This is a genomic window from Streptomyces sp. NPDC091279, assembly GCF_044757465.1.
GTDB lineage: Bacteria > Actinomycetota > Actinomycetes > Streptomycetales > Streptomycetaceae > Streptomyces.
This window is the reverse complement of record NZ_JBIVVA010000002.1, coordinates 589,063-645,150: the sequence shown is the minus strand read 5'-3', so window position 1 is coordinate 645,150 and position 56,088 is coordinate 589,063. Positions and strand designations below refer to the sequence as shown.

General features: G+C 71.9%; 48 protein-coding genes and 7 pseudogenes (2 of these 55 cut by a window edge). 19 read left to right on the top strand and 36 right to left on the bottom strand.

Annotated elements, in window-relative coordinates; genetic code table 11:
- The 7 genes from ACIQOU_RS06405 to ACIQOU_RS06375 form a co-directional block, all read right to left on the bottom strand.
- Positions 1-1,013, bottom strand: partial view of an SNF2-related protein gene (locus ACIQOU_RS06405; protein ID WP_401534368.1) — the start only. Its footprint begins 1,801 nt before the window's first position; only the first 1,013 of its 2,814 coding nucleotides appear in the window; the start codon lies at positions 1,011-1,013; its stop codon lies beyond the left edge, outside the window.
- A 100-nt stretch (positions 1,014-1,113) separates the two neighbouring features.
- Positions 1,114-1,707, bottom strand: a complete 594-nt coding sequence (locus ACIQOU_RS06400) for a sugar kinase (protein WP_401534367.1) — start codon at positions 1,705-1,707, stop codon at positions 1,114-1,116.
- The gene (locus ACIQOU_RS06395; protein ID WP_401534366.1) at positions 1,704-2,852 is read right to left on the bottom strand and encodes an ROK family glucokinase; all 1,149 of its coding nucleotides are present in this window, start codon (positions 2,850-2,852) and stop codon (positions 1,704-1,706) included. Before ACIQOU_RS06395 ends, ACIQOU_RS06400 begins: the two co-directional genes overlap by 4 nt.
- Before the next feature lie 509 nt (positions 2,853-3,361).
- Positions 3,362-4,153 (bottom strand): ATP-binding cassette domain-containing protein, encoded by a 792-nt coding sequence (locus ACIQOU_RS06390; RefSeq protein ID WP_401534364.1) that lies wholly within the window; start codon positions 4,151-4,153, stop codon positions 3,362-3,364.
- Positions 4,150-5,220: an ABC transporter permease gene (locus tag ACIQOU_RS06385; protein WP_401534363.1), complete on the bottom strand. Its 1,071-nt coding sequence runs from the start codon at positions 5,218-5,220 to the stop codon at positions 4,150-4,152. Before ACIQOU_RS06385 ends, ACIQOU_RS06390 begins: the two co-directional genes overlap by 4 nt.
- Positions 5,221-5,318: 98 nt before the next feature.
- Positions 5,319-6,323: a sugar ABC transporter substrate-binding protein gene (locus tag ACIQOU_RS06380; protein WP_401534362.1), complete on the bottom strand. Its 1,005-nt coding sequence runs from the start codon at positions 6,321-6,323 to the stop codon at positions 5,319-5,321.
- A gap of 238 nt (positions 6,324-6,561) precedes the next feature.
- The gene (locus ACIQOU_RS06375) at positions 6,562-7,299 is read right to left on the bottom strand and encodes a GntR family transcriptional regulator (protein WP_401534685.1); all 738 of its coding nucleotides are present in this window, start codon (positions 7,297-7,299) and stop codon (positions 6,562-6,564) included.
- 129 nt (positions 7,300-7,428) lie between these two features.
- Between ACIQOU_RS06375 and ACIQOU_RS06370 the strand changes: the two genes are divergently transcribed.
- Positions 7,429-8,451 (top strand): Gfo/Idh/MocA family oxidoreductase, encoded by a 1,023-nt coding sequence (locus ACIQOU_RS06370; protein WP_401534361.1) that lies wholly within the window; start codon positions 7,429-7,431, stop codon positions 8,449-8,451.
- A 181-nt stretch (positions 8,452-8,632) separates the two neighbouring features.
- Here the strand turns inward: ACIQOU_RS06370 and ACIQOU_RS06365 are convergent, their stop codons facing one another.
- The 3 genes from ACIQOU_RS06365 to ACIQOU_RS06355 form a co-directional block, all read right to left on the bottom strand.
- Positions 8,633-9,814, bottom strand: a complete 1,182-nt coding sequence (locus ACIQOU_RS06365; protein ID WP_401534359.1) for a cytochrome P450 — start codon at positions 9,812-9,814, stop codon at positions 8,633-8,635.
- A 96-nt stretch (positions 9,815-9,910) separates the two neighbouring features.
- Positions 9,911-10,591 (bottom strand): response regulator, encoded by a 681-nt coding sequence (locus ACIQOU_RS06360; protein ID WP_401534358.1) that lies wholly within the window; start codon positions 10,589-10,591, stop codon positions 9,911-9,913.
- 327 nt (positions 10,592-10,918) lie between these two features.
- Positions 10,919-12,169 (bottom strand): sensor histidine kinase, encoded by a 1,251-nt coding sequence (locus ACIQOU_RS06355; protein WP_401534356.1) that lies wholly within the window; start codon positions 12,167-12,169, stop codon positions 10,919-10,921.
- Between the two features lie 178 nt (positions 12,170-12,347).
- On the opposite strand from ACIQOU_RS06355, the gene ACIQOU_RS06350 reads away from it, so the two are divergent.
- The gene (locus tag ACIQOU_RS06350) at positions 12,348-12,548 is read left to right on the top strand and encodes a hypothetical protein (protein WP_401534355.1); all 201 of its coding nucleotides are present in this window, start codon (positions 12,348-12,350) and stop codon (positions 12,546-12,548) included.
- A gap of 22 nt (positions 12,549-12,570) precedes the next feature.
- On the opposite strand, the gene ACIQOU_RS06345 is transcribed toward ACIQOU_RS06350, so the two are convergent.
- The 6 genes from ACIQOU_RS06345 to allB all read right to left on the bottom strand — a co-directional run bounded on the left by ACIQOU_RS06345 (position 12,571) and on the right by allB (position 17,310).
- The gene (locus ACIQOU_RS06345; RefSeq protein WP_401534354.1) at positions 12,571-12,891 is read right to left on the bottom strand and encodes a hypothetical protein; all 321 of its coding nucleotides are present in this window, start codon (positions 12,889-12,891) and stop codon (positions 12,571-12,573) included.
- The gene (locus ACIQOU_RS06340; protein WP_401534352.1) at positions 12,888-13,025 is read right to left on the bottom strand and encodes a hypothetical protein; all 138 of its coding nucleotides are present in this window, start codon (positions 13,023-13,025) and stop codon (positions 12,888-12,890) included. The genes ACIQOU_RS06345 and ACIQOU_RS06340 overlap by 4 nt, the downstream gene beginning before the upstream one ends.
- Positions 13,026-13,466: 441 nt before the next feature.
- Positions 13,467-13,862 carry a ribonuclease domain-containing protein gene (locus ACIQOU_RS06335; protein ID WP_401534350.1) on the bottom strand — a complete coding sequence of 132 codons (396 nt, stop codon included), beginning with the start codon at positions 13,860-13,862 and terminating at the stop codon, positions 13,467-13,469.
- A 117-nt stretch (positions 13,863-13,979) separates the two neighbouring features.
- Positions 13,980-14,591 (bottom strand): dihydrofolate reductase family protein, encoded by a 612-nt coding sequence (locus tag ACIQOU_RS06330; protein WP_401534348.1) that lies wholly within the window; start codon positions 14,589-14,591, stop codon positions 13,980-13,982.
- A 202-nt stretch (positions 14,592-14,793) separates the two neighbouring features.
- Entirely contained in the window at positions 14,794-15,909 is a 1,116-nt protein-coding gene (gene alc, locus ACIQOU_RS06325; RefSeq protein WP_401534346.1) for an allantoicase, read from the bottom strand.
- Positions 15,910-15,972: 63 nt separating this feature from the next.
- Entirely contained in the window at positions 15,973-17,310 is a 1,338-nt protein-coding gene (gene allB / locus ACIQOU_RS06320; protein ID WP_401534343.1) for an allantoinase AllB, read from the bottom strand.
- A 272-nt stretch (positions 17,311-17,582) separates the two neighbouring features.
- Between allB and ACIQOU_RS06315 the strand changes: the two genes are divergently transcribed.
- Positions 17,583-18,377 carry an IclR family transcriptional regulator gene (locus ACIQOU_RS06315; protein WP_401534342.1) on the top strand — a complete coding sequence of 265 codons (795 nt, stop codon included), beginning with the start codon at positions 17,583-17,585 and terminating at the stop codon, positions 18,375-18,377.
- A gap of 110 nt (positions 18,378-18,487) precedes the next feature.
- Here ACIQOU_RS06315 and ACIQOU_RS06310 read toward each other — a convergent pair whose 3' ends face one another.
- On the bottom strand, positions 18,488-18,772 hold the full coding sequence (locus tag ACIQOU_RS06310; protein WP_401534341.1) for a DUF5955 family protein: 285 nt from the start codon (positions 18,770-18,772) through the stop codon (positions 18,488-18,490).
- Positions 18,773-18,972: 200 nt separating this feature from the next.
- Between ACIQOU_RS06310 and ACIQOU_RS06305 the strand changes: the two genes are divergently transcribed.
- Positions 18,973-19,572, top strand: a complete 600-nt coding sequence (locus tag ACIQOU_RS06305; RefSeq protein WP_401534339.1) for an NTP transferase domain-containing protein — start codon at positions 18,973-18,975, stop codon at positions 19,570-19,572.
- Between the two features lie 199 nt (positions 19,573-19,771).
- Positions 19,772-21,394 (top strand): malate synthase A, encoded by a 1,623-nt coding sequence (aceB, locus tag ACIQOU_RS06300; protein ID WP_401534338.1) that lies wholly within the window; start codon positions 19,772-19,774, stop codon positions 21,392-21,394.
- A 7-nt stretch (positions 21,395-21,401) separates the two neighbouring features.
- Here the strand turns inward: aceB and ACIQOU_RS06295 are convergent, their stop codons facing one another.
- Entirely contained in the window at positions 21,402-21,701 is a 300-nt protein-coding gene (locus tag ACIQOU_RS06295) for a SelT/SelW/SelH family protein (protein ID WP_401534337.1), read from the bottom strand.
- Positions 21,698-22,606 carry a HipA family kinase gene (locus ACIQOU_RS06290; RefSeq protein WP_401534336.1) on the bottom strand — a complete coding sequence of 303 codons (909 nt, stop codon included), beginning with the start codon at positions 22,604-22,606 and terminating at the stop codon, positions 21,698-21,700. Before ACIQOU_RS06290 ends, ACIQOU_RS06295 begins: the two co-directional genes overlap by 4 nt.
- Positions 22,607-22,798: 192 nt before the next feature.
- On the opposite strand from ACIQOU_RS06290, the gene ACIQOU_RS06285 reads away from it, so the two are divergent.
- A complete protein-coding gene (locus ACIQOU_RS06285) occupies positions 22,799-24,880 on the top strand; it encodes a SpoIIE family protein phosphatase (protein ID WP_401534335.1) in 2,082 nt (693 codons plus the stop codon).
- Here ACIQOU_RS06285 and ACIQOU_RS06280 read toward each other — a convergent pair.
- The 4 genes from ACIQOU_RS06280 to ACIQOU_RS06265 form a co-directional block, all read right to left on the bottom strand.
- Positions 24,877-25,224 (bottom strand): STAS domain-containing protein, encoded by a 348-nt coding sequence (locus tag ACIQOU_RS06280; RefSeq protein WP_401534333.1) that lies wholly within the window; start codon positions 25,222-25,224, stop codon positions 24,877-24,879. The two genes, ACIQOU_RS06285 and ACIQOU_RS06280, sit on opposite strands and share 4 nt — an antisense overlap.
- Complete coding sequence (locus ACIQOU_RS06275; RefSeq protein WP_401534332.1) at positions 25,221-26,465, bottom strand: PP2C family protein-serine/threonine phosphatase; 1,245 nt, start codon at positions 26,463-26,465, stop codon at positions 25,221-25,223. Before ACIQOU_RS06275 ends, ACIQOU_RS06280 begins: the two co-directional genes overlap by 4 nt.
- Positions 26,462-27,271 (bottom strand): alpha/beta fold hydrolase, encoded by an 810-nt coding sequence (locus tag ACIQOU_RS06270; RefSeq protein WP_401534330.1) that lies wholly within the window; start codon positions 27,269-27,271, stop codon positions 26,462-26,464. The genes ACIQOU_RS06275 and ACIQOU_RS06270 overlap by 4 nt, the downstream gene beginning before the upstream one ends.
- An 80-nt stretch (positions 27,272-27,351) precedes the next feature.
- Complete coding sequence (locus tag ACIQOU_RS06265) at positions 27,352-28,206, bottom strand: RNA polymerase sigma factor SigF (protein ID WP_401534328.1); 855 nt, start codon at positions 28,204-28,206, stop codon at positions 27,352-27,354.
- A 250-nt stretch (positions 28,207-28,456) separates the two neighbouring features.
- On the opposite strand from ACIQOU_RS06265, the gene ACIQOU_RS06260 reads away from it, so the two are divergent.
- On the top strand, positions 28,457-29,512 hold the full coding sequence (locus ACIQOU_RS06260; protein WP_401534326.1) for an alpha/beta hydrolase: 1,056 nt from the start codon (positions 28,457-28,459) through the stop codon (positions 29,510-29,512).
- A gap of 16 nt (positions 29,513-29,528) precedes the next feature.
- On the opposite strand, the gene ACIQOU_RS06255 is transcribed toward ACIQOU_RS06260, so the two are convergent.
- On the bottom strand, positions 29,529-31,118 hold the full coding sequence (locus ACIQOU_RS06255) for an IucA/IucC family protein (RefSeq protein WP_401534324.1): 1,590 nt from the start codon (positions 31,116-31,118) through the stop codon (positions 29,529-29,531).
- A gap of 130 nt (positions 31,119-31,248) precedes the next feature.
- On the opposite strand from ACIQOU_RS06255, the gene ACIQOU_RS06250 reads away from it, so the two are divergent.
- From ACIQOU_RS06250 to ACIQOU_RS06240, 3 genes are all read left to right on the top strand, one after another.
- Positions 31,249-32,748, top strand: coding sequence for an IucA/IucC family protein (locus tag ACIQOU_RS06250; RefSeq protein WP_401534323.1), 1,500 nt, complete (start codon positions 31,249-31,251; stop codon positions 32,746-32,748).
- Between the two features lie 93 nt (positions 32,749-32,841).
- The gene (locus ACIQOU_RS06245) at positions 32,842-34,107 is read left to right on the top strand and encodes a VWA domain-containing protein (RefSeq protein ID WP_401534321.1); all 1,266 of its coding nucleotides are present in this window, start codon (positions 32,842-32,844) and stop codon (positions 34,105-34,107) included.
- A complete protein-coding gene (locus tag ACIQOU_RS06240; RefSeq protein WP_401534320.1) occupies positions 34,107-34,913 on the top strand; it encodes a hypothetical protein in 807 nt (268 codons plus the stop codon). Before ACIQOU_RS06245 ends, ACIQOU_RS06240 begins: the two co-directional genes overlap by 1 nt.
- A gap of 106 nt (positions 34,914-35,019) precedes the next feature.
- Here ACIQOU_RS06240 and ACIQOU_RS06235 read toward each other — a convergent pair whose 3' ends face one another.
- Positions 35,020-35,646: a winged helix-turn-helix transcriptional regulator gene (locus tag ACIQOU_RS06235; protein WP_401534318.1), complete on the bottom strand. Its 627-nt coding sequence runs from the start codon at positions 35,644-35,646 to the stop codon at positions 35,020-35,022.
- Positions 35,647-35,729: 83 nt separating this feature from the next.
- On the opposite strand from ACIQOU_RS06235, the gene ACIQOU_RS06230 reads away from it, so the two are divergent.
- The 4 genes and pseudogenes from ACIQOU_RS06230 to ACIQOU_RS06215 all read left to right on the top strand — a co-directional run bounded on the left by ACIQOU_RS06230 (position 35,730) and on the right by ACIQOU_RS06215 (position 39,550).
- Positions 35,730-36,938 (top strand): pyridoxal phosphate-dependent aminotransferase, encoded by a 1,209-nt coding sequence (locus tag ACIQOU_RS06230; RefSeq protein WP_401534315.1) that lies wholly within the window; start codon positions 35,730-35,732, stop codon positions 36,936-36,938.
- A gap of 91 nt (positions 36,939-37,029) precedes the next feature.
- Positions 37,030-37,560 carry a hypothetical protein gene (locus ACIQOU_RS06225; RefSeq protein WP_401534313.1) on the top strand — a complete coding sequence of 177 codons (531 nt, stop codon included), beginning with the start codon at positions 37,030-37,032 and terminating at the stop codon, positions 37,558-37,560.
- Positions 37,561-37,584: 24 nt separating this feature from the next.
- A pseudogene (locus ACIQOU_RS06220) lies at positions 37,585-37,993 on the top strand (histidine phosphatase family protein); the annotation flags it as partial.
- 786 nt (positions 37,994-38,779) lie between these two features.
- Positions 38,780-39,550: a hypothetical protein gene (locus tag ACIQOU_RS06215; protein ID WP_401534312.1), complete on the top strand. Its 771-nt coding sequence runs from the start codon at positions 38,780-38,782 to the stop codon at positions 39,548-39,550.
- 130 nt (positions 39,551-39,680) lie between these two features.
- Here the strand turns inward: ACIQOU_RS06215 and ACIQOU_RS06210 are convergent.
- The 8 genes and pseudogenes from ACIQOU_RS06210 to ACIQOU_RS06175 all read right to left on the bottom strand — a co-directional run.
- Positions 39,681-40,214 (bottom strand): annotated as a pseudogene (locus ACIQOU_RS06210) (solute carrier family 23 protein); the annotation flags it as partial.
- Between the two features lie 213 nt (positions 40,215-40,427).
- A complete protein-coding gene (locus ACIQOU_RS06205; protein ID WP_401534310.1) occupies positions 40,428-41,807 on the bottom strand; it encodes an 8-oxoguanine deaminase in 1,380 nt (459 codons plus the stop codon).
- A gap of 174 nt (positions 41,808-41,981) precedes the next feature.
- On the bottom strand, positions 41,982-42,956 hold the full coding sequence (gene pucL, locus ACIQOU_RS06200) for a factor-independent urate hydroxylase (RefSeq protein ID WP_401534308.1): 975 nt from the start codon (positions 42,954-42,956) through the stop codon (positions 41,982-41,984).
- A gap of 5 nt (positions 42,957-42,961) precedes the next feature.
- Complete coding sequence (gene uraH / locus ACIQOU_RS06195) at positions 42,962-43,360, bottom strand: hydroxyisourate hydrolase (protein WP_401534306.1); 399 nt, start codon at positions 43,358-43,360, stop codon at positions 42,962-42,964.
- A 116-nt stretch (positions 43,361-43,476) separates the two neighbouring features.
- Positions 43,477-43,980 (bottom strand): annotated as a pseudogene (gene uraD / locus ACIQOU_RS06190) (2-oxo-4-hydroxy-4-carboxy-5-ureidoimidazoline decarboxylase); the annotation flags it as partial.
- A 151-nt stretch (positions 43,981-44,131) separates the two neighbouring features.
- Positions 44,132-44,443: a helix-turn-helix domain-containing protein gene (locus tag ACIQOU_RS06185; protein ID WP_401534682.1), complete on the bottom strand. Its 312-nt coding sequence runs from the start codon at positions 44,441-44,443 to the stop codon at positions 44,132-44,134.
- Positions 44,444-44,496: 53 nt separating this feature from the next.
- Entirely contained in the window at positions 44,497-44,748 is a 252-nt protein-coding gene (locus ACIQOU_RS06180) for a hypothetical protein (RefSeq protein WP_401534304.1), read from the bottom strand.
- Between the two features lie 129 nt (positions 44,749-44,877).
- On the bottom strand, positions 44,878-46,323 hold the full coding sequence (locus ACIQOU_RS06175) for an MFS transporter (protein WP_401534303.1): 1,446 nt from the start codon (positions 46,321-46,323) through the stop codon (positions 44,878-44,880).
- Positions 46,324-46,504: 181 nt separating this feature from the next.
- On the opposite strand from ACIQOU_RS06175, the gene ACIQOU_RS06170 reads away from it, so the two are divergent.
- The 3 genes and pseudogenes from ACIQOU_RS06170 (at position 46,505) to ACIQOU_RS06160 (ending at position 48,827) form a co-directional block, all read left to right on the top strand.
- A complete protein-coding gene (locus ACIQOU_RS06170; RefSeq protein WP_401534301.1) occupies positions 46,505-47,398 on the top strand; it encodes a helix-turn-helix domain-containing protein in 894 nt (297 codons plus the stop codon).
- Positions 47,389-48,070: pseudogene (locus ACIQOU_RS06165) on the top strand (TIM barrel protein); the annotation flags it as partial. The gene ACIQOU_RS06170 and the pseudogene ACIQOU_RS06165, both read left to right, overlap by 10 nt.
- 44 nt (positions 48,071-48,114) lie before the next feature.
- Positions 48,115-48,827 (top strand): annotated as a pseudogene (locus ACIQOU_RS06160) (NAD(P)-binding domain-containing protein).
- A 624-nt stretch (positions 48,828-49,451) separates the two neighbouring features.
- Here the strand turns inward: ACIQOU_RS06160 and ACIQOU_RS06155 are convergent.
- Positions 49,452-50,416: pseudogene (locus ACIQOU_RS06155) on the bottom strand (hypothetical protein).
- 890 nt (positions 50,417-51,306) lie between these two features.
- Between ACIQOU_RS06155 and ACIQOU_RS06150 the strand changes: the two are divergent.
- A pseudogene (locus ACIQOU_RS06150) lies at positions 51,307-51,702 on the top strand (hypothetical protein); the annotation flags it as partial.
- A gap of 162 nt (positions 51,703-51,864) precedes the next feature.
- Here ACIQOU_RS06150 and ACIQOU_RS06145 read toward each other — a convergent pair.
- Together ACIQOU_RS06145 and ACIQOU_RS06140 are read right to left on the bottom strand one after the other, a co-directional pair.
- The gene (locus ACIQOU_RS06145) at positions 51,865-53,478 is read right to left on the bottom strand and encodes an AMP-binding protein (protein WP_401534299.1); all 1,614 of its coding nucleotides are present in this window, start codon (positions 53,476-53,478) and stop codon (positions 51,865-51,867) included.
- Positions 53,475-55,148, bottom strand: coding sequence for an AMP-binding protein (locus tag ACIQOU_RS06140; protein ID WP_401534298.1), 1,674 nt, complete (start codon positions 55,146-55,148; stop codon positions 53,475-53,477). Before ACIQOU_RS06140 ends, ACIQOU_RS06145 begins: the two co-directional genes overlap by 4 nt.
- 120 nt (positions 55,149-55,268) lie before the next feature.
- On the opposite strand from ACIQOU_RS06140, the gene ACIQOU_RS06135 reads away from it, so the two are divergent.
- Positions 55,269-56,088: the 5' portion of a LuxR family transcriptional regulator gene (locus ACIQOU_RS06135; RefSeq protein WP_401534296.1), read on the top strand. The gene runs 17 nt beyond the window's last position; the window shows 820 of its 837 coding nt (coding positions 1-820); its start codon is at positions 55,269-55,271; its stop codon lies beyond the right edge, outside the window.

Sequence of the window (56,088 nt, the reverse complement as noted above, 5' to 3'; positions counted from 1 at the left end):
AGGTCGCGCGGCCAGTGCACGGCGACCCCGGCCGCCGCGAGCCGGGTAGCGGCCACCCCGAGCAACTCGCCCACCTCCTCCTCCGACAGGGCGAGAACGTCGGGCACGTCCTGCTCGGTGAGCCGGTCGAGCGGTGCCCAGACGCGGGCCGCGCGGCGCACGGCGAGGGCAGCGTCCACCCGCGCGCGGGGACCGAAGACGGCGTCCGCGTCGCCCGCCCAGAGGGCCGCCGCGTCGGCGACCAGGGTGGGGTCGGCGAGGCTGTGCACCTGGACGACCGCCGCTCCCGCGCTGCGGGCCCGCCCGCTGTCGTCGAACAGTTCGTACGCCGACAGGTCCAGGCGGAGCGAGATACGCACGCCCGCGTCCATCCCGGCGGCGACCTCGGCGGCCCAGTCCTCGGCGCCGGGCAGGCGCTGCGGGCGGCGGTCCGCGAAGGGTTTGCCGCAGGTGTGGGGGGCGGCGGGGGTGCGGGGCAGGGTGTCGACGACGGCGTCGAGGAAGGCGCGGACGAGGGCCTCGGGCTCGGGCAGCCTGAGCGGTCCAGGTCCGGGCAACGGGACCGGGTGGCCTTCGTGGGGCAGGGCGGCGGCGACGGCTCTGAGGTGGGTGATGTCGTCCGGCTCCAGTGGTCCGGCCCGCCACGCGTCGTGCCCGGTGGCGGTGAGGCCCGGCAGCAGGCGACCGCGCGCGGTGAGGTGCAGCGCGTGCAGGGCGGCGGCTCCCCAGCAGGCGGTGGCGGGGTGGGCGGCGGGGTCGCGGCGGGCCCGCGCGAGCAGGGGCAGCGCCTCTTCGATCGGGAGGGTCAGCGCGGGGACGGTCCTGCGGCGGACCCCCGCGCCGTGCGCCCTGACCACCGTCAGCTCGGAGTCCTCGGCGGGCAGCGGGCCGTCCTCCGGGTCCCAGAAGGCGATCCGGCCGTTCCTCGGCAGGGGCGCGGGCAGGAAGACGGCGGCGAGTCGGGTGGGTACCCGCCGCGCCGTTCCGTCCGCCGTCTCGGCCATGTCGCCCATACGACGTCTCACCTCCCGCCCGTGTGTCGGATCAGACGTCTACGACTCTACGGGCGGCCTCTGACAATCGGTCCCGGCGCAGGTCCGACGGCCCCTGGCGTCAGGGGATCGCGCGCGAGACGACGTACACCATGGGGTAGTCCGGGTTGGCGGTGTTCACGACCACGTCCTGCGTCGGCTTGGGGTTCTTCTGCCGGTGGACGAGCCCGAAGTAGTCGCCGCCGCGCGAGCCGGGGCCCGAGAACTTCCAGCCGGTGATCTCCTGGTCGCGGCTGCTGATGGTGATGTCGCCCTTCTTGAGGTCGACCTGGTCGACGCCCATCTGTTTGAAGAAGGCGTCGACACCCGCGTGCGTCGTCTGGAACTGCACGTAGAGACGGCTGGTCTTCCAGTTGTTGGTCTCGTAGTAGGCGACCTTGTTCGCGGGATGCGGGACCGGCACCTGGTACAGCCTGCGTTGGACCTTGGAGGGCCAGCCCTCGGTGAGGCCGGTCGCGGAGTACTTGTCCTCCTTGTCCCGGCCGCTCTGCCGGCTCTGGTTGGCGGAGATCACCAGGTAACCGGCCGGGACGCCGATGAGCAGCACGATGATGAGGAGGGTGATCGCCCGGCGGCGGATGCGGTGCCCTCGGTTCTCCGGCGGCCGGGACGGTTCGTCCGGTGGTGCGGCCTGGCGGGGCAGGGTGGGGGTCACGCGCTGTCCTGGGAGGAGCGCCGGGCCTCCGCGTACCGCTCGTAGCGCTCGTACCGTTCGACACGGCGCCGCTTGGCGCGCCGGAACCGGCGGGCGACCAGCCGGGCGAGGTCGGCGGCACCGACCATGCCGGCCTCGGGTCCGAGCTGGGCCCGGGTGATGCGGGCCTCGGGGCGGTAGCCGCGACCGGTGAGCTGACGCTTGAAGGCGTCCCGCGCGGGGACGATCAACAGGTCGTCGGCCGCGCTGACACCGCCGCCGATCACGAAGCAGGACGGGTCGAGGGCGGCGGCGAGGTTGGCGATGCCGACGCCGAGCCACTGGCCGATGTCCTGGAGCAGCTCGATGCACATCGCGTCGCCCTCGCGGGCCAGCTCGGTGATCATCGGGCCGGTGATGTCGTTGATGTTGCCCTTGACGTGCTCGATGATCCCGTAGGCGACCGGGGAGTCGGCGGCGGCCAGTTCCCTCGCCTCACGGACCAGGGCGTTGCCGGAGCTGTACTGCTCCCAGCAGCCGCGGTTGCCGCACGGGCAACGGTGTCCGCCCGGCACGACCTGCATATGCCCGAACTCGCCCGCGACGCCGTACTTGCCGCGCTTGACCTGACCGTCCTCCAGGATCGCGCCACCGATGCCGGTGCCCAGCGTGATCATGACGAGGTGGTCCTCGCCGCGCCCGGCGCCGAAGCGCCACTCGGCCCACGCGGCGGAGTTGGCGTCGTTGTCGACCAGGACGGGCACGGCGAGCCGGTCGGCGAGCCGGTCGCGCAGCGGTTCGTTGCGCCAGGACAGGTGCGGGGCGAACAGGACGCGGTTGCGGTCGGCGTCGACCCAGCCGGCCGCGCCGATGCCGACCGCGTGCACGTCGTGCCGGTCGGAGAGGTCCAGGACCAGTTCGACGATGGTGTCCTCGACGACCCTGGGGCTCTTGGACTTGTCCGGCGTCTCGGTGCGGAGCTTCTCCAGGATGTTGCCGTCGGCGTCGACGACGCCCGCCATCACCTTGGTGCCGCCGATGTCGATGCCGACCGTGGGGACCCGGGGGGCCGTCAGGTGCGAACGGCGTTCCCGGGTGCCCACGGTGCGGAGTACCGGGGCCCGGCGTGAGCCGATGGGGGCGGTGAAGTCGCGGTAGGTGCTCATCGGGCTCGATTCTGCCGCACGCCCACCCCGGGTGCCGAGCGGGGGAGCGACGGGCATTGCGGAAGCGTTACGGGGACGTTTGTGTCGGGACGGTCGAGGGTTGAGGGTTGACCGTGTCGATCGGATTGATCAGGTTGATCGACATGGATCGGATACGCCGTGTCAACGAGATGGGTCGCGACGGTCAACCTGATCCATGCAGATCGTGCAACTCACGTCGACCTGCATCGATCACGTCGACCATGTCGATCACCTCGATTCGGATTGACCACATCACTCACCTCATTGATCACATCGCCCAACTTGATCGCATTGAGCCGGGCTCGATCCATGGTGACCACACCCCAGGCATCCGCCCGTCCGCAAGGACGCGGGCCAAGGGTTGAGGGTTGATCAAGACGCGCCGAGACGGTCAACACCGCCCAGCCGACCCCCGCACCCGTACCTCGCCCCGCACCCCGCACCCCGCACCCCGCACCCCGCACCCCGCACCGACCAGCCCCCGCCCCTCACCCACGCCCCAACTCATGACGCAGCGCGTCAAGATCGCTCCCCCCGGCCATCTGCGCCGTCAGCTCCTCCAGCGTGATCTCGTCCCGCGTGTGGCTGCCGACCATCGCGCCGCGCCTCAGCAGTACGAAGCGGTCGCCGACCAGATACGCGTGGTGCGGATTGTGGGTGATCAACACCACGCCGAGACCCCGGTCCCGGGCCGCTGCCACGTACTTGAGGACGACCCCCGACTGTTTGACGCCGAGCGCCGCCGTCGGTTCGTCCAGGACGAGGACCTTGGCGCCGAAGTGGACGGCTCGGGCGATCGCCACGCACTGGCGTTCGCCGCCGGAGAGGGTGCCGATGGGCTGGTCGACGTCGCGGAGGTCGATGCCCATGCGGAGGAGTTCGGTGCGGGTCGTCTCGCGCATGAAGTCGATGTCCATGCGCTTGAAGGGGCCCATGCCCTTCCTGGGTTCGGAGCCGAGGAAGAAGTTCCGCCACACCGGCATGAGCGGGACGACGGCAAGATCCTGGTAGACGGTCGCGACACCCCGGTCCAGGGCCTCGCGCGGGGAGGACAGGTGGGTCTCCTCGCCGTCGACACGCAGGACACCGCCGTCATGTCGGTGCAGTCCCGCAATGATCTTGATCAAGGTGGACTTGCCGGCGCCGTTGTCGCCCAGGACACAGGTGATCTCGCCCGCGCCCACCTCCAGGGAGATGCCTTCGAGGGCGCGGACGTTGCCGTAGCGCTTGCCGACGTCGGCCAGTTCGACGAGCGGCACGCTCTTCGTCGTGGTCGTCATGTGGTGGCCTCCGCCCGCTTGCGAACCCAGGCGTTGAGCAGGGTCGCGAGGAGCAGCATCGCTCCGAGGAAGAACTTGAACCAGTCGGGGTTCCACTCGGCGAAGACGATGCCCTTGCTGGTCATGCCGAACAGGAACGCGCCGACCGCCGAGCCGACGGCGCTGCCGTACCCGCCGGTGATCAGGCAGCCGCCGATGACGGCCGCGATGATGTAGATCAACTCATTGCCGACGCCCTCGCCGGACTGGACGACGTCATAACTGAACAGCAAGTGTTGACCGGAGATCCACGCACCGAACCCGACGCCCATGTACAGGCCGATCTTCGTCTTCTCCACCGGGACGCCGACCGCGCGGGCCGCGTCCTTGTTGCCGCCGACCGCGAAGATCCAGTTGCCGACGCGGGTCCGCAGCAGAATCCACGAGGCCACCGCGACCAGGCCGAACCACCACAGGATCGTGATCTTGACGTCGACATCGCCGACGGAGAGCGTGGAGGCGAAGACGGCACGGGCGGAGTCGAAGCCGTCCATGTCGGAGATCGACTTCGTCGAGACGGTGCTGTCGATCAACTTGGTCAACCCGAGATTCAACCCGGTCAACATCAAGAACGTGCCCAGCGTGACGATGAAGCTCGGCAACTTGGTGCGCGTCAGCACGAACCCGTTGAACGCGCCGACGGCAAGGGTGACCAGGAGCGAGACGCCCGCGCCGACCCAGACGTTGGCCGTCATCTGGTAGCTGAACATCGAGGAGACGAGCGCGGACGACGTCACCAGAACGCCCGCGGACAGGTCGAACTCGCCGCCGATCATCAGCAGCGCGACCGGCACCGCCATGATGCCGATCGTCGAGGAGGCGTAGAGGACCGTGCTCAGACTGGCGGGCCGCAGGAACCCGTCGGCGAGCAGGGCGAAGAAGACGAACACGGCGAGCGCGCCGACGACCGACCCCAGCTCGGGACGGCCCAGCAGCCGCCGCAGCGGAGAGCTGTGCAGAATCCTTTCGTCAGACCCGGCGGCCTTGCCGCTTGACCTGGCGACCTTGCGGTCAGACCCGGCAGGCATCGCGCTCTCCGCGTCGGAGGTCATAGGCGCGTCGGATGTCGTGTGCGCACCGGAGGTCGTGTGCGCCTCGGACGTCATAGGCGCATCGGTGCCCGTGTTCATCGGGTCCCCCGCTTCGTGTACTCCTCCAGCGTGGCGGCGTCGTCCTTGGTGACGATCTGGGGGCCGGTGAGGACCGGGCGGCCGCCGCCGAGGACATCGGCGTTGTACTTGTGGAGCCAGAGCAGGTCGACGGCCTCGTAGCCCTGGAGGTAGGGCTGCTGGTCGACGGCGAAGCCGAGGGCGCCGGACGCGAGACCGGCGGCAACCTTGGCGTTGAGGTCGAAGGTGTCGATCTCCGCCTTGCTGCCGGCGTCCTGCTTGGCCTTGGCCGCGGTGTCGGCGTACGGGGCGCCGAGGGTGACGACGGCGTCGAGCGAGGCGTCGGACTGGAGGCGGGCCTCGATCGCGGACTGGACGTCGGGCATGTTCGTGCCGTTGACATACAGATCCTGGACGTCGCCGTCAAAGGTCTTGCGGACGCCGGCGCAGCGCTGTTCGTGGCCGACGTTGCCCTGTTCGTGCAGGACACAGAGGACCTTCTTCTTGCCGCGTCTGTTCAGTTCGTCGCCGACCGCCTCGCCGGCCACGGACTCGTCCTGGCCGACGTGGGTGAGCGCGCCGAACTTCTTGGACTCGGCCGAGCCGGAGTTCACGGTGATGACCGGGATGCCGGCCTTCTCCGCGCGGGCGAGGGCCGCCTTCAGCGCGTCGGGCTTGGCGAGGGTGACGATGATCCCGTCGACCTTCTTGTCGACGGCCGCGTCCACGAGTTGGGCCTGCTGCTGGGCCTCGTCGTCGTGCGAGTAGAGGAAGTCGATGTTGTCCTTGACGGCGGCCTGCTTGGCGCCGTTCTGAACGATGTCCCAGAAGCTGTCGCCGTCACCGGAGTGGGTGATCATCGCGAAGGTCCAGCGGGGGGTGTTCACCGCCGACCGTCCTTGGGCCGCCGCGGCCTTGCGCGCGTCCTCCGCGCGTTTGCCGCCGCTGCCGCTGCAACCGGCCAGGGACACGGTCAGTGCCCCCGCCAGCGCGATTCCCGCCCAGGTACGAAACGGTGCCACGAGGCCGTGCCCTTCTTGCTGTGTTCGGTGGTGCGTGCGGGACGGGCGGTGTCACACAGAGGTGATCCCGCCGATCCCAAACGCCCCATTCTCAAACACAGAGATCGCACAACCGTGACCGGGTGGGACAACTTGGTCACATTGTCCTGACAACCGGTCACATCGCCACGATCGGGCCAGCCCCCGGCGGCGACCCGAAGTCTCAGGGACGGAAGAGCAGTGAGGGACGGACGAGCGGTCAGGGACGGACGAGCAGTTGGAACTCGAAGGAGTAGCGCGACGGCCGGTAGGTGTGGCTGCCGAACTCGACGGCCCGGCCGGTGTCGTCGAAGGTGACGCGTTGCATGGTGAGCAGCGGGGCGCCCTCGGGTTCGGCGAGCCGCTCGGCCTCGTCGGCGGTCGCGGCGCGGGCCCCGATGGACTGGCGGGCGCTGTGCAGGGTGATCCCGACGCCCCGCATCATCCGGTACAGGCCGGTGGCCTCCAGCTGTGCGGTGTCCAGGTCGAGCAGCCCGGGCGGGATGTGGTTGCACAGGTACGCCATCGGCTCCCCGTGCGCGAGCCGCAGCCGCTCCACCCGGTGCACCTCGCTGTCCTCGGCGACCCCGAGGGCGGCGGCGATCTCGGCGGTGGCCGGAACGACTGTGTTGACCAGCACCTTCGTGGCGGGGCGCTGGCCGGCCGCCTCCAGGTCGTCGTAGAGGCTGCTCAGTTCCAGGGGGCGCTTGACCTGGCTGTGCACGACCTGGGTGCCGACGCCCCGGCGGCGGACCAGGAGGCCCTTGTCGACCAGGGACTGGATGGCCTGGCGGACGGTGGGCCGGGACAGGCCGAGCCGGGCGGCCAGTTCGATCTCGTTGCCGAGCAGACTGCCAGGGGTGAGCGCTCCGTGTTCGATCGCCGCTTCCAGCTGCTGCGAGAGCTGGAAGTACAACGGCACCGGACTGCTCCGGTCCACACTGAGGTCGAGCGACACGGTCGGGTCCACTTCTGGTTTCGGCACGGGCCGAGCGTAGCTCCGTGAACAGATGACGGGAAGTTGTGCGGTCCGATTGTCCGGACATACGCATTGACAGGGTACGGTCCTGACCCCCACTTTGTTTCCATGCGCATCGGGGTCATCGGGACGGGCCGCATCGGCACCATTCATGCGAACACGCTCAGCCGGAACCGTGAGGTCGGGTCGCTGATCCTCACGGACCAGGACGCGACGCGGGCCCAGGAGCTGGCGCACCGCCTCGGGGAGACGGCGGCGCCGGGCGTCGACGAGATCTTCCGGTGGGGTGTGGACGCGGTGGTGATCACCACGGCGACGGCCGCCCACGCGGAACTGATCGGCCGGGCGGCCCGTTCCGGCCTGCCGGTGTTCTGCGAGAAGCCGATCGCCCTCGACCTGCCGGGCACGCTTCAGGCCATCGCCGAGGTCGAGACCGCCGGGACGATCCTTCAGATGGGCTTCCAGCGCCGGTTCGACACCGGGTACCGGGGCGCCCGGGACGCGGTGCGCTCCGGACGCCTCGGCCGGCTGCACACCGTGCGGGCGCTGACCAGCGACCAGGCACCGCCCGCCGCGTCCTGGCTGCCGTTGTCGGGCGGGTTATACCGGGACACGCTGATCCACGACTTCGACGTGCTGCGCTGGGTGACCGGGCGCGAGGTCGTCGACGTGTACGCCGTCGGCTCCGACGCCGGGCCCCCGATGTTCCGCGAGGCCGGTGACGTCGACACGGGCGCCGCGCTGCTGCGGCTCGACGACGGCACCATCGCCACCGCCACCGCGACCCGCCTCAACGGCGCCGGATACGACGTCCGCATGGAACTGGCGGGCGAGCTGGACCAGATCGTCGTCGGCCTGGACGACCGCACGCCGATCGCCTCCACCGAGCCGACCGGACCGCCGGCCGCGGACAAGCCGTGGCACTCCTTCCTGGAACGCTTCGGCCCCGCCTACGAGGCCGAACTCTGCGCCTTTGTCGAGGTGGTGCTCGGCCGCCGCGCCAACCCCTGTGACGGGCGCGAGGCGCTCCAGGCGCTGCGGATCGCCGAGGCCTGCGAGATCTCCCGCCGCGACCGCCGCCCGGTCCCCCTCGCGGAACTGCCGGGCGGCGCGGAGTGGGCGATCGGCTGAGCGGCCGGCTCCTTGAGGAAGGAGCCGGAGGTTCGCCGAGCGACGGTCAGGCGCCTCCGCCCGTGCCGTCGACGGCGCACCCGGCTGCCCCAGCGGCCCAGCCGAAAGCGTGACCCGCGTCCGGGGGGCCACCCCCGAACGCCACCGAGTCACCAACTCACCAACTCACCAACTCACCAACTCACCAACTCACCGGCAGGCTTCGTACCCCGCGGATCAGCATGCCCGGGAGCCAGTCGCCGGGTGGGCCGTCGGGGCGGAGGTCCGGGGCGCGTTCCAGGAGGGCCCGGATCGCCGTGCGGGCTTCGAGGCGGGCCAGCGGGGCGCCCAGGCAGAAGTGGATGCCGTGGCCGAAGGCGAGGTGCCCCCGGTTGTCGCGGCGGATGTCGAAACGGTCCGGCTCCGGATAGCGGGACGCCGAGCGGTGGGCCGCGGTGATGCCGATCATCACCGCCTCGCCCCGGTCGATGCGGGTGCCGCCGATCTCCAGGGGTTCGGCGGCGTACCGGAACGTCGCGCTCTCCACCGGCCCCTCATAACGCAGCGTCTCCTCGACCGCGCCGTCGATCAGGCTCATGTCGGCGCGCAGCAGGGCGAGTTGGTCCGGGTGGCTGAGCAGGGTGTGGACGGCGCCGCTGATCAGATTGACCGTCGTCTCGTGTCCGGCGAGCAGCAGCACGAAGGCCATCCCGCGCAGTTCGTCGGCGGAGAGCCGGTCGCCGTCCTCGGTACGGGTGCGGATCAGGTCGCCGAGCAGGTCGCCGGACGGCCCGGCGCTCCGTTTGTCCTCGATCAGGTCGGTGAAGTAGGTGCTCAGCTCCTGCATCGCGGCCAGTGCGCTCTCGGCGCTGGAGGGTGCGATCGCCTCGCGGGTCAGTTTGTGGAACTCGGTGCGGTCCAGGTCGGGGACGCCGAGCAGCTCGCAGATCACGGTGAGCGGCAGCGGGTAGGCGAACGACTCGACCAGGTCGGCGCGCCCGAGCGGCAGCATCGCGTCGAGCAGCTCGCCGGTGATCTGCTGGATTCTCGGGCGGAGTTGCTCCACCCGGCGTGCGGTGAAGGTTCTGCTCACCAGCGCACGCAGGCGCGTGTGCTGGGGCGGGTCGGTGAGCAGCAGGTTCTTCCCGATGAGCTGCTCGTCCAGGGACCGTACGCCGATCGCCGTGCCGTCCTTGGACAGCCGCGGGTCGTTCAGAGCCGCGTGCGCCTCCTCGTACCCGACCACGAGCCAGGTCTCGTACGCCTCCGGCGCGGGCAGCAGCACCCGGTGCACCGGGCCGCTCTCACGCAGCCGCGCGTAGTACGGATGCGGATCGGTACGGAACCCGTCGCCGTACGCTCCCAGATCGATCGTGTCTGACATCTGCTCCCCCTTCGGGCGGCGAGACCCCCCGAGCGAGCCCCCGTCGGACACCCCCGTGCCTCACCGCGCACAGGGACAACGTCCGTCCCCTCGTGGTCAGTTCCCGTTCTCCCCGGGTTCGTCGAGGAGTCCGGCGTCGTGCATCAGCAGCGCGATCTGGACGCGGTTGTTGAGGTCGAGCTTGGCCAGGATGCAGGAGACGTGTGTCTTGACGGTGGCGACGCTCAGGAACAGGCCGGTGCCGATCTCGGCGTTGGACAGCCCCTTGCCGACGGCCACGGCGACCTCGCGCTCACGGTCGTTGAGGGCGCCGACGCGTGCACGCGCGCGTGCGCGACGGGTGTCGGCGGTGCTGCCCGCGGCGTGTGCCATCAGGCGGCGGGTGACGGCGGGCGACAGGACGGGGTCACCGGCGGCGACCCGGCGCACGGCGTCGACGATCTCGGCGGGCGGGGTGTCCTTGAGGACGAACCCGGCGGCGCCCGCCCGCAGGGCCCGCAGCACCTGTTCGTCGGCGTGGAAGGTGGTGAGGACGACGACCTGGGGGGCCTTCTCGCGGGCGCGGAGGCGCTCGGTGGCGGTGAGTCCGTCGACCGACGGCATCCGCAGATCCATGAGGACCACGTCGGGCCGGGTGCGGTCGACGAGCGCCTCGACCTCGGCGCCGTCGGCCGCCTCGCCGACGATCTCGATGTCGTCGGCGCCGCCCATCATCAGGGCGAGTCCGGCCCGCACCAGTGGGTCGTCGTCCACGAGGAGCAGTCTGATCGCAGTCATGGTCCTCACGTAATCACGGCCGAGGCGGGCGACGTGCGGGGGCGGGGTGCGGGATCGGCACGCGCGCGGGGAGACGCGTGGTCGGCGGAGTGCCACTTGACGGGCGCCTCCTTGAGACTTGATGGGCGCTTCTTAAGAAGGAGGGATTTTCCCGTCTTCCCCGGCGGCCCCTCCTGCCGAGGCTCGGTCCGACAACACCGCACCCGCCCGCCCGCACCGCGCCCGCCCACGCCGACCTGCGAACCGGCGGCACCTCGCCGACCCCGTCCGACCCCACGCATCCGCCCAGCCGTCCCCTCATCCCTCACCCCCAGCTCATCTCATCCCTCACCCCCAGGGCAGCCGCGCCCGTACTTGGAAGCCGCCGTCCGGTTGCGGGCCGTGTTCGAGGTGGCCGCCGGCGAGGGTGGCGCGTTCGGTGAGGCCGATGAGGCCCTGGCCGGAGCCGGGGACGGGGGGCACCTCGCCCTCGGGGGCGGGGTTGCGGACGGTCACCGTGAGGCCGTCGCCCGGGGCGCCGGTGAGGGTCACGGTCACCTCGGCGCCGGGAGCGTGCTTGCGGGCGTTGGTCAGCGCCTCCTGGGCGATGCGGTAGGCGGTGCGGCCGACGGAGACGGGCACGGTCTCCTGATCGGTGACGCGGCTGTCGAGGACGACCTTCATGCCGGCCTCCCGGGACTCCGCGACCAGGGCGTCCAGCGCGGCGAGCGTCGGCTGCGGGCGTCCCGCCTCCTCGCCCTCCGCCGCGCGCAGCACGCCGATGATCTCCCGCAGGTCCTGGAGGGCCTCGTGGGCGCTCTCCCGGATGACACCGGCCGCCCGGACGATCTCCGCGCGGGGTGCGTCCGGGCGGAACTCCAGGGCGCCCGCGTGCACGCTGAGCAGGGTCAGCCGGTGGGCGAGGACGTCGTGCATCTCGCGCGCGATGGACTCACGGGCCAGCCGCTGGGCCCGTTCCGCACGCAGCACCGCCTCGGTCTCGGCGCGTCGGGCCCGGTCGCGCAGGCTGACCATGAGCTGGCGCTTGGAGCGCACGAACATGCCCCAGCCGACGGCGGTGCCGGTGAGCAGCGCGGTGAAGGCGACGATGCCCAGGTAGGGCACCTGGGGGTCGGGGCGCAGCCAGAAGTAGAGCGGGATGAGCGCGAGGTTGATGCCGCCGATCCAGGCCACGTACCGGAACGGGCGGTGCACGGCGACGGTGAACAGGGCGACCATGGCGGCGCCGCCCGCGGTGTTGGAGACGAGCCCGACGGGGATCATGGCGACGGCGAGGCCGACCGGCCAGCGGCGGCGCCCCCAGACGGCGGCACAGGCGAGGGCGCCCGCCACCTGGTCGAGGACGACGAAGCCCGGCGAGAGGTTCGTGTCACCGGCCAGGTCGTGCGCGCCGGCCAGGCCGACGAGCACGGCCAGCAGGAAGGCGCTGAAGTCGACGACCCAGTCCCGCGCGGTGCGTCGTGGGCGGCGTCGGTCGGGCTCGGTGTCGGGGTCGAGTTCATGGAGCACCGCCGACGGGAGCAGCCAACGGCGCTCCGTGAACGTCTGCGGCGCGGGGGCCGTCTTGTCACCACTCACGGTCGACAAATCTATGCGCGCGCGGGGCGGCCGACCGCGTCCCGCGCGAGATCACCGACCAAAGTCGCGGTGTCGGGGACTTTCGGCGCGGGCGGCGGCCTCGATCACCGACCTACGGCGGCCGGGACCCGCCCCACGGACGATGCGCGTGCGGGGGCCGTGGGGCGAGGGTGGCGTCATGAAGCGACTGCTGGAACTGCTCGGTTTCCTCGCCCTGATGCAGGGCGTGCTGGGCCTGGTGCACGAGTTCACCGACTGGCGGGTGGGCGTGATCCACAGACTCGGGTTCCTGGACGGCCACGGGGTCTATGTGAGCATGGCGCTGGTGGCACTGGCGGTCGCGCTGTTCGCCGCCGCGCACAGCCGTCGCCCGGAGTGAACGCGGGCCGCGCCTCGCGCCGTCAGGTCACCGGCCGGTCCCGTCGCAGGTCGTCCGGCATCGAGGTGTCGAGCAGCCGGCGGTCCGGTTCGCTCGACGGGGCCGCCACTCCGCGCAACGCCTTGAGCGCGCGCAGCCAGGTCGCGGGGTTCTTCCAGTTCAGCGCGGAGACCAGTTGCCTGAGCATGGTGAGCTGGTCGAAGTAGACGCGTTCGCAGATGAGTTGCTCGTCCTCGTCGAAAACGAAGGAGGCGGTCATCCGGACCCGGAAGCGGCCGCCCGTCGCCGGTATGGCCCTCAACGGCCCCTGGTGCGTGCCCAGGAGCCAGAACTCGACGATCACCGCGTCGGCGCTGTGAAGGTCGCCGGGGTGGCGTCCCAGTCCTGGACGACCTCGTCGTGGAAGTGGGCGAGCACCAACTCCTGCCGTGCGAGCAGTACTTCACGGGACGGGAGGTCGAGTCGGTCGCGGGCCATGGCGCGTCTCCAGGGGTGAGCGGTGAGTTCGCCGGACGGTAGAACCGGGGGCACTACGGTGAATGCCGGTCCAGGGGTTCAACTGCCCCTGCGGCAAAGGCTTCTGACGGCACGTGGACTTCCGGGCCAGCGCCGTCACCCACCCGAGGCCCACCGCCGTTACCCACCCGAGGGTCGTCGTCGTTCACCCACCCCCGGGTGACCGCCGTTCACCCACGCTCGCGTGGCCGCCGTTCACCCACCCTCGGCTGGCCGCCGTTCGCCCGTCCCGTCGGACGGCCGCGGCGCCAACTCGCCGCCCGGTGGACCCCGTTCGCCCCTGTGGCCGGACGCGCCGGAGGCCGGCCATGTGCACATGGCCGGCCTCCGCCGATCGCGCCGATCCTCGTGCCGGGCAGTGGGGTACCCGGCAACCGCTCAGCGACTGCTCTGGACGACTGCTCAGCAGCCGTAGTTGACCAGGTCGAACGTCACGTAGTGGTCCGCGGTGTAGTAGTCCTCCTTGGACCGCTCACCGGTGACGATGCGCTTCGCTCCACGCGTGGACGAACCCGGCGTCTTGACCGTGTACTCGTGGTAGTACCCGGTGGACTGGCTGGGCAGCACGCCCTCACGGTTCTGGAAGACGACGCCGTCCTGGGAGTACGGGTACGGGCCGCCCTGCTCGATGAGCTCCAGGGTGTCGTACGCCTGGGAGGGCAGGTCGCTGTAGCAGATGCTGCCGACGGAGGCGACAGCGGCGTCCGCCGTGGTGGCGGAGACGGTGCCGCCCACGAGCAGGGCGGACAGGAGCGCGGCGGCGGCGCCGATGCGGTGGGTGCGTGGGGGGAATCTCATGGCCACATGATGACGCGCGTAGACAGTGGCATGTCAATGACAAGGCGAGGGATTTTGCCGTCACGTCGGATGAGTTTTCCCGGAGTTAACTTTGCGCCGCCCGCCCCCACGTGGCTGTCACATGAACGAGCCGTAGACCGGCCTGCCGTCCCGGGCGTAGGTCTGGATGGAGACGCCCGTCGAAGTGATCTGGCCCCGGACGTGCCGGAACCGGGTCGGGGCGGCGCCCTCCGCGAACAGCCGTCGGCCCGCGCCGAGGAGCACGGGGATCGTCAGCAGATGGAGGGTGTCGACGAGGCCGAGGTCGAGCAGCGAGCGGACCAGCGCGCCGCTGCCGTGCACCTGCACCTCGCCGTCGGTGCGCTCCTTGAGGGCCGTGACCTCGGGGGCGAGGTCGCCTCGCAGGACCGTGGTGCCGGCCCACGCGGGGTCGGTGAGGGTCGCGGAGGGGACGTATTTCGGGACGCCGTTCAGCCGCCCGGCGATCGGGTCCGCCGGGTCGGTCACCCGGGGCCAGAACGCGGCGAAGATGTCGTAGGTGCGGCGCCCGAGGAGGAACGCGCCGACGTTCCCGAAGACGTCGGCCAGGAAACGTCCGGAGTCCTCGTCGGCGTACGGGTGGCTCCAGCCGCCCTGGTCGAAGCCGTCCCTGCGGTCCTCGTCGGGGCCGCCCGGCCCCTGGTAGACGCCGTCGAGGGTGAGGAAGAGGGTGGAGACGAGGCTGCCCATGAGAGGTGCCTGCTTTCGGGTGCGGGGTCTGCGGTCATGAGGTCTGTCGTCATGGCTACAGACCTCATGAGTTCTGTCGTCATGAGTGCAGACCCCGACCGTCCCCGCAATTCATCGCCCACCGGAAATTCCGGACAGGCCAGACCACCGGACAGGGCCGCCCCCTGGGCCTGTCCGGCTGATCACGTCGCAGACGCGGGCCCTAGCCGCCCAGTTCCTGGTGGCGGGCCGTCAGCTCCGCCGTTCCGGTCTCGGTCAGGGAGCCGTGCAGGCGCAGGCGGGAGATGCCGCCGTCGGGATAGATGTCCACGCGCGCGTGCGTGCCCACCACCGGGGTCGGCAGGACGAAGCGGTGGTCGGTGTCGGGCTGGAGGCGGGTGCGCGGCAGGATCTCCCGCCAGGCCCCTTCCTCGCCGTCCTTCACCGACACCGACGCCCACCCCGCGCTGTTGCCCTTCAGGTACGCGGTGTCGATCTCGACGGCGCGGATCTGGGCCTGCGCGGCCAGCCGATAGCTGATCCAGTCATTGCCCTGGTCGCGGCGGCGGCGGGTCTCCCAGCCGTCGTCCATCTGGCGGGAGCGGCCGGGCTGGATGGTGTTGGTGGCCGGGGAGTAGAACAGGTCGGAGGCGTCCTCGACCCGGCCGCCGTTCTCCAGCGCGACGACGTCGAAGGTGCCGAGCGCCCCGAGCCAGCCGGGGTCGGGCACGACCTCGCCGTGGACACGCAGGCGGGCGATGCCGCCGTCGGGGTGCTGGTTGACGCGGAGGTGGGTGAACCGTTGCTCGACGGCGACGGCGAAACCGTTCGCCGCGTGTCCGCCGACCTGGGTGCGCGGGACCAGGGTGGTCCACTTGACGTCGGCGCCGAGCAGCTCGGCGGGGGACGGCGAGCCCGGCACGGAGGCGCCCTCGACGGAGACGGCCTGCGGGTAGTTGCCGCGGAAGTGGGCCGTGTCGACGACGATCCCGCGGATCACGCCGGGCGCCCCGAGCCGGACCAGCGCCCAGTCGTGGTCGTCGGCGGTGGGCCAGGGGTGGCCGTCGGAGCCACCGCGGCGGCGGCGGGTCTCCCAGCCGTCCATGATCTTGCCCTTGTGCCCGAAGCGCTCGGGGTCGAACTCGGCCCGCCCCGGGATCAGCAGGTTCTCGCGCTCGGCGAAGAACTCGTCGTTCGCGGCGATGACCCCGGCGCCGAGCTGACGGCCCGCGAGGTCGGCGTACGAGGTGAAGGGGAAGGCGGCCGTGCGGTAGTCCGCGTACGGGTCGCCGCCTCCGTAGGGGTTCGCGTCGCCGGTGAAACGGGGGATCGCCGTCACGATGATCAGGGGTTCCTTTCGGGGATCGGCCGCTGCGGTGCGGCCGGGCGCGGGGCGCCGGGTTCAGGGGGTGCGGGTCAGCAGGCGGCCCTTCGGCTCGGTGAACTCGCCGTCCGCGACGATGCGTTGGCCGCGCAGCCAGGTCGACTTGACGACACCGTGCAGGGTCTTGCCCGCGTACGCCGTGACGCGGTTGCGGTGCTGGAGGGCGGCCGGGTCGACGGTGAACGTCTCGTCCGGCGCGAGCACCGCGAAGTCGGCGTCGCGTCCTGGCGCTATGGCGCCCTTGCGGTGCAGCCCGGCCAGTTCGGAGGTCTTCGCGGACATCCAGCGCACGACGTCCTCCAGACCGTGGCCGCGGCGGCGGGCCTCCGTCCAGACCGCGGCGAGGCTGAGCTGGAGGCCGGATATGCCGCCCCAGGCGGTGGCGAAGTCCGGGGTCTTGAGGTCGGCGGTGGAGGGCGAGTGGTCGGTGACGACACAGTCGATGGTGCCGTCGGCCAGCGCCTGCCACAGGAGGTCCTGGTTGGCGGCCTCGCGGATGGGCGGGCAGCACTTGAACTCGCTTGCCCCGTCCGGGACTTCCTCGGCGGTGAGGGTGAGGTAGTGCGGGCAGGTCTCGACGGTGAGGCGGACGCCCTCGGCCTTGGCGGCGGCGATCAGCGGCAGCGCGTCGCTGGAGGACAGATGCAGTATGTGCACGCGCGCGCCGAGACGTTTCGCCTGCGTCACCAGCCGGGCGATCGCCGTGTCCTCGGCGCCGCGCGGCCGGGAGGCCAGGAAGTCGGCGTAGCGGGGGCCGCCGCGCTGCGGGGCCCGTTCCAGGTGGTGCGGGTCCTCGGCGTGCACGATGAGCAGGCCGTCGAACGACGCCGTCTCGGCCAGCGACCAGCCGAGGTGCTCCTCGTCGAGGTGCGGGAACTCGTCGACGCCGGACGGGGAGAGGAACGCCTTGAAGCCGTGCACGCCGGCCTCGTGCAGCGGGCGCAGTTCCTTGAGGTTGTCGGGCAGGGCGCCGCCCCAGAAGCCGACGTCGACGTGGGCCTTGGCGGCGGCGACCTCCTGCTTGACGCGGAGGTGGTCGACCGTGGTGGTCGGCGGGAGGGAGTTGAGCGGCATGTCGACGAGGGTGGTGATGCCGCCGGCCGCCGCCGCGCGCGTGGCGGTCCAGAAGCCCTCCCACTCGCTGCGCCCGGGGTCGTTGACGTGCACATGGGTGTCGACCAGGCCGGGCAGCAGGGCGTGGTCACCGACGTCCTCCAGGCGGGCGCCCGGCGGGACGGGGGCGTCGTGGGGCAGTACGGCGGTGATCGTGCCGTCGGCGACCGCGACCGTGGCGGCGCGGGTCCCCTCGGGGGTGATGACTCGGGTCGAGCGGATCACCAGTTCAACGTCGGACACCCAGGCCCCTCCCTAACCGTCGCGTTACGTCCCGGAAACGGGATTTACCTATATGTAACGGAATTCAACGTTCTGTTGAAGGAGTCTTCACTCCCGCCCCCACGTCGTCAAGGGGCACACTTCTCGCCAGGGGGAACAGCGTCCACACTCTGGACGTTTCCACAAAGCGAAATTAGGCTTCCGGCCCGCAGAACTTAACGAGGTACAGCCGGGGAGTCAACCGACTGCCAGGTAGGCTTCTGACCTTCCTGCCAGCCCGAAAGGAACGCGCCGTGCCGACGTCCAGCGCCAGCACCACCGACCCCGCGAGGTCCGCCTCCGGTGGGGTCCAGTCCCTAGAGCGCGCCTTCGACCTGCTGGAACGGATGGCCGACGCGGGCGGCGAGGTCGGCCTCAGCGAGCTGTCCGCGAGCAGCGGCCTGCCGCTGCCCACCATCCACCGCCTGATGCGCACCCTCGTGGCCTGCGGTTATGTCCGCCAGCAGACCAACAGGCGGTATGCGCTCGGCCCCCGCCTGATCCGCCTGGGCGAGTCCGCCTCCCGGCTGCTCGGCACCTGGGCCCGCCCCTACCTCGCCCGCCTGGTCGAGGAGACCGGCGAGACCGCGAACATGGCCCTGCTCGACGGCGACGAGATCGTCTACGTCGCCCAGGTGCCGTCGAAGCACTCGATGCGGATGTTCACCGAGGTCGGCCGGCGTGTCCTGCCGCACTCCACGGGCGTCGGCAAGGCGCTGCTCGCCGAGGTCCCCGACGACGAGGTGCGGGCCCTGCTGGCCCGGACCGGCATGCCGGCCGCGACGGAGAAGACGATCACCACGGCCGACGGTTTCCTCACGGCGCTGGCGGACGTGCGGCGCCTCGGGTACGCGGTCGACGACAACGAACAGGAGATCGGCGTCCGTTGCCTCGCGGTCTCGGTGCCCGACTCCCCCACGGCCGCCGCGATCTCCATCTCGGGACCGGCGGGCCGCGTCACGGAGACGGCGACGCAGCGGATCGTCCCAGTGCTCCAGCAGGTCGCCGGGGAGCTGTCCCAGGCCCTCGCCGCCCAGAACCCGGCCTAGGGCCAACAGCCCGGCCCCGGCGGGGAGTTCGGGTGACGGGACAGCAACACGGGCCGCAGGGGCCCGTGTTCACCGCCTCAGCCCCTCAACGGCCGGACAGTTCGCGGCACTTACCGGCGCGGTGGCTCACCGAAGAGGTCGACGGCCGCCCGTACCGCCGCGAGACCGCCCGCCAGGGCGCTCACCGAGCCGAGGGCGCTGGCGATCAGCAGCAGACAGCGGCGCAGCCGGAAGATCTCCGGGATGCCGTCGCGGGCCATCGCGGCGAGGGTGGCGAGTTCCTCCTCGGCGATGCCGCGGTCGGGGAACTCGGCGGGATGCGCGGCGAGTTCACGGCTCAGCCGGGACACCGCGCTCCGCAGTCCCGTCACCCGGACGTCCTCGCCGCCTGCCATGGGCCTCTGCCCCACGCTGCGCAACACGATTCTCCCCCCGCGCACGCCGGTGTACGCCTCCCCTGCTCCCCGGAGCACGCTCCGGGCACCGGGAGACGCGGGTCAGTAAACGCCACCCGGCGCCGCCCGCGCCACCATGCCGACCGAAAACAAGTCCCCAGAAACCGGGCGCACGCCCGGAGTTCAGGTATGCAGGACCCATGACGGAGAACGAGGTCCCGGTGGCCGGCCTGCTGCTCGCCGCGGGCGGTGGGCGGCGCCTGGGCGGGCACCCCAAGGCGCTGCTGACCCATCGGGGCAGGCCGCTCGTGGAGCACGCGGTCGGGGTGCTGCGGGCGGGCGGCTGCACTCGGGTCCATGTGGTGCTGGGGGCGCGCGCCGACGCCGTTCGGGAGCGGGCGGATCTGGCCGGATGCGTGGTGGTGGACAACCCGGGGTGGGCCGAGGGGATGGGTTCGTCGCTGCGGGCCGGGCTCGATTCGCTGGCCGGGACCGGGGTGCGGGCGGTGCTGGTCGCGCTGGTCGACCAGCCGGGCATCGGGGCGGCGGCCGTCGAGCGGGTGCGGGAGGCGTGCGGCGGGGACACGTCGCTGGTGTCGGCCGCGTACGACGGGGTGCGGGGGCATCCGGTGCTGTTCGGGGCGGCGCACTGGGCCGGGGTCGCGGCGTCGGCGACCGGCGACCGCGGGGCCCGCGCCTACCTGAAGGCGCACCAGGACGCGATCACGCTCGTCGAGTGCGGCGATGTCGCCCGGCCCTACGACATCGATACGCCGGACGATCTGGGGCACCTGGAGTGAGCGGGGCGGCACCGAGCGCCACCCTTTCCCGGCGTTGGCTCGATCCGGAGGGTCTCGACCTCAACAAAGCATTGAACTTCCACGATAAGGAAACTAGTATCCACTGTTCAGAAGCGCCCTGACCCTCCCCGGGGTGCCCGGGGCCCTGCTCGGGCCGGTTGGCACCCGATGCCACGCACGCTGAAGGAAGTGACGCATCATGTCCGCACCAGCGCCGTCCTCGCCGGCCGTCGTCGACGCCGAGCCCCTCCCCCGGCAGGAGGAGGTCCTCACGGACGCGGCCCTCGCCTTCGTGGCGGAGCTGCACCGGAGGTTCACGCCCCGGCGCGCCGAACTCCTCGCCCGCCGGGCGGAGCGCCGCGCCGAGATCGCCCGCACCTCCACGCTCGACTTCCTGCCCGAGACCGCCGCGATCCGCGCCGACGACTCCTGGCGGGTGGCCCCGTCCCCGGCGGCCCTGAACGACCGCCGGGTGGAGATCACCGGCCCCACCGACCGCAAGATGACCATCAACGCCCTCAACTCCGGCGCCCGGGTGTGGCTCGCGGACTTCGAGGACGCCTCTGCGCCGACCTGGGAGAACGTCATCCTGGGCCAGGTCAACCTGATCGACGCCTACACCCGCGCCATCGACTTCACCGACCCCGTCTCGGGCAAGTCGTACGCCCTGAAGGACGACGCCGAGCTGGCGACCGTCGTGATGCGGCCGCGCGGCTGGCATCTGAACGAGCGTCACCTCCTGGTCGACGGCGAGCAAGTGCCGGGCGCCCTGGTCGACTTCGGGCTCTACTTCTTCCACAACGCGCGGCGCCTGCTGGATCTCGGCAAGGGACCGTACTTCTATCTCCCGAAGACGGAATCGCACCTGGAGGCCCGCCTCTGGAACGACGTGTTCGTGTTCGCGCAGGACCATGTCGGCGTCCCGCAGGGCTCGGTGCGGGCCACCGTCCTCATCGAGACCATCACGGCCGCGTACGAGATGGAGGAGATCCTCTACGAACTCCGCGACCACGCCTCGGGGTTGAACGCGGGCCGCTGGGACTACCTGTTCTCCATCGTGAAGAACTTCCGTGACGGCGGGACCAAGTTCGTCCTCCCGGACCGCAACGCGGTGACGATGACCGCCCCGTTCATGCGCGCGTACACCGAACTCCTCGTCCGTACCTGCCACAAGCGCGGCGCGCACGCCATCGGCGGCATGGCGGCCTTCATCCCGTCCCGGCGTGACGAGGAGGTCAACAAGGTCGCGTTCGAGAAGGTCAAGGCGGACAAGGACCGTGAGGCCGGGGACGGTTTCGACGGGTCGTGGGTGGCCCACCCGGACCTGGTCCCGATCGCCATGGCCTCCTTCGACGCGGTGCTCGGCGAGAAGCCGAACCAGAAGGACCGGCTGCGCGAGGATGTCCATGTCGAGGCCGCCGACCTCATCGCCGTCGACTCCCTCAAGGCGAGCCCGACCTACGACGGCCTGGTCAACGCCGTTCAGGTGGGCGTCCGTTACATCGAGGCGTGGCTGCGCGGGCTCGGCGCGGTCGCCATCTTCAACCTCATGGAGGACGCGGCCACCGCCGAGATCTCCCGCTCCCAGATCTGGCAGTGGATCAACGCAGGCGTCGAGTTCGAGAACGGCAAGAAGGCGACTCCGGAGCTGGCCCGTGAGGTCGCCGCCGCCGAACTGGCCGCCATCCGCGAGGAGATCGGCGCCGAGGCCTTCGCGGCCGGCCACTGGCAGCAGGCCCACGACCTGCTGCTCCAGGTCGCCCTCGACGACGACTACGCGGACTTCCTGACGCTGCCCGCCTACGAGCGGCTCGCGGGCTGACGCCTCGTCACTTCTCCGAGTGGCCCAGGGACTTGTCCGGGGCCACTCGGTCGCGGACGGCGCGCTTGACGGCCGTCGGCTCCGGGAAGCCCTGCTCGCGGCGGTCCCAGACGACCTCGTCGTCGACCCGGACCACGAACACCCCGCCGGTGCCGGGGCGCAGCGACAGCTCCGTCAACTCGTTCTCGAAGGTCGTCAGGAGTTCCTGCGCCAGCCAGGCGGCGCGGGGCAGCCAGCGGCACTGGGTGCAGTACTCGATCTCGACCCGGTGCGGGTCCTTCAGCACGTCCGTCTGTCCGTCCGTCATGCCAGATGTACCGTCCCGTCGTGTTCGACCGCCGGTGCGCCGTGCAGGTCGGGGACCCGCTTGAGCCACTTCGGCCGGCCCTGTTCCGTGCGCGCCGTCCGGAGGGCCTCCTCGGCGGCGCGTTCCTCCCGGGTGGGGAAGCCGGTGGGCAGCCAGGCCCCGGAGGCCGCCACTCGTGCGTGCAGATGGCCGACGTACGCGCGCCGGGCCGCGTCGGGGCTCGCGAAGTCGTCGGCCAGCCAGGCGTCGGGGACCTGGGCGACGATCCCGCGCAGCAGTTCCTCGGTGACCCGGGGCGCGAGATCGGCGTCGGCGGCGCGGACGTCGGGGCCGTAGTGGCCGAGGGCGTGGTGGCGGAGGTCGTAGGCCCGCTCCGGCGCGGCGGTGTCCCAGCGGTGGTGGAAGACCAGGGCGGCCCCGTGGTCGATGAGCCACAGGCGCGCCGGGACGGTCCCGAAGGTCGGCCAGATCATCAGGTTGGAGCTGTGGACGGTCCGGTCGACGTTGGCGGTGAACGCGTCGAGCCACACGATCCGCCCGGCCTCCAGCGGGTCCACCCGGAACTCCCCGGCGACCTCCGGGGTGAAGTCCCGGGCACCCGGCAGCAGGTCCATCCCGAGGTTGAGACCGGCGCTGGCCGCGTGCAGCTCGCGGACCTCCTGGTGCGGTTCCTCGTCGGCGACGGCGGGGTCGAAGTGGACCAGCACCAGTTCGGGGAAGCGCAGCCCGAGGGCGCGGGCCAGCTCGCCCACGATGACCTCGGCGACCAGCGCCCTGCGGCCCTGCGCGGAGCCGGTGAACTTGACGACGTAGGTGCCCAGGTCGTCGGCCTCGAAGACGCCGGGCACGGAGCCGCCGGAGTGGAGGGGCTCGACGTAGCGGGTCGCGGTGACCTCTCTCAACATGTCCCTGCCTCCCCTGCGGTTCGTCGGTGACGGCACCCTTCGCTTTCGGCGCCCGGCACGAAAAGAGCATAGTCACCAGGCGTGACAGCGGGCGCCGGGTGTTCGGGGGCCGGTGTCCCGGGGCGCCGGTGGGCGCTCACCAATGGACGCCATCGGTTGTTGGGGCCCAGGGGCGGTAGGACACTGGAGCGCATGGAGCCCACGTCCCCGGACGAGGACCGCACGCTGGTGGACCAGGCGTTCCGCCAGGCGTCGTTCTCGCTGTCGGTCTTCGACACCGCCCAGCGCTACGTCCGGCTCAACGACGAGGCCGGCCAGGTGATGGGGGCCGACGAGGAGACCCTGCGCGGCCAGGTCTTCCCGTTCGGTGTGCCGCCGGACGTCAACCAGCTGGGCACCCTGGAGGCGCTGCGCGAGGTGGCCGCGACGGGCAAACCCACCCACTACGAGGCATACAACCGGGCACCGTCCGGCATCCGGGAGCACGCGTGGAACCTGGAGCTGTGGCCGATCAGGGACGCGTCCGGCGAGGTGCGCGCGGTCGGGATGGCCGGGTTCGACAGCAGTGAGCAGCACTGGGCCCGGCAGCGCCTCGCCATCCTCGACGAGGCCGCGGTCTCGATCGGCACCAGCCTCGATCTCGACCGCACGGCCAGGGAACTCGCCGAGCTGGTCGTGCCCAGGTTCGCCGATTTCGCCAGCGTGGATCTGCTCGAAGCGGTGATGCACGGGGACGAGCCGCCGCACGCGGGCCCGGACGGCACCCTCACGCTGCGTCGGCTCGCGTACGTCTCCGCGGACCCCGCCGCCCCCGAGGGCGTCATCCCGCTGGGCGCCACCGACATGTACCCGCCGTACTCGCCGCCTGCCCAGGCGCTGCGGTCCGGGCTGCCGGTGCTCGGCAGGGGCGGGGAGGCCGACTTCGACCGGTGGCTGGCGGCGGCCCCGGCGCGGGCCGAGCAGCTCCACGGGCACCACCTGACGGCGTCGGTGCTGGCGGTGCCGTTGATCGCCCGTTCCACCACGCTCGGGGTGGCCATGCTGGTGCGCACCCGGCCCGACGCCTTCAACCAGGACGACTTCGCGCTGGCCAGGGAGCTGGCCGGGCGGGCGGCGCTGTGCATCGACAACGCCCGCCGCTACACCCGCGAGCGCACCACGGCGCTCGCCCTCCAGGAGAGCCTGCTGCCGCGCGGGCCGACCCCGCAGTCGGCCGTGGACGTCGCCTGCCGTTATCTGCCGACGGATTCGCGGGCCGGGGTCGGCGGTGACTGGTTCGACATCCTCCAGCTGTCCGGGGCGCGGGTCGGGCTCATCGTCGGCGATGTGGTCGGCCACGGCATCCGGGCGTCCGCCGCGATGGGCCGGCTGCGGACGGCCGTGCAGACGCTGGCCGATGTCGATCTGCCGCCCGACGAACTCCTCGCCCACCTCGACGACCTGGTGCTGCGGCTCGGCGGCGACGCCGAGATGGGGGGCCGTCCCGACGCCGGTGAGACGGGGGCGACCTGCCTGTACGCCGTCTACGACCCGGTGTCGTGCAAGCTGACCGTGGCCAGTGCCGGGCATCCGCTGCCCGTGCTGCTGCTGCCCGACGGGACGACGCGCAGCCCGAAGGTGCGGGTCGGTCCGGTGCTCGGGGTGGGCGGGCTGCCGTTCGAGAGCACGGAGGTCGAACTGCCCGAGGGGACCCTCCTGGCCCTGTTCACCGACGGGTTGATCGAGTCGCGCGACCCGGACCCGGACGTCGGCACGGCGCTGCTGCACCGGACCCTGGCCGACTCCGGCTCCGCCTCCCTGGAGGACCGGTGCGACCAGGTGCTGTCCGCCCTGCTGCCCGAGCATCCCCGGGACGATGTCGCCCTGGTGCTGGCGCGTACCCGGGCCCTGGGCTCCGGTCAGGTCCGGGTCTGGGACCTGCCCGCCGATGTCGCCGTCGTCGCCGAGGCCCGCCGCCTGGCCACGGACCAGCTGGCGGAGTGGGGTCTTGAGGAGGCCGGTTTCATCACCGAACTCGTCGTCAGTGAACTGGTCACCAACGCCATCCGCTACGGCGCCGAGCCGATCCAGCTCCGTCTGATCCACGACCGCGCCCTCATCTGCGAGGTGTCCGACGGCAACTCGACCTCGCCGCATCTGCGCCGGGCCCGGATCTTCGACGAGGGTGGCCGCGGGCTCCTCCTGGTCGCGCAGCTCTCCAGCAGCTGGGGCACCCGGCACACCCCGACCGGCAAGACCATCTGGGCCGAACAGTCCCTGCCGCCCGCCGTCTAGGGTGTCCAGGCCGTGTCGGCCGCCTGGGCCGTCGGGTACATCGGGAAGACCTGGTCCAGCCCGACGATCCGGAAGATGCGCCCGATGTGGTCGGGAACGCCGGCCAGGGCGATGTCCGCCTCGGCGGCCAGGGCGTGGTTGCGGGCGGCGATCAGGGCGGTGATGCCGCTGGAGTCGCAGAAGGTGACGCCGGTCAGGTCGATGACGAGGCGGCGCCCTGCCGGGAGGGTGAGCCGGGGCAGCAGGTCACGGACCTGGGAGAAGCTGGCGTGGTCGAGTTCGCCGGTCAGTTCGACGACGGGCCCGGCGGGGGCGGTCCTGGTGTGGACGGCGAGGTGGCTCACGGCTGGTGCCCTTCGCTGGCGGGTCGGGGCACGTTGATGGCGAGGACGGCGGTGTCGTCGTCGACGCCCACGCCGAGGGTGTCGAGCAGGTCGCGGATCGCGGCGATGGCGCCGGAGGCGGTGGTGGGGGCGAGGGCCCGGGCGAAGTCGAGGAGGGCCTCGTCGCCGTAGCGGCCGCCGTCGCGGATCGTGCCGTTCTGTGCCGTGTGGGCCTCGGTGAGGCCGTCGGTGTGCAGGAGCAGGGTGTCACCGGCCTCCAGGTGGAGGCTGGTGGTGGCGATCTGGACGTCGGGCAGGGCGCCGATGAGCTGTCCGCCGGGGGTGGGCAGAGGGGCGACGCCGCCGTCGGCGCGCAGCAGCAGCGCCGGTGGATGGCCGCCGCTGGCCAGCGTGATGCGGAAGCCGCCGTGGTCGGCGTCGGGGGTGAGCAGGCCGAACACGACGGTGCAGAAGCGCGGGTCGTGCCCGTTGTACTCGTGGTTGAGGACGGTGTTGAGGTTGTGCAGAACGGCGGCCGGGTCGGGGTCGTAGACGGCGGCGGCGCGCAGCGTGTAGCGGGCCAGGGAGGTGACGGCCGCGGCGGCGGCGCCCTTGCCGCAGACGTCGCCGAGGAACAGGCCCCAGGTGCCGTCGGCGAGCGGGAAGAGGTCGTAGAAGTCGCCGCCGACCTGGTCGACGGAGGCGATGTGGTAGTGCGCGGCGACGTCGAGCCCTGGCACGTTCACCAGGGCCGGGGGCAGCAGGGTCTGCTGGAGGGTGGCGTTGAGGCGTTTGAGTTCCTCGCGTTCGCGTTCCGCTTCCTGGCGGGCGCGCAGCAGTTCGGTCTCGTAGGCGCGGCGGTCGCGGGCGTCGAAGAGGGTGGTGCGGATCAGCAGCGGGCGGCCGTCGGCGTCGGACTTGACGGTGGAGGTGACCAAAACGGGCAGCCGGGCGCCGTCGGCGGTCTTCAGCTCCAGGGCGATGCCGCTGACCTCGCCCTGCATGCGCAGCAGCGGGGCGTAGTGGGTCTCGTGGTAGATGCGGCCGCCGACGGTCAGCAGGTCGGCGAAGGTCTTCTGGCCGATCAGGTCGTCCCGGGCGTGCCCGAGCCAGTCGAGGAGGGTGGTGTTGATCTTCGCGATCGTGCCGTCGAGGAGGGTGGAGAGGTAGCCGCACGGCGCGTGTTCGTAGAGGTCCTCGGCGCTGTCCTCCAGGAGCGCGGAGAGCGCCGTCTGATCGTCGTCGTCGATCCGGTGCGTCACGGGGCGGCCGGTACGAAGTCGGCGATCGCGGCGGCGGTCTCCTCGGGGGCGGCCAGCTGGGGGCAGTGGCCGGTCGCGTTCAGGGTGATCAGGCGGCTGCCGCGGATCTGGGAGCGCACGAACTCGCCGACCTCCGGGGGCGCGATCGCGTCGTGGGAGCACTGGGCGACCAGGGTGGGCACGGTGACACCGGCGAGGTCGGCGCGGTGGTCGGACAGGAACGTCACGCGGGCGAAGACACGGGCGATGTCGGGGTCGGTGCGGCAGAAGCTGTTGGCCAACTCCTCGCCCAGCTCGGGGCGTTCGGGGTTGCCCATGATGACCGGGGCCATCGCGCCCGACCAGCCCAGATAGTTGGCGTCCAGGGAGCCGAGGAGTTCGTCGATGTCCTCGGCGCTGAATCCGCCGCGGTAGCCGGTCGCCGGGTCGTCGATGAAGCAGGGCGAGGGGGTGAGCAGCACCAGGGAGGTGAACGCCTCGGGCTCGCGCGCGGCGGCCAGTACGCCCATCGAGGCGCTCACCGAGTGCCCGACGAACGTGACGGGGCCGAGCGCCAGTTCACGGCAGATCTCCAGGACGTCGTCGGTGTAGCCGTCCAGCGTGGAGTAGCGCGCGCGGCTCCACGCGGACAGGTCGGAGCGGCCGGCTCCCACATGGTCGAAGAGGACCACGGTGAAGTCGCGTTCCAGCCGGGGCAGCACCCGGCGCCACATGTTCTGGTCGCAGCCGAAGCCGTGCGCCAGCATCACCACCGGCCCTCCGGCGCGGCCGGACACCGTCACATGATTTCTGCCGCGCACATCCATGCGGCCCATCCTCGCAGACCGCCTCTCCCGGTCCGCCGGGTCGATGTGCCTGGTCACCGTGGGTGTGCGGGGGAGGGTGCTCAAGCGGGCAGCAGGCCGGTGCGGAGCTTGGTGAGGGTGCGGGTGAGCAGTCGCGATATGTGCATCTGGGACAGGTTCAGTTCGCTGCCGATCTCCGCCTGGGTCATCTCCCGGCCGAAGCGCATCTCGATGATGGTCCGTTCCCTGTCGTCGAGGCGCTGGAGCAGCGGGCCGAGCGCGTGCAGGTCCTCGAACAGGTCGAGGGCCGGGTCGACGTCGCCCATGGTGTCGGCGTACTTCGGCCCGTCGTCGGCCTCGTCGTCGCCGCCCGGGGTGTCGATGGACCCGGCGACATAGCCGTTGGCGGCGACCAGGCCGTCGATGACCTCTTCCTCGGTGAGGTTCAGGTGGGCGGCGAGTTCCTTGACCGTGGGGGTGCGGCCCAGTTCGACGACGAGGGCCTCCTTGCTGCGGGCGAGGTCGAGGCGGAGTTCCTGGAGGCGGCGGGGGACATGCACGGCCCAGGTGGTGTCGCGGAAGAAGCGCTTGATCTCGCCGACGATGTAGGGGATCGCGAACGACGTGAACTCGACCTCGCGGGTCAGGTCGAAGCGGTCGATGGCCTTGATCAGGCCGACCGTGCCGACCTGGATGACGTCCTCCATGTCGCCGCTGCCCCGGTTGCGGAACCGGCGGGCCGCGAAGGCGACGAGGGACAGGTTCATCTCGATCAGCGTGTTGCGGGCGTACTGGTGCTCGGGGGTGCCCTCTTCCAGGACGTTCAGCCGCTGGAGGAACAGCCGGGACAGGGCGCGCGCGTCGCTGGGGGCGACCTTGCCCGCGTCCTCGATCCACGGCAGGTCCTCGGTGACCTGCGGTGCGGGGGTGAGAGCGGGCGCTTCACAGGCGTTCACGGAAACCACGGTGCCGCCTTAGATGGAGAGCAGAGTGACCGTCTCCTGCCCGATCCCACCCTTCTCATGTCCACCCGCGGCACCTTTTTTCGTCAGTGGCCGAAAAAAGGTGCTCCAGTGGTGGCGATCTGAACACGTCCCATATGCGCAGATTCTCCGCATTCCTCCGGCAGACTTGGCCCGCCAACGGCAGCGCGGGCGGGATGAACGGCCCGCGCTGTTCCGCCTCGACCTCTCGGAGGGCTGACCCGTGAGTCTGACGGGGGCGTTGTTCTTCGTTCTGCTGATCGTGATCACGGTGCTCTGCGTGATCGGGACCATGGTGCTGTGGTCGCGGCTGCGCGGGCCCCGTCCGCTGCGCTGGCTGCTGCGGTTCCTGATGATCGCCCTGTGCCAGCTCACCGCGATCTCCGTGGTGGCGACCTGGATCAACGACGACTACGGCCTGTACGCCTCCTGGGACGACCTGCTGGGCGTGGACAACGGCACCGTCTCCATGTTCGGTCCGCCGGTCAACCGCGCCGCCTTCACGCGCGGTGACGCGGGCACCCTGGACACCTACTTCCGCGGCCGGCACTCGCACATGGCCGGGCAGGTGATCGTCTGGACGCCCCCGCAGTACAAGGAGGCGAAGCACCGGCACACGCGGTTCCCGGTCGTGCTGCTGCTGCACGGGGTGCCGGGCAGCCCGGCGTCCTGGCTGGAGCACGGGGGCATGCCGGGGGACTTCCGCCGGCTCATGGAGGCCGGAACCAGCCATCCGTTCATCCTGGCGATGCCGGTGATCGATCCGGGCGGCGTCAACACCGACTGCACCGACCAGCGTCAGGGGAAGGTCGCCACATGGGTCGCCCGGGACGTGCCGGAACTCCTGAGCCACAGGTTCCGCACCCTGTCCGGGCCGCAGGGGTGGGCCCTGATGGGGTTCTCCACCGGCGGGTTCTGTGCCGCCGGCCTCCCGCTGGCCTACCCGAAGGTCTTCGGCCCGGCCGCCGCCCTCGACCCCGACCCGCTCACCGGCGACCCCGGGGTGATCACGAACGCGGCCGACCGTGAGCGGACCAGCCCGACCTACCTGGTGAAGCACACCAAGGTGGCGACGCACCTGTTCCTCGCCACGTCGGCCGAGGACCCGGACAGCCCGCCGCGCTCTCTGCGCCAGTTCGAGCGAGCCGCCGCCGGTACCGGCGTCACGACGCAGGTCACGGTGGTGCCGACCGGGGGCCACAACTACAACACCTGGACGCGGTTCTACCCGGCGGCCTTCAGCTTCCTCAGCCGCCACACCACCGCGCCGACCGGCTGACCCGCGCGGCCCGACCTCACGTCCCGGCCAGTGGGTTGGGCAACGGCAGATAGCGGGCGTCGGCTCCGTCGGCGCCGGTCCAGCGCAGCAGCAGGTTGGTCTTGCCGGGCAGGGTGGGTGCGGTGAGCAGCCCGGCGGCCTCGGGCAGCGGGTGCCCCGCGAGGAGCCGCCGCAGGGCGGGCCACGGATCGAATCCGCGGTGCCGTTCCGCGAGCGCCCCGGCCACCTCCACGAGGTTGTTGACGACCAGGCAGTACACCAGCCGCTCCCAGCCCGCCGCCCGCGTCACCTCCCCCACCAGTTTCACGCCCTCCGCGTCCCGGAACAGCGCCTGCACGGGCAGCCCGCCCGCGTCCACCGCGACCAGCGTGTTCTGAAGATGCGCCTCCAGCACCACCCCGTGCTCCGCGAACGCCGTCAGCGCGGGCGGCACCACCTGCGCGAGGTAGGCCTCCCACCAGGCGCCGGGGTCGGCGCTCTCCAGCGGGCTGCCGGGGAACCCCTCGACGAGCCCGGCCGCGAGCAGCGGGGTCGCGCCGGGCACCAGACCCGGGCGCAGGCCGTCGCGGACCAGCACGGCGAGTTCCTCGAAGGCGAAGTCGACGGTGCGGTATCCGCGGTCGTTGAGCCAGCGGGCCGCTCCCGGCAGCGCGGCGAAGGCGTCGGTCACGGCCGCGTCGATACGGCGCAGCTTCAGCAGGTCGTGGCGCCACAGCCGACGGATGTCGTTGGTGATGCGCACATCGAGGCTGAACTTCAGGAAGAGGTCGGCCTCGGGGGCGTACACGGTACGGATCGCGGCGGTGGGCCAGGCGTCGGGCGCGGCCGTGCCGATCGCGATCAGCCGCCTGTCGGCGAAGGCGTCCGCCAACTCCGGCCCGACCAGGTCGAGTTGCCAGGGATGCGCGGGCAGCAGCCGGTAGCCGGGCGGGGCCTCACCGAGGGCGTCGAGCGCCGAGGTGTCGCCCTCCTCGACGACGGTGTCCTCGCGGGCGCCGAGCAGCACCAGCGGGAACGCGGCGTACGCCTCGGGCGCGTACGGCAGCCAGCCCGCCGCCGGTCCACCGCCGCGCGCCTTGGGCGCCGGGTGGTACGGGTGCCCGGTGATCAGGCACTGCTCGGAACGCCGGTACGGGTCGTCCGGTGCCGTGGTGCGGTCGCGGGCGGCGAGCAGGGCGGCGACCGTGTCCCGGCTGTCGGCCATCTCGGCGGGGAGTTCGTGGCTGGACAGGCCGGTGTGGGCGCGCAGTTCCTCGGCGACGAGTTTCACCAGCTCGGCGTGGTCGAGCCGGTGCCAGCGGCCGCCCGCGTCCACCTCGGGCTCGGCAGGGCGCCGCAGGCCGCGCACCCGCAGCAGCCGCCCCGTGCCGGGCAACCGGAACACGGTGCGGTCACCGGAGCCGGGGGCGGACGGGGCGGTGGGGTCGGGTTCGGCGGTGGGGTGGGGCTGGGCGATCTCGCGGAGCAGGCAGTTGAGGAGCGGGGCCGAGGCGTATCTGTCGGCGCGGGCGGCGTCGGCACGGAGAGGGTCGGCGCGGAGGGGGTCGGCGCGGGGGGCGTCGGCAGGGGTGGCGTCGGCGCGGTCGGGCCGGGGCAAGGGTTCCACGCGATTCCACTCGTTCCGTGAGGTCCGTTCGGACGGAGACGATCAGTATGGGTGCAGGCCGGAGATGATCAGTATGGATGCGCTCCCCCGCACGTCCGTGACGCCCCACTCGTACCCGAGGAGACCCCCCGTGCACCGTCCTCACCCCGCGGAGGCCGACGTCGCCGCCGCGCTGGCCGCCGTTCGCCCGGATCTGGAGGCGCGGTACGCGGCCGAGGTGCCGGGGGCCCGGGCGGCCGTTCTGACGCGGCTGTGGCGGGCGTTGGCGTTCGAGCCGTTGCCGTGGATCGCCGGGCGGGAGACGGGCCGGGACGGGCTCACCGTGCGGCTCGGTGACGGACGTCGGCTGCACGGCCCGGCGCCGGACCCGTACGCCACCGACGGTCACGTCCAGGTCGTCCGGCTGGCCGGGGTCGACCACGACCACCCGGCGCGGCTGGTCACCGACCTCGCGGTGCCGCACGGGACGGAGTTCGCCGCCGAACTCGCCGACAGTGTGGCCTCGTCGGCCCTGTCGCGGGCCGGTCAGGAACCGGCGGACGGGACGTGGCCCGACACCGACTGGGGGTGGGAGCAGCGGATCGTGGACGGGCACCCGTACCACCCCAACTGCCGTTCCCGGCCCGGCTTCTCGGTGGCCGAGCAGCTGGCGTACGGGCCCGAGCACCGCCCGCTGGTGGAGCTGGGCCTGCTGCCGGTGCGGGCGGCGGAGTGCCTGGTGTCGGGTGCGTGGCCGAGTGAACTGCGGGACGGGGAACGGCTGTTGCTGCCGGTGCATCCGTGGCAGGCGGCGCACGTCCTGAAGCGGACGCCCGAACCGGGGCCCACGGGGCACCCGTTGATGGCGCTCAGGACCCTCGCGGTGTCCGGGGGGACGCACGTCAAAACGGCGTTGAGCGCCCGGCTGACGTCCTCGGTGCGGGACATCTCCGCGTACTCGATCGGTATCTCGGCGGTGCTGTCGGAGTTCGCGGAGTCCCTCGCCGCCCGCTCGGAGGGGCTGGTGCACATGACGCGCACGCGGGGTGCCGCCACCGCCCACTCCCCCGACCTCGCGGCCGTGCTGCGGGAGTCGCCCAAGGTGTACGCGGACCGGGGCGCGGGCGAACGGGTCGTCCCGGTGGCCGCGCTCGCCACCACCGGGCTGCCCCAATCCCCTTCCTGGCTGGGCGAGTTCGCGCGGCTCGCGCTCACGGCGGGGCTGCGGCTGCTGGAGCAGGGCGTGGCCCTGGAGGCGCACGGCCAGAACCTCCTGGTGGTGCTGTCCGCCACCGGCGCCCCGCTGCGCCTGGTCTACCGCGACCTCGCCGACATCCGGGTCAGCCCCGCCCGCCTGAAGCGGCACGGCATCCCGGTACCGGAGTTGACCGGACGGATCGTCACCGACGACGAAACGACCCTGCGCCGCAAGCTGTTCGGCTCCCTGGTGGCCGGCGCCCTCGCGGCCACGGCGGGCTCGGCGCCGGCGTTGCGGGACGCGCTGGAGACCGCCGTTCGGGATGTTCCCGTTACCTCCGATCTGGCCGCGCTGCTCGAAGAGCCGTTGCCCACCAAGGCGTTGACGCTGATGCGGCTGTCGCCGGGGACGCCCGGGGACCAGTGGACGACGTTGCCGAGTCCGCTGCGCTGACAGCGGGTCCACAGTCCCGTGCGGTGACGGGTTCAACCTCCTTTCCGTGGACACGTTTTGGAGCCGGGCCGCTCTCCTCAATAAGATCCGCCGATGATCAGAAGACAACGGCTGGCGGCCGGGGCGTTGGCCCTGCTCGCCACCCTGGCGGCCGGGCTCGCGTTCCCAGCCACGGCGGTGGCCGGCGAGCCCACGGGCGAGAGCGCTCCGAAGGTCGACCTCGTCCTCGACGTCAGCGGTTCCATGCGGACCCGCGACATCGACGGCGGGACCCGGATGGCGGCGGCGAAGCAGGCGTTCAACGAGGTGCTCGACGCGACGCCCGAGGAGGTGGAGCTCGGCATCCGCACGCTCGGCGCCGACTATCCCGGCGACGACCGCACGACGGGCTGCAAGGACACCGCGCAGCTCTATCCGGTCGGCCCGCTGGACCGCACCGAGGCGAAGACGGCGGTGGCGACCCTCTCGCCCACCGGCTGGACGCCGATCGGCCCGGCCCTGCTGAAGGCCGCCGACGACCTGGACGCGGGCGCCGGTTCGAAGCGGATCGTGCTGATCAGTGACGGTGAGGACACCTGCGCGCCGCTCGACCCGTGCGAGGTGGCCCGCGAGATCGCCGCCCGGGGCGTCGGGCTGACCATCGACACGCTGGGCCTCGTGCCGAACACCAAGCTGCGCCAGCAGCTCAGTTGTATCGCCGAGGCGACCGGCGGCACCTACACCTCCGTCGAGCACACCACCGAACTCACCGACAAGGTCAACCAGTTGGTGGACCGCGCGGCCGACCCGGTGGTGACGCCGGTGGCGACCACGGGCGCCGCGCAGTGCGCGAAGGCGCCCACCCTGAAGTCGGGTCTGTACACGGACCGCGAGGAGTTCTCGCAGCAGCGCTGGTACCGCGTGGACGTCAACCCCGGCCAGGAGCTGCGGGCTTCGGTGAGCGTGGCGGCCGACCGGTCGATGAACCCGGACTACTCGGTGCTGCTGCGGGCGGTGACGGCGAGCGGCCGTGAGATCGTGCGGGGCGAGTCGGCGGGCACCGGCCGCACCGACGTGATCTCGACCGGCCTGCGCTACCCGAAGGCCGAGAGCGACGACGACGAGGCGCCGGCCGAGTCGGTCTGCCTCCAGGTCACCAACTCCTTCTCGCCGACGTCCGGGGTGAAGACCACGCCCGGTATGCCGGTCGAGCTGACGGTGGACGTCGTCGACGGGCCCTCGCAGGCGAGCGACGTGGCGTCCTTCGGGCTCGGCCGCGGCTGGTGGCTGCTCGGGGTGCTGGTCCTGGTCGGCTTCCTGGCCGGTCTGCTGTGGGGCTGGGTGTCGCGATGGCGGGTCGCGGTCTGGAGGACCAACTGATGCGGATCACACGAGTGTTGGGCGTGGCGCTGCTGGCGCTCGGCTGCGCGGCGGGCCCGGCGGCGGCCGACTCCACGCCGTCCCCGAGCGCGTCGGACGACAGTGCGGCGCCCACCCGGGCGGGCACGTCGTTCCGTACGGCGACCGAGATCGAGCAGGACCAGCGGGCGACGGCGAGCGCGTCGGCGGGTGACTACCTGTACTGGTCGTTCGCGGCCGACGCGGGGCAGCGCCCGACGGTGAAGGCGACCGTCAAGCTGCCGGACGCGCACACCGCGCAGACCTGGCAGCTGGACGTGTACGACGGTCTGCGGCGCCGTCAGGCCTGCCAGTTCGGGGCGCAGACCCGCACCGTCGAGCAGGGCACCGCCTCGGCCGACCTGACCTGTGTGCTGCGCACGGTGCGGGCCTGGTCGGAGCCGTGGGCGGACGACCCGCTGCCGGGCACGTACTACGTCCGGCTCACGGCGGTGGGCCTGCCCGCGTCCGATCTGGGGCTGCCCGTCAGCACCTCGGTCGAGGTGGGCGCCGAGCACGTCGGCGGCCGGGCCGCGGTCGACGGTTCGCTGTCCCAGCCGTTGGTGCCGGGCATCGCCGTCACCTCCCAGCAGGAGGACGAGGACGCGACGACGTCGTCGGCCGTGCTGTCCAGCATCGAGCCGGACGGCGGCTGGTCGTCGGGCTGGTGGTCCGACCGCTGGGTGTGGACCGGGGTGGGGGCGATCCTGGCCGCGCTGGCCGGCATCGGCGGCTACGCGCTGACCCGGGGTTCGGGTCGCCCGGCGCGGATTCCACCGGGCGCGTGACGCGATGAACGCCCACATGACCTGACGTTTCTCACGTTCCTGATGTTTCTGACGTTCCCTCAGAAGGCCTGCCACGAGCGGGCCTTCTGTGCGTTCTGCGGGTTCCTCAGTCCTCCCGCAGGGCTTTGGCGAGCGCTCCCTCACCGGTCACCGTGACCCGCCCGTCCCGCACGGCGTCCAACAGACTCAACTCCCCCTGGGCAACGGCCACACAGGCGCCGGCGTCCACGACCAACCGCGCGTCGGGCTCGCCGGGCGCGGGCCCATCGCCGTACACGGGACCGTCCTCGGCGCCGACGTACAGGTGGAAGTCGCCTTCTTCCAGGCGGACTTCGACGAGTCCCGCCCCATCGAGAGAGTGCAGCAGCGGCAGCGCGAACCAGTGGGCGCGGAGCGCGTCCGTGGGCCGCCGCTCCCCCAGCTCCGCCCGCCCCCAGCCGCTGAGCGCTTGCAGCACCGGCAGCAACTCCCGCCCCCGCCCGGTCAGTTCGTACACGGAGGCGGCGCCGGGGGGCGGCAGCCGACGTCTGCTCACCAGGCCGTCCCGCTCCATGTCCTTGAGCCGGGAGGCGAGGACGTCGGTGCTCACGCCCGGCAGATCCGCGTGCAGGTCCGTGTAGCGGCGGGGACCGGCGAGGAGTTCGCGGACGATCAGCAGGGTCCAGCGGTCGCCGACGACATCGAGGGCGCGGGCGGCGGAGCAGTACTGGTCGTAGCTTCTGCGCGGTGACATGCGACGCAGTCTAGACATGTTGTTGGACTTTCCAAGCTCACACTTGGTAAAACCAAGCAACACACATTCTGAGGGGACGGCGCATGGAGTTCCGGCAGTCGAACAAGCTCAGCGAAGTCTGCTACGAGATCCGCGGCCCGGTGATCGAGCAGGCCGACGCGCTGGAGAAGGCGGGCCACAGCGTGCTGCGCCTGAACACGGGCAACCCTGCCCTGTTCGGCTTCGAGGCGCCCGAGGAGATCCTCCAGGACATGATCCGGATGCTCCCGCAGGCCCACGGCTACACCGACTCGCGCGGCATCCTCTCGGCCCGCCGCGCGGTCGCCCAGCGCTACCAGGCGCTCGGCCTGGAGGTCGGCGTCGACGACGTCTTCCTCGGCAACGGCGTGTCGGAGCTGATCTCCATGGCCGTCCAGGCGCTGATCGAGGACGGCGACGAGATCCTCATCCCGGCCCCGGACTTCCCGCTGTGGACGGCGGTGACGACGCTGGCCGGGGGTAAGGCGGTGCACTACCTCTGCGACGAGCAGGCCGAGTGGTACCCCGACCTCGACGACATGGCCGCGAAGATCACCGACCGCACCAAGGCCGTCGTCCTCATCAACCCGAACAACCCCACCGGCGCCGTCTACCCGAAGGAGATCGTCGAGGGCATCCTCGACCTGGCCCGCCGGCACGGCCTGATGGTCCTCGCCGACGAGATCTACGACCAGATCCTCTACGAGGACGCCGTGCACCACTCGGCCGCCGCGCTCGCCCCCGACCTCGTCGTCCTCACCTTCTGCGGCCTGTCGAAGACGTACCGGGTGGCCGGGTTCCGGTCCGGTTGGATGGTCGTCACCGGGCCGAGGCAGCACGCGCGCGACTATCTGGAGGGGCTCACGATGCTTGCCTCCATGCGCCTGTGCGCCAACGCGCCCGCCCAGTACGCCATTCAGGCCGCGCTCGGCGGCCGGCAGTCCATTCATGAACTGACCGCGCCGGGCGGCCGCCTGCACGAACAGCGCACGGTGGCCTGGGAGAAGCTCAACGAGATCCCCGGCGTGTCCTGCGTGAAGCCCAAGGGCGCGCTCTACGCGTTCCCGCGCATCGACCCCAAGGTGCATCCGATCCACGACGACGAGCGGTTCGTCCTGGACCTGCTGCTGCGCGAGAAGATCCAGGTCGTCCAGGGCACCGGCTTCAACTGGCCCACCCCCGACCACTTCCGCATCCTCACCCTGCCGCACGCGGACGACCTGGAGGCGGCGATCGGCCGCATCGGCCGCTTCCTGAGCGGATACCGCCAGTAGCGGATCTCGCCGGTGGCCGACGGCGGAATCCGGGGGCCGCTCCACGGCCGGACAGGTGCGGCGCCCCTGATGTCCTGGGTAGACCCTCCGTATGACTCAACGCCCGTTGTTGCTCCTCGATGTCGACGGCCCGCTCAACCCGTTCCGCGCGCGGGTCCTGCGCCATCGCGGATACCGGCCGCGCCGGGTGCACCCCGCCAGCTGGTCCGCCCGGCAGAGACCCGGGTCCCGGCGGCTGCGGGCGGGCCTGCGGATACGGCTGCACCCCGGCGAGGGGGCGCGGCTGCTCGCGCTCCCCTACGAACTGGCGTGGGCCACCACCTGGATGCACGAGGCGAACGAGCTGATCGGCCCCGCCATCGGGCTGCCCGAACTGCCCGTCATCGAGTTCCCTGAGCTGTTCGCCCAGGACCCCGACGGCCTCTACTGGAAGACCCGAACTGTCCTACGGTGGGCGGCCGGACGCCCGTTCGCCTGGGTCGACGACCTGGTCACCGACCTCGACATCCGCCATGTCGCCGACCACCACGAGGCCCCGGCCCTGCTCCTCCCGATCGACGCACGCCGCGGCCTGGGCCCACGCGAGTACGCGCGCCTTGAGGAGTGGGCGCGTGGCCTTTGACCACGCGGATGATCGTCTCCGGGTTGGTCACGCGCGGGACGGCACACGGGCTCGACGGACATCCCGCCGACCGCCGACGTCCGATCAGCGGCACGCCGCCTGATGCCGCCGACCGCCTCACACCGCGTCGCCGCCGCGCGCGTGAGCCCGCTACGCCGGACCGCGAAACAGCCGAGCTGAGCGGCGCCCGCGCCGACCGGAACTACGGCGGCCACGAGGGCACCACCACCGCCGAGCACCAACGAACCCGCCCAGCCTGCTCCCTGCTCACCGACAGGGCCCCACCGGAGCACCCGCCGCCCGGTCACTGGCCAGGGCGGACACGTCCCTGACCGACCCGGAGGGCATCGTGCTTCCTCCACGTCCTCTCCCACCTGACCACAGACATGGCCGCCCGGTCATCGCCGGTTGGAATGTCAGACCCCCGTCGTAGCCTTCGAGTGGGCCGGTTGTCCGCGGACTTCGGGGCCGGGCGGTACGGGGGGCGTGGGTCGTCATGCGCGAGCGGGGGCGGGGGCGGGGGAATGGGGTCGGTGAGTCACGGTCCGCGAGGCGGGAGGGGCGGGGAAACGGGTTCGGCGAGCTGCCGTGTGCGGGCTGGGGGGAATGGGTTCGGTCGGTTGCCGTCCGCGAGCCGGGGGCGTGGGGAATGAGGTCGGTGAACTGCCGTCCACGAGCTGGGGAGGTGGGTTCGGTGAGACGTCGCGCCGCCCCGCAGTTCGCGGGGAGGTACCGGTTCCGGCGAGTGGCCGGGGGATCGCGCGGGCCTGCGTGTTCGGGTGGCCCGTCGGGGGGGCGGGCAACTGGTGCCGGGCGTTCGGTGTTCCGCGCGGAGGAACGGTACGGAACGGCGGGTTCGGTGCCGTTGGCATGGGGAGGCGCACGCCGTGGCACGTCTGCCGACCACTGCCCGACGGGGGGCATCGACGCCGCCGGCCCCGCCGAGGTTCGGGGGTCCGTGCGGGCCTACGGGGCTGGTGAGTTGGCGGGGGCTCGCGCGGGCCTGCGGGGCCGGGTACGGGGGCTGGTGAGTTGCCGGAGGCTCGCGCGGGCCTGCGGGGCCGGGTACGGGGGCTGGTGAGTTGCCGGAGGCTCGCGCGGGCCTGCGGGGCCGGGTGACCCCGTCAGGGCAGGCAGTTCGTGCGGGGCGTTCGGTGCTTCGCGCCGAGGGATGGGACGGAACGGCGGGTTTGACGCCGTTGATGGGGAGGAGCACGCCGTGACACGACTGCCGACCGCTGCCCAGCGGCGGGTCATCGACGCCGCCGACCCCGTCACCGGGCGGCTCAAGGGCACGGCGGCGCAGCATGCGGCCCTGGTCCTGCTGGGGCTCGCCTTCCGGCACCCCCGGCCACCGCACGCCCACTTCCTGACACCGGCGGGGCACCGGATACGGGAGGCCACGGGGGCGGGGAGGTCAGAGGGGTCAAGGGCTTCGGGAGTAGCGGGGGCGCCGGGTGGCTCCAATTCCGTTGCCGTTTCTGCGGATTCAGAGACATCGGGGACTGCGGGGGCTTCAGCCGGTGGGGGCGGTGGTGGTTCGGGTGCCGGTTCCGGTGCCGGTTCCGGTGACGGTTTCGGTGGGGTGTTTGTCGCTCGGGTTGGGGGTGAGGGGGAGGTCGCGGGGGACGGCCACCGGCGGGCTCGGGAGGTGCGCGGGGCCTGGGAAGGGCTGCTGGAGCTGCGCCGGATGACCCATCCGGACGGTGCCATGGACCGGCCGTGCGGTTGGGAACGCGCGCACTTGGTGCGGGCCGCCGCGCTCGCCCTGGAGGCGGGCGGCCACTGTCCCGCCGGGACCGGTGCCGGGACGCCGGGTTACCGGGTGCGGGCGACCCCGCAGCCGGAGGCGGTCGCCGTGCACGAGCCGGACGCGGCGGCGTTGCGGGCCTGTGCGGCCACACTGGAGCGGGCGGGCTGGCAGGTCGGCGAGTACACGGAGCCGCGTACCCGGGCCCGCTATTTGTTGGCGTCGCCGCGACGGGTGTGACGGGGGGGCGGGCTCTGCATGACGGCAGGTGAGCGGCACTTGACCGGGGGTCAGATGGCGTGGGGAGCGGATGGCAGGCTCGGTGTCCACTGGCCTGTGCGACCGGATTTCGAGGGTGCGCCATCGAGGTGACGAGGGTGGCGGCGGCGAGCCCGAGGGTGGTGCCGGAGCCGTAGTCGCGCGCGGTCGGATCGCCGGCCCTGAGCCCAGCCGAAGGCGACCGGCAGCAACGAGACGCCGATCAGGGTGACGACGGAGCCGGTGACGACGGGCGGGAAGAAGCGCACCGCCCGGCCGAGACGGGCGCGACGAGGAGGCCGAGGAGTCCGGCGACCAAGACCGCGCTGAGGATGACCGGCAACGCGTCCGACGGGCCGTGCGTGGCGGCGATCGCGGTCATCGGTGCGACACCGGCGAACGTGACGCCGTTGACGAACGGCAGCCGGGCGCCGATCTTCCAGACGCCGAGGGGCTGGAGGAGGGTGGCGAGGTCGGCGGTGAACAGGCAGGCGTCGGCGAGGAACGTCGGTTCGGTGCCGGAGAGGCCGATGGCGGCGCCGGCGATCAGGGGCGGCGCGACGACTCCCGCGTACCGGGCGGCCACGTTGTGGAGACCGGTCGTCGCCGTCTTGAGGGCGGGGAGTCTCTCGTCGACGGGGTGGATCGCGTCGGGGCGGTGGGCGAACGCGGCTGCCCCTCCGGGTGGTTGACCCGTCGGCTCTGACGCGGCTTCGTGGAGGTGTTGCGTGTGGTCGTGCGGGACCCTTCCGGGGCGCGCACGTCGGTGCGCGCCCCGGTCACGGCCGCCACGGACCCTTCGTCGGGTCCACGGCTACCGGCCCGGGAGCCGTCCCTCCCGCGCCGGTGTTCGGGGTGGTCAGGCCTGCTGGGCGAGGTCCGCGAGCCGCCGCGCCTGGGCCCGCGTCGAACGGGCGATGGCGTCCTCGTCGACGTGCAACAGCCGTCCGTCCTCGACGACTTGACGGCCGTTCACGAACGACGCGGTGACCGGCGCCGCCGCGCCGAGAACCAGGGCGGCGACCGGGTCGGCGATGGAGGCGTGCGCGAGGGTGTCCAGCTTCCACAGCACCAGGTCGGCCAGCTTGCCCGGCTCCAGGGAGCCGATCTCCCGTGCCCTGCCCAGGACTTGGGCGCCGCCGTAGGTGCCGAGGCGCAGTGCCTGACGGGCGGTGAGGGCGGTTTCGCGGTGGGCGCCGAGACGGTTGACGAGGAGGGCGTTGCGCAGTTCGGTGTGGAGTTCGCCGGACTCGTTGGAGGCGGTGCCGTCGACACCGAGGCCGACCGGGACGCCGGCCGCGAGCAGGTCGGGGACGCGGGCGATCCCGGCGGCGAGGCGTGCGTTGGAGGACGGGCAGTGGGCGACGCCGGTCCTCGTGCGGGCGAAGGCGGCGATGTCGGAGTCGTTCATGTGGACGCAGTGGGCCATCCACACGTCGTCACCGAGCCAGCCGGCGGACTCGAAGTAGTCGGTCGGGCCCATCCCGAACAGCTCGTGGCAGAACTTCTCCTCCTCCACCGTCTCCGAACCGTGCGTGTGCAGCCGCACCCCGAGACGGCGCGCCAACTGGGCGCCCTCCCGCAGGAGTTCGGTGGACACGGAGAACGGCGAGCAGGGCGCGACGGCGATCTGCGTCATCGCGCCGAAGGAGGCGTCGTGGTGTTCGGCGACCGTCGACTCCGTTGCGGCCAGGGCCCCTTCGAGGGTCTCGACGGCGAAGTCCGGGGGAAGGCCGCCGTCCTTCTCGCTGCGATCCATGGAGCCACGCGCGAGCGTGAAGCGGACGCCGGTCTCGCGGGCGGCGCGGATGATGGCGCCGGACAGGTCGCCCGAGCCCTTCGGGAAGACGTAGTGGTGGTCCATCGCGGTGGTGACACCGCCGCGCGCCATCATGCCGAGGGAGCCCTGCGCCGCCGCGTACACCATGGGTTCGTCGATGCGGGCCCAGGTCGGGTAGAGAGCCACGAGCCAGTCGAAGAGGTTGTGGTCGGTGGCGAGGCCCCGGGTGATCCACTGATAGAAGTGGTGGTGGGTGTTGACCAGGCCGGGGGTGACGAGGTGCCCGTCGGCGTCGATGCGGCGCACGACGCCCTGAAGTCCCTCCGGGGCCCTGCCCGCGCCGAGGGACTCGATGCGGTTCCCGGCGATCACGAGGTGCCCGTTCGCGTACTCGGTGTCGTCGGCGTCGACGGTCGCGATCGAACAGTTCTCGATGACGATGCGCTGGGCTGCTGCCATGGTTCGTCCTTTGCGCTGGAGGGAGGAGGGCACGGCAGGACCCCGGAGGTTTTGAGTGCCGTGGCCGGGCCGGGTGAACCCCGACCGGCCACGGGTGCCGAGAAGCAGGTACTACGGGTACTACCGGCACTACGGGGCGCCTCAACCCTTAAGGGGTGCCCGCGGCCCAGCCGTCTACAGGTTGGTGAGGTCCACCGGGATGCGGGGCTCGCAGCCGTCGCGCAGGACCGTCGCCTCGATCAGGCCGTAGGGCCGGTCGGCGGCGAAGTAGACCTCGTTGTCGTTCTTGAGCCCGAAGGGGGCGAGGTCGACGAGGAAGTGGTGCTTGTTCGGCAGCGAGAAGCGCACCTCGTCGATCTCGTCGCGGTGGTCGATGACGCGCGCGCCCATCTGGTACAAGGTCTGCTGGAGCGAGAGCGAGTACGTCTCGGCGAAGGCCCGCAGCAGATGTCCGCGCACCTCCTCGTAGGAGGTCTCCCAGTCCGGCAACTCCTCTGTGTCGTCGGTCCAGTTGAAGCGCCAGCGGGCGGAGACCTCGGTGGCGAGGATGCGGTCGTGGGCCTCCGGCAGCGTCGTGTACTTGTCCTTGACGTAGCCCCAGAACTCGGAGTCCGTCGAGTTCATCACGACGAGATCCTTCAGGCCCGATATGACCTCCCAGGATGCGCCGTCGTAGGTGATCTGGGTGACCCGGGTCTCCTGGCCCTTGCGGACGAAGGAGTGCCGGGGCGTGTCGGCCTCGTCGGAACTAGCCTCGCCGGACGGGGAGTTGGCGGTGTCGGTGGTGTCGATCCGTTCCCAGCCGTACTCCTCGATGCGGATGCGGGCCGTGTGGATCGGCTCCTGGCTGGTCACGAAGTGGCGGGCCAGCGCGATGCCGAACTGTTCGGCGGACTCGATGCCGTGCTCCTTGGCGAACGCGTACACCGTGTTCTTCGTGGTGTCCGTCGGCAGCACGTTGGCGTTCGAGCCGGAGTAGTGGACGTCGTCCATGTCGCCGGAGAGGGCGACGGAGACGTTGAGGTCCTTGATGTGGTGGGTGGCGCCGTCCCGCGTGATCCTGACGACCCGGTTCTCGGCCTTGCCGTACTGGTTCTGCCCCAGGAACGCAGGTCGGGCCGGGCGGGCCGGGCGGGAAACATCGGTCATGTCTGCTAGCTCCCTCGGTATACGGAGTAGCCGAACGGGTTGAGCAGCAGCGGTACGTGATAGTGCTCACCGGGCTGTACGGCGAAGGTGATCGCCACTTCCGGGAAGAACACACCGCTGTCCCGATTCGCGGGGGCGTCCTGCTGCGTATCGGCCTGATTCTTCTCGGACTTCAGGAAGTACGCCTCGACGGCGAAGTCGAGCCGTACGTGAGTGGTGCCCGTCGGCAGCGCCGGGAGGTCCCTGCACCGGCCGTCCGCGTCGGTCGCGGAACCGCCGAGTGCCTGCCAGTCGGCAGCGGGGCCCGTACGGGCGGCGAGCTGGACGGCGACGCCCTGGGCGGGCCGTCCGACGGAGGTGTCCAGGATGTGCGTGGACACGGAGGCGTCGGCGGAAGCGGTCATGCCCCTTCTCCTTCCCCGTACGGGGCTTTCCCTAGGGGGCCTGCCCCTTGCGGGACTTCCCGTAGGGGATCTGCCCCTTCCGGGGCTTCCCCTAGGGAATCTGTCCCCTGCGGGACTTCCCCTACGAGACGGTCGAGCCGGATGCGGTTGATCTTGCCCAGTTCGGTGCGGACGTTCTCGCGCTCCCGCTCCGGCGTGTTGTCGATCCGTTCCCGTACCGCGTCGCGCATCTGCTCGCCGGTACGGCCGGTGGCGCAGATCAGGAAGACATGGCCGAACTTCTCCTGGTACGCCAGGTTCAGTTCAAGCATCTGCGCCGTGAGTTCCTCGGAGGCGCCGGCCATGCCACGTTGCTCACGGGCCGAGGTCGGGTCGCCGGGCGCGGGGCGGCCGATGGGCGGGTGCCCGGCCATCGCCTCGGCCAGATCGTCGCCGGTCAGGTCGGCCATGGCGGCGTCACTGGCGGTGCGCAGGGTGTCGAGGGTGAGGTAGGGGCGGGCGGCCAGCAGCCGCGCCGCCCACCGGGTGGAGGCGCACGCCTCGGTGAGGGCGGCGAGCGCCGCGTGCTCCGCCAGGGCGTTGAACCGGGCCAGGCCCGGGGGCATGCGTGTCGACGTCACGGGAGCCTCCGTGGCCGCGAGCGGCCGTCGTGCTGAACGGGCTGCCGTTAGCTAACGCGCTCGAAAACTCGACGTCAACAGTTTGTTGAAAATTCCCGGTAACAAGCATCCCCCGCCACCGGAACGCACCCGCCCCCTAGGGGCTCCCCCGTCAGGTCCCCTTCTCGCGGTTGAGGTAGTTGTAGACGGTGAAGCGGCTGACGCCGAGGGCTCCGGCCACCGTCTCCACCCCGTGCCGCACGGAGAACGCGCCGCGTGCCTCCAGTACCCGTACTACTTCCTGCTTGGCCTTGCGGTCGAGGTCGGCCAGCGGCTTGCCCCGGGCGCGTTCCATGGCGGCCAGGATGTGGTCGAGCGAGTCGGCGAGCTGCGGCAGCCGCACGGCGACCACCTCGGCGCCCTGCCAGCTGAGCACAACGTCGTCGGGACCGGCCTCGCCCGGCGCGAACATCTCCCCGCCCATGGCGTCGACCAGCGGTTTCACCGCGGCGAGGAAGGGCTCGCCCTCGGCAGCGGTCACTTGGTGTCCTCCCCGACCACGTTCACCTGGAGCGAGATCCGGGTGGCGCCGGCCGCCAGACTCCGGCGCAGCAGCGCGTCGACGGCGGTGAGTACGGCGTCGGCGCCACCTTCCGCCGTGTTGCCGAACGGGCCCACGTCCACCGCGTCGAGGGTGGCCCCCTCGATGACCTCGCGGGCGACCAGCGCGTGCGCCGGTGGCTCGTCCAGGTCGAAGGGTTCGGTGGTGAACTCCACACGCAATCGCATACTGCCCCCAGTCACGGTCCTGACCTGCGCTTCCCCCGGGATCACCGACGGCAGGGCCACACGGGGGCGACACCGGGAGCCGCGCAGCGACTCTAGCCGACCGGAATTTCGTCCCCCTTCCCCCAACCGTCACTCCTCCCCCGCCCCGCTCCCTTCTCCCGCTGACCGTCCCGCCCGCAGCAGGACCCCGCCGACCAGGACGCCGGCCAGGACCACGGCGACGTTGGCCGCGATGGCCGTTCGCAGTCCGGTGAGGACGGCCGCCGTGCCGGTGCCGGTCATGGCGGCGGTGGCGACGGCGCCCATGACCGGGGTGCCCATGGTGATGCCGATCTGCTGGGTCATGGTGGCGAGGCCGGTGGCCAAGCCCTGTTCCCGGTCCGCGAGACCGGACGTGGCGGTGACCATGAAACCCACGATGACCAGCATGTTTCCGACGCCGCCGAGGAAGGTGGCGGGCAGCAGAAGGCCCATCCAGGACCGTTCGGCGCCGAGTGCGAGGAGCGCCGCGGTGGCCGTGGCCTGCATGATCCCGCCGACGATCAGCGTCGGCGCGCTGCCGATCCGCCCGATGACCCGGGAGGCGACGGAGCCGCCGACGACCGTGCCGAGGCCGAGCACACCGAAGCTCAGCCCGGCGGCGAGCGCGGAGAAGCCCAGCACGTCCTGGAGGTAGAGGGTCAGCAGGAACACCAACGACGTCTCGGTGAGGAAGGCGATCAGACCGGCCGCGTTGCCCCAGGCCACCGAGGGCCGCCGCAGCACGTCCAACGGCACCAGCGGCGCCGGGACCCGACGTTCGACGGCGTGGAAGACGAGGAGCAGGGCGGCGCCGATCGCCAGCGGGACCAGGGCGGTCGGCGCGGTCCAGCCGTCCTGGCCGGCCCGGGTGAGGCCGAGGACGACGGCGAGCAGGCCGAGGGTGACACTGACCGCGCCGGGCAGGTCCAGCTTCGGGCGCCGTTCGGGGCGGGACTCCGCGACGACCGACGGGGCAACGGCCAGGACGGCGAGGGCGACGGGGACGTTGACGAAGAACGCCCACCGCCAGGAGAGGAGGTCGGTCAGCAGGCCGCCGAGGATCGCGCCGGTGGTGAAACCGGCGGACATCAACGCCCCGTTGAGGCCCAACGCCCGTTGCCGCAAGGGCCCTTCGGGGAACGACGTGGTCAGCAGGGACAGGCCCGCCGGGGTCACCGCGGCCGTCGCGAGGCCCTGGAGCACGCGCGCGGTGAGCAGCGCCTCGGGGCTGCGCGCGAGGCCGCCCGCGAGGGAGGCGACGGCGAGCAGCGCGAGGCCTCCGAGGAACATCCGACGGCGCCCGAAGAGGTCGGCGACGCGGCCGAGGAACAGCGTGAATCCGGCCGCGCAGAGGGCGAACGACGTGCCGATCCAGGTGAGTTGGGCGAGCGGGAAGCCGAGGCTCGTGCCGATGACGGGCAGCGCCACGTTCAGGATCGAGAAGTCGACCGCCAGCATGAACTGGGCGGCGAGCAGCAGCACGAGCACCAGGCGCAGGCGGGGCGTGAGGGTGGTGGGGGCGGCGTCCGTGGGTGGGCTGTCGGTGGCGGGCATGGGGTGGTCGTCCTTCCTCGCGGGGTTCCGGAGCGTCAACGGCGCTGTCCGGAGCGGTTGTTGAGGAAGGCTCGCCCGGGTCGCGGTGGGCGAGTAAGGACCGCGTCCTGGGCAGGCGGCGCGAGGGTGGTCACGGCAGGACCACCCTGGGCGCTCCCGTCGGTCGGGGCCGGGCGGCATCATGGACGCAGTTCCGTCGATGACCTGGGAGGGGCGTGTGGACACCTGGTCCGAGCTGGGGAACTTCCTCAAGTCCCGGCGTGCGGCGCTGCGTCCGGAGGATCTCGGGCTCACCCCGCATCCGACCCGGCGCCGGGTGGCGGGGTTGCGGCGCGAGGAGCTGGCCGCGCTCGCGGGCGTCAGCATCACCCACTACACGCGGCTCGAACAGGGCCGGGCTCGGGGCGCGTCGGACTCGGTGCTGGACGCGATCGCCCGCACGTTGCGGCTCGGTCCGGACGAGAGCGCGCACCTGAAGGATCTCGCCCGCCCGGCCGACGGTACCCGGATGGCGGCAGCGCGTGCGGATCACGTGGGTTCGTCAGCAAGGCAGTTGGTGGCGGCGATGACCGACGTACCGGCCGTGATCCTGGACCGGCGGGGCGATGTGCTCGGCTGGAACGTGCTCGGACACGCCTTGCTCGCCGGGCAGTTGACGTGGGACGCGCCGGATGCCGGGGGCGACCGGCCGAACCTGGTGCGGATGCTGTTCCTGGACCGCCGGTACCGGTACCTGTACCCCGACCGGCACGAGGAGGCCGAACTCGCCGTCGCGTCCCTGCGATTGGTGGCCGGACGCCATCCCGGCGACCGGGCGCTGGCCGAGTTGATCGGCGCGCTGTCCATCCAGTCGGCCGAGTTCGCCACGCTCTGGGCCGCGCACCCGGTGCGGACCTGCGCCTCGGGCGCCAAGCGCCTGCGCCACCCCCACGTCGGCGCGCTGGAGCTGGACTTCACGAACCTCTGCCTGACGGGCACCCCGGGACACCGCGTCATCACCTACACGGCTCGCCCCGGCTCCACCTCCGAGGCCTCCCTCCGCCTGCTGGGCAGCATCGCGGCATCGACGGTCTGAAGCGGGCATTGGAGGTCGCGGGGGCCCGGCTGGCCGGGCTGAACTTCTACGCCGGGCAGTTGCCGGGCCCCGACCGGGGCGCCCTGTCGATCCCCGGCGCGGAGTCGGAGCGGTTCCGTGCCAACGTCGACGTGGCCACGGAGTTCGCACGATCGGTCGGCTGCACGGCCCTCAACGCGCTGTACGGCAACCGGGTCGACGGCGTGGACCCGGCCGAACAGGACGCGCTGGCGTGGGAGAACCTGGCCCGCGCCGCCCACCGGGTCGGCGCCGTTCTGCTGATCGAGGCCCTCCAACCGGGTGGAGTCGCCGCGGTACCCGCTGGTGTCGGCACCGGCCGCCGTCGAGGTCGTCGAGGTCGTCGAGGTCGTCGACCGGGTCAACGAGGCGACCGGCCCCGGCAACGCACGGTTCCTCATGGACCTCTACCACCTGTCCATGAACGGGAAGGAGTTGCCGACCGTGATCGAGCGGCTCGCGGCGCGGACCGGGCATGTGCAGATCGCCGACGACCCCGGCCGGGGCGCCCCCGGGCACGGGCACGGTCCCGCTGGCGGACTCCTCGACCGGTTGACGAAGGCGGGCCACGACGGCCTGGTCGGCCTGGAGTTCAAGCCGGGTGACCGGCGGAGCGCCGAGGCCCTCGACTGGCTCCCGCGCGCCGCGCGCTGAACTCCCCCACCCGGACGAGCAGTCAGAGAGAGGAACCCTCAACCATGAGCGTGCTCACCGGCGTTGCGTGGATCGGCCTCGGCATCATGGGCTCCCCGATGTCCGAGAACCTCATCGAGGCCAGGTACCACGTCACCGGATTCGCCCTGGAGCAGGCCAAGTTGGACCGGCTGGCCGCCGCCGGAGGCAGCGAGGCCGGGGCGATCACCGATGCCGTGCGGGACGCCGACGTCATCGTCACGATGGTGCCCGCCTCCCCGCAGGTCGAGGCCGTCGCGTACGGCCCCGACGGCATCCTGGCGCACGCCCTCCCCGGCGCCCTGCTCATCGACAGGTCGTCGATCACCCCGCAGACCTCGATCGACCTCGCGCAAGCCGCCCTGGCCAAGGGCGTCCGGGTGCTCGACGCGCCCGTGTCAGGCGGCGATGCCGGTGCCGTGGAGGCGGTGCTGTCCATCATGGTCGGCGGCGAACAGGCCGACTTCGAGGCCGCGAAGCCGCTGTTCAACGTGATCGGCGGGACCGTCGTGCGGGGCGGTCCGCACGGTTCGGGGCAGACCGCCAAGGCCGCCGACGAACTGATCGTCAAGGATCTGGGCACCGCCACCCCGAGGCCGCCCGCGCGGCCGGCGCGGCGCTGCCGATCGGTGCCGATCGGCGCCCAACTGGTCGCGAGCCTGCGGGCACAGGGCGACGGCGGCCTCGACACTCGGCCCTGCTGCGGTCCGTGGAGCGGCTCTCCGGCGCCCAGGTCTGAACCGGGCGCCCCTGGAGTCCAGTTGGGCCTGGCATCTCAGACTTGTGGGTGGTGTCGCCGCCGACAACTGTCCTGTTGCGCCCGGTGTCGGCACCCGCCCGGAACCCAACTCCCCTCGGACAGAGGGGTGTCACCCCGCTGACGGCCCACGCGGCCGACCGGCCCGGGTTGACGGGTGACCGGTCGACCGGTCGCGGGCGAGGCGGGGACCGTGGCGGCGTGCGAGCCCGTGCGGTGGTGAAGGGCGGGGCGTCTCCTTCGACGTGAGGAGGAGCCACCCCGAACCGTCTCGCCCACCACGGTCCCCGCCCTTTCCACACCCCCACCGGACGTCCAGACACGCAGAGTTCACCCTCCCGCCGCACGGACGCGGGCGCCATGGACATGAGCGGTCGGCCAGAATGCGCCAGAGCCAACGCCGAGGTCAGGGTGGGGAGTTCGGCCACACGGCCACACTCGAAACGTGGCCGGTTGCGGCGCTTACGGAGCACGCCCCGGCACCCCCCGCACCCCAACCCGGCACCCCGGCACCCCGGCACACCCCGGCACCCCGGCACCCCGGCACCCCGGCACCCCGGCACCCCGGCACCCCGGCACCCCGGCACCGAGTGAGGGCAACCCCTCTCAACTGGGCTGCCCCCGCTCGCCGTTCCGCATGGGTCGGGACGTGAGCGTCCTGATGGGCGCCGGTGCGTGCGCCGGTTCCGTGGCCAGTTCCTCGAACTCGACGATGTGGGAGATGTCGTTCGTGGTCGACATGGAGATGTTGGTGACGCGTTCCACGATCACCTCCACCACGACCGGCACCCGGAACATGTGCAGGAGTGGGGCGCCCGCGATCTGCGAGAGGCCGATGGCGGGGACATAGCGGGTCTCCGGCTGGAGGGTCGCCTTCTTTTCCTGCGCACGCGCCGCCCACGCGGAACGGTCCGGGAGCCGCCCCGCCGCCCTCAACTCCCGTGCTACGGGCAAGAATTGCTCCAGGGCGGCCTTCGCGTCGGAGGTGATGCCGTAGTCGGCCGGGAAGATCCTGCCGATCAGCACACCCCAGTCCGTCAGGGTCGGGACGACCGGGACGCCCGTCAACTCGGCTAATTCGACGATGAGTTCACAGGCGTCGGCGTTGACGCCACCGCCACCGCCACCGCCACCGCCACCGCCACCGCCACCGGCGACGATCAGCGGACGCCGGGAGGCGCCCAGCATCGTGAGGGCCTTCTCGATCGGGGCGCGGGGCCGTGGCGGGCTTGTGGACGGGCAGCGGCTCACAGGTCTCCGGGTCGAACTCGACCTCCGTCAGCTGGACGTCGATCGGCAGGTCGATCAGGACCGGCCCCGGGCGCCCGGACCGCATCAGCTGGAACGCCTGCTGGAAGGCGCCGGGGACCTGGGCCGCCGCCAGGACGGTGAGCGCCGACTTGGTGACCGGGGCGGCGTTCGAGGCGATGTCGACGGCCTGGAAGTCCTCCGGCGGCTTTGAGCGCCGCGTAGAAGGGGTTGAACGCCGCGCCCGGGACACCGAACACGTCCCTGACGCCCTCCCGTTCGAGGATCTCAACTGCCGTGCGGGCAGCGGCCATTCGAGCCATCGCGCCCTCCTGCCCCGACTGCCGGAATCGCACTTCCGTCGCGCCCACCGGACGTTTACTTTCCGTATTATGGACTTCAACTTCTACTATCTGGAATGAATGCAGGGGGCCGTGTGAAACCGGTCAAGAGACCGGCAAGGGGGTCCCACCGGAGCGTGAAGGGGGGAGTATGGGGAGCGCAGTCTCGTTGCGATGCCTTGGAGTGGGCCATGCCCGAGAGCGTGCCGGTGCAGTGCCCGGCCTGCCGACGCGAACACCGGTATTCCGCACCGTCCTACCCGTGCGCGTGCGGCGCCCCGACCGCCCCGCCGCTCGATCCGGCCGGGGCACCGGAGGTGATCACCCACCGAGTGTGGGACGAGGACTGGATCACCGTCCCCTGCGCCTCCTGCGCCCGCCGGAACCAGTGGCCCCAACCGGAGTTGGGCTGCCCCTGCGGTACCTCCCTCCGCATCCCGATGAGCGAAGGGGCATCGGGAGCACCAGGATCACCGGGAACACCGAGGTCGGAGCAGCACCCGGACGCGGACGCTGACACGGGGACGGGCGCGGGGACGGGCGCGATGCCGGAGCCGGACCCGGCGCCGAAACCACACCCGACCACCGCACCCCCCGCAGACGCGACGCCGACACCAGAGCAGGCCTCGCCCTCCCCATCCCCTTCAGCCCCCTCCCCCGCCCCCTCTGCCGCCGCCCCCGCCTCGACTCCCGCCCCGGAAGAGGCCTCGGACACTCCCCCGCACTCCAGGCCCACCCCGGTCACCGACCCCGGCCCGGCCCCGGCGTCAGCCGCCGACCCCGCCCCGCACCCGACCACCCCGCACCCGACCACCCCACACAAGGCCGACCCGCGTCCGGCCGCCCCGTACCCCGCGCCCCCGGCGTCCCCTCACCTCCCGTCCCGGCGTCGGCCGTTCCAGCCCGTCACCATCCGGACCGCCCGCGATGCCGTCACCGCCGCCGCGCTGTACTTGCGTTGGCTCGGTTACCAGGACATCCGGCGGGCCGATCAGCGGCCGCCGTCCGGGATAGGGCTCGCCGCGCGGGGGCTGGTCGTGCAGGTCGATCCGACCATGCGTCCGGCGTCCCCGCGCGACGTCGAGTGTCTGTGGCTGACGGCGATGACGGAGTCGGCCCACTGCGTGTACTTCTCCCTCGCCGGATTCGCCGACGACGCCCGCGACCGCGCCAACTCCCTCGGCATCCCGCTCTTCGTCCTCGACCTCACCGGCACCCCCCAGCCCCTCAACCATCTCGCCGACGAGCTTGAAGCCACGGGCACCTGACCCCCGTTCCCCCGCAACACACACGGAGCCACCGCCACCCGCCCCCTCGGAACCCCAGAACCCCGGGACCTCGGGACCTCGGGACCTCGCGACCCCGGCACTCCCGGCACCCCCGGCACCGCTGCCCCCCCCCCTGGCCCCCGCCCGGCCCGCTCAACTCCCCTACCGCTCCGCGTACTTCTCGCGTAGCTCGATCTTGCGGACCTTGCCCGACACCGTCATCGGGAAGGCGTCCAGGATGCGCAGCCGGCTCGGGATCTTGTAGTGGGCAAGGCGCCCCGCGCAGTAGGCCTGGAGCTCCTCCAGCGTGAGCGGGTCGGCCGCGTCGCGCGGGATCACGCAGGCCAACACCTCCTCGCCGTACCGCTCATGGGGGACGCCGACCACCTGGACGTCCGTGATCCTCGGGTGGGCGTAGAGGAACTCCTCGATCTCGCGCGGGTAGATGTTCTCGCCGCCCCGGATGATCATGTCCTTGATGCGGCCGACGATCTCCACATAGCCGTCCTCGCGCATCAGGGCGAGGTCGCCGGTGTGCATCCAGCGACCGGCGTCGACGACCTCGGCGGTCTTGGCGGGTTCGTTCCAGTAGCCGAGCATCACGCTGTAGCCACGGGTGCACAACTCCCCTGCCTCGCCCCGGGGTCGGGTCACCCCGGTGGCCGGGTCGACGACCTTGACCTCCAGGTGGGGCAGGACGCGGCCGACGGTCGTGGTGCGGTGGTCGAGGTCGTCGTCGATACGGGTCTGGAGGGAGACCGGGGAGGTCTCGGTCATGCCGTAGCAGATGGAGACCTCGGCCATGTGCATCTCGGCGACCACCCGTTTCATCACCTCGACCGGGCAGGGCGAGCCCGCCATGATGCCGGTGCGCAGCGACGACAGGTCGAAGTCGGCGAAGCCGGGGAGGTTCAGCTCGGCGATGAACATGGTCGGGACGCCGTACAGCGAGGTGCAGCGCTCCTGTTGGACCGCCTCCAGGGTCGCCCTCGGGTCGAAGGAGGGCGCCGGGATCACCATGCAGGCGCCGTGCGACGTGGCCGCGAGATTTCCCATCACCATGCCGAAGCAGTGGTAGAAGGGCACCGGCAGACAGATCCGGTCCCGCTCGGTGTACGCGATCGACTCCCCCACGAAATAACCGTTGTTGAGGATGTTGTGGTGGGAGAGGGTGGCCCCCTTCGGGAAGCCGGTGGTGCCCGAGGTGTACTGGATGTTGATGGGGTCGTCGCAGGACAACCCGGCCTGCCGGGCGAGGAGTTCGTCCTGCCGGTCGGGGGTGCCGCGCTCGGTGAACGCCTCCCAACTCGGGTCACTGATGTAGACGGTCCGCCGCAACTGCGGGCAGTTCACGGTGACTTGCTCGACCATCGCCCGGTAGTCGCTGGCCTTGTGGCTCAGGGTCGCGAACAGCAGGGAGATTCCTGCCTGGTTGAGGACGTACTCGACCTCGTGGGTGCGGTAGGCCGGGTTGATGTTCACCATGACGGCGCCGACCCGGGCGGTCGCGTACTGGACCAGCACCCATTCCGCGCAGTTGACCGCCCAGATGCCGACCCGGTCCCCCTGGGCCACCCCGTCGGCCAGCAGCGCGCGGGCGAGCCGGTCGACGTCGGCGGCGAAATCCCGGTACGTCCACCGCCGCCCGGTCTCCACGTCGACCAGCGCCTCCCGGTCGGGCCAGGCGCCGACGGCCCGGTCGAGGTTGGCGCCGATGGTGTCACCGAGCAGCGTCGTCGCACTCGTTCCATGGGTGTACGCACCCGGCGCGGTCACCGGAAGTCCTCCTCGCGGTACTCGTCCGTCGAGCCCGCCGCCGTCGCCTCGCGCAGCTCGATGCGGCGGATCTTGCCGGAGACCGTCTTGGGCAGCGCCCCGAACTCCAGGACGCGGATGCGCTTGTAGGGGGCGAGGACCCCGCGCGCGTGCTCGAACAGCACCTTCGCGGTGTCCGGTCCCGGCTGCCAGCCCTCGGCGAGCACGATGTACGCCTTCGGCACCGCGAGCCGCAGCTCGTCCGGCGCGGGCACCACGGCCGCCTCGGCCACCGCCTCGTGCTCAAGCAGCGCGCTCTCCAGCTCGAAGGGGCTGATCTTGTAGTCGGACGCCTTGAAGACGTCGTCGCTGCGCCCGATGTAGGTGAGGTAGCCGTCCTCGTCGCGGGCGGCGACGTCGCCGGTGCGGTAGTAGCCGCCGGCCATCGCCTCCGTCGTTCGGTCCGGGTCGCCGTGGTAGCCGGTCATCAGGCCGACCGGGCGGGCCGACAGGTCGAGGGCGATCTCGCCCTCGGCGGCGCCGGGCGCGCCGCTGACCGGGTCGAGGAGGGTGACGCGGTAGCCGGGGCTGGGACGGCCCATGGAGCCGCTCTTCAACGGCTGCCCCGGGGTGTTGGCGACCTGGACGGCGGTCTCGGTCTGCCCGAAACCGTCCCGGACGGTGACGCCCCAGCTGCGCCGGACCTGCTCGATGACCTCGGGGTTGAGGGGCTCACCCGCGGCGAGGGCCTCGCGGGGCGGGGTGCGCAGCTGGCCCAGGTCGGCCTGGATGAGCATCCGCCACACCGTCGGCGGGGCGCAGAAGGTGGTGACGCCCGCACGGTCCATCTCGGCCATCAGGCGGGTCGGGTCGAAGCGGTGGTAGTTGTGGATGAAGACGGTCGCCTCGGCGTTCCACGGCGCGAACAGGTTCGACCAGGCGTGCTTGGCCCAGCCGGGCGAGGAGATGTTGAGGTGCACGTCGCCGGGGCGCAGCCCGATCCAGTACAGGGTGGCCAGATGGCCGATCGGGTACGAGGTGTGGGTGTGCTCGACCAGTTTGGGGCGGTCGGTGGTGCCGGAGGTGAAGTACAGCATCAGCGGGTCGTCGGCGAGGGTCGGTCCGTCCGGCACGAACGGCTCGTCGACGGCGTAGGCGTCCTCGAACGGCTCCCAGCCCGGCTCGGGCAGGCCGCCGACGGAGATCCGGGTGTAGGCGCCGGGCACCTCGGCGAACTTGGCGGTGTCCGCAGCGCGTGCGATCACATGGCTGACCCGGCCGCGCGCGACCCGGTCCCGCAGGTCGGCGGGGCCGAGCAGCGGGGTCGCCGGGATGACGACGGCCCGCAGCTTCATGGCGGCGAGCGCGGTCTCCCACAGTTCGGCCTGGTTGCCGAGCATGACCAGGACCCGGTCCTCGGCGGCGACGCCCCGCGCGCGCAGCCAGCCGGCCACCCGGTCGGAGCGGTCGGAGAGTTCCGCGAAGGACAGTTTCCGCTCGGAGCCGTCCTCCTCGACGATGTGCAGGGCGGTCCGGTCGTTGCCGTCGGCGATGACGTCGAACCAGTCGAGCGCCCAGTTGAACCGGTCGGGTCGGGGCCAGCTGAAGCCCTCGTACGCGGTGGCGTAGTCCTCGCGGTGCTCCAGCAGGAAGTCCCGCGCGCTACGGAATCGCTCCGTCGCCGTCGTCATCTGTGTGCTGTCCTCCTCGGTACCGGGCCATTGCCCGGCGGCTCTCTGTCATCGTGTAATCCGTGATGCGGGTGTCACTACCCCCGAACGGGGGTGTGCGACCCGGGAAGGGGCGAGCGGGTGACGGGTGACGCGACGGGGGCGGCGGAGATCCGGGGTGCGCTGCGGCGGCTGCGGCGGACGACCGGGCTGCCGGTGGCCTTCGGCGGTCTGGTGGAGCCGGGCGGCGGGCCCCGGATGCGGATCAGTGAGCTGTGCGGCACGGACACGCCCGCGCTCAGTGGGTTCGCGGTGGCCTCGGGCAATGGTCTGGGCGGCAAGGCGGTGGCGCTGGCCCGCCCGTGCGCGGTGACGGACTACTCCGCGTCCCGGCAGATCAGCCACGAGTACGACGTGCCGGTGGCGGTCGAGGGGCTGCGGTCGGTGCTGGCGGTGCCGGTGGTGGTGCGGCGCCGGGTGCGCGGGGTGCTGTACGGGGCGCTGCGCACGGCCGAGCCGCTCGGTGACCGGGCGCTGGGCGCGGCGATGGGTGCGGCGCGGGACGTGGAACAGGCGCTGGTGGTGCGCGACGAGGCGCGGGGTCTGCTGGCGGCGGCGCGGTCGGTGCCGGAACCGGCGCCTGCGGCGGGCGCCGTCTGGGAGCAGGTGCGGGAGGCGCACGCGGCGTTGCGGGCGCTGGCCCCGAAGGTCGCCGATCCGGCGCTGCGGGCCGAACTCCTCGATGTGTGCGGGCTGCTGGCGCCCCGTCCGCAGGCGTCCGGTGTGAGTCTGGCCCCGCGTGAGCTGGACGTCCTGGCGTGTGTGGCGGCGGGGGCGACCAACGCCGTGACGGCCGAGCGGCTCGGGGTGCGGGCGGAGACGGTGAAGGGGTATCTCCGTTCTGCCATGCGGAAGTTGGGGGCGCACACCCGGGGTGAGGCGGTGGCCGCGGCGCGGCGGG

What these genes read in the sequence shown, in the direction of transcription:
- ACIQOU_RS06395 (WP_401534366.1), bottom strand. Translation starts at nt 2,852, where the DNA reads ATGAGCACCTACCGCGACTTCACCGCCCCCATCGGCTCACGCCGGGCC.
- ACIQOU_RS06390 (WP_401534364.1), bottom strand. Translation starts at nt 4,153, where the DNA reads ATGACGACCACGACGAAGAGCGTGCCGCTCGTCGAACTGGCCGACGTC.
- ACIQOU_RS06385 (WP_401534363.1), bottom strand. Translation starts at nt 5,220, where the DNA reads ATGCCTGCCGGGTCTGACCGCAAGGTCGCCAGGTCAAGCGGCAAGGCC.
- ACIQOU_RS06370 (WP_401534361.1), top strand. Translation starts at nt 7,429, where the DNA reads ATGCGCATCGGGGTCATCGGGACGGGCCGCATCGGCACCATTCATGCG.
- ACIQOU_RS06365 (WP_401534359.1), bottom strand. Translation starts at nt 9,814, where the DNA reads ATGTCAGACACGATCGATCTGGGAGCGTACGGCGACGGGTTCCGTACC.
- ACIQOU_RS06360 (WP_401534358.1), bottom strand. Translation starts at nt 10,591, where the DNA reads ATGACTGCGATCAGACTGCTCCTCGTGGACGACGACCCACTGGTGCGG.
- ACIQOU_RS06350 (WP_401534355.1), top strand. Translation starts at nt 12,348, where the DNA reads ATGAAGCGACTGCTGGAACTGCTCGGTTTCCTCGCCCTGATGCAGGGC.
- ACIQOU_RS06340 (WP_401534352.1), bottom strand. Translation starts at nt 13,025, where the DNA reads ATGGCCCGCGACCGACTCGACCTCCCGTCCCGTGAAGTACTGCTCGCA.
- ACIQOU_RS06335 (WP_401534350.1), bottom strand. Translation starts at nt 13,862, where the DNA reads ATGAGATTCCCCCCACGCACCCACCGCATCGGCGCCGCCGCCGCGCTC.
- ACIQOU_RS06330 (WP_401534348.1), bottom strand. Translation starts at nt 14,591, where the DNA reads ATGGGCAGCCTCGTCTCCACCCTCTTCCTCACCCTCGACGGCGTCTAC.
- ACIQOU_RS06310 (WP_401534341.1), bottom strand. Translation starts at nt 18,772, where the DNA reads ATGGCAGGCGGCGAGGACGTCCGGGTGACGGGACTGCGGAGCGCGGTG.
- ACIQOU_RS06305 (WP_401534339.1), top strand. Translation starts at nt 18,973, where the DNA reads ATGACGGAGAACGAGGTCCCGGTGGCCGGCCTGCTGCTCGCCGCGGGC.
- aceB (WP_401534338.1), top strand. Translation starts at nt 19,772, where the DNA reads ATGTCCGCACCAGCGCCGTCCTCGCCGGCCGTCGTCGACGCCGAGCCC.
- ACIQOU_RS06295 (WP_401534337.1), bottom strand. Translation starts at nt 21,701, where the DNA reads ATGACGGACGGACAGACGGACGTGCTGAAGGACCCGCACCGGGTCGAG.
- ACIQOU_RS06290 (WP_401534336.1), bottom strand. Translation starts at nt 22,606, where the DNA reads ATGTTGAGAGAGGTCACCGCGACCCGCTACGTCGAGCCCCTCCACTCC.
- ACIQOU_RS06285 (WP_401534335.1), top strand. Translation starts at nt 22,799, where the DNA reads ATGGAGCCCACGTCCCCGGACGAGGACCGCACGCTGGTGGACCAGGCG.
- ACIQOU_RS06270 (WP_401534330.1), bottom strand. Translation starts at nt 27,271, where the DNA reads ATGGATGTGCGCGGCAGAAATCATGTGACGGTGTCCGGCCGCGCCGGA.
- ACIQOU_RS06245 (WP_401534321.1), top strand. Translation starts at nt 32,842, where the DNA reads ATGATCAGAAGACAACGGCTGGCGGCCGGGGCGTTGGCCCTGCTCGCC.
- ACIQOU_RS06240 (WP_401534320.1), top strand. Translation starts at nt 34,107, where the DNA reads ATGCGGATCACACGAGTGTTGGGCGTGGCGCTGCTGGCGCTCGGCTGC.
- ACIQOU_RS06235 (WP_401534318.1), bottom strand. Translation starts at nt 35,646, where the DNA reads ATGTCACCGCGCAGAAGCTACGACCAGTACTGCTCCGCCGCCCGCGCC.
- ACIQOU_RS06230 (WP_401534315.1), top strand. Translation starts at nt 35,730, where the DNA reads ATGGAGTTCCGGCAGTCGAACAAGCTCAGCGAAGTCTGCTACGAGATC.
- ACIQOU_RS06225 (WP_401534313.1), top strand. Translation starts at nt 37,030, where the DNA reads ATGACTCAACGCCCGTTGTTGCTCCTCGATGTCGACGGCCCGCTCAAC.
- ACIQOU_RS06205 (WP_401534310.1), bottom strand. Translation starts at nt 41,807, where the DNA reads ATGGCAGCAGCCCAGCGCATCGTCATCGAGAACTGTTCGATCGCGACC.
- pucL (WP_401534308.1), bottom strand. Translation starts at nt 42,956, where the DNA reads ATGACCGATGTTTCCCGCCCGGCCCGCCCGGCCCGACCTGCGTTCCTG.
- uraH (WP_401534306.1), bottom strand. Translation starts at nt 43,360, where the DNA reads ATGACCGCTTCCGCCGACGCCTCCGTGTCCACGCACATCCTGGACACC.
- ACIQOU_RS06185 (WP_401534682.1), bottom strand. Translation starts at nt 44,443, where the DNA reads ATGGGCGGGGAGATGTTCGCGCCGGGCGAGGCCGGTCCCGACGACGTT.
- ACIQOU_RS06180 (WP_401534304.1), bottom strand. Translation starts at nt 44,748, where the DNA reads ATGCGATTGCGTGTGGAGTTCACCACCGAACCCTTCGACCTGGACGAG.
- ACIQOU_RS06175 (WP_401534303.1), bottom strand. Translation starts at nt 46,323, where the DNA reads ATGCCCGCCACCGACAGCCCACCCACGGACGCCGCCCCCACCACCCTC.
- ACIQOU_RS06170 (WP_401534301.1), top strand. Translation starts at nt 46,505, where the DNA reads ATGGACGCAGTTCCGTCGATGACCTGGGAGGGGCGTGTGGACACCTGG.
- ACIQOU_RS06140 (WP_401534298.1), bottom strand. Translation starts at nt 55,148, where the DNA reads ATGACGACGGCGACGGAGCGATTCCGTAGCGCGCGGGACTTCCTGCTG.